The organism is Ostreiculturibacter nitratireducens (assembly GCF_032670585.1).
Taxonomy (GTDB): Bacteria; Pseudomonadota; Alphaproteobacteria; order Rhodobacterales; family Rhodobacteraceae; genus Ostreiculturibacter; species Ostreiculturibacter nitratireducens.
In genome coordinates this window covers 733000-788162 of sequence record NZ_JAVQHL010000002.1, presented here as the reverse complement: position 1 = coordinate 788162, position 55163 = coordinate 733000, and the positions used below count along the sequence as shown (strand labels likewise).

The 55163-nt window shown below is 66.0% G+C and carries 55 protein-coding genes and 1 other RNA gene (2 of these 56 only partly in view); 26 read left to right on the top strand and 30 right to left on the bottom strand.

What is annotated here, in order from left to right:
* Together ABCN56_RS11180 and ABCN56_RS11175 are read right to left on the bottom strand one after the other, a co-directional pair.
* A protein-coding gene (locus ABCN56_RS11180; RefSeq protein ID WP_343081486.1) for an ABC transporter permease crosses the window boundary here: on the bottom strand, positions 1-969 show its 5' portion. Its footprint begins 1542 nt before the window's first position; the window shows 969 of its 2511 coding nt (coding positions 1-969); the start codon lies at positions 967-969; its stop codon lies beyond the left edge, outside the window.
* Between the two features lie 2 nt (positions 970-971).
* Positions 972-1649 (bottom strand): ABC transporter ATP-binding protein, encoded by a 678-nt coding sequence (locus ABCN56_RS11175; RefSeq protein WP_343080869.1) that lies wholly within the window; start codon positions 1647-1649, stop codon positions 972-974.
* Here ABCN56_RS11175 and ABCN56_RS11170 point away from each other — a divergent pair.
* Positions 1597-2346: an arylesterase gene (locus ABCN56_RS11170; protein ID WP_425466097.1), complete on the top strand. Its 750-nt coding sequence runs from the start codon at positions 1597-1599 to the stop codon at positions 2344-2346. The two genes, ABCN56_RS11175 and ABCN56_RS11170, sit on opposite strands and share 53 nt — an antisense overlap.
* A gap of 48 nt (positions 2347-2394) precedes the next feature.
* Here ABCN56_RS11170 and ABCN56_RS11165 read toward each other — a convergent pair whose 3' ends face one another.
* Both ABCN56_RS11165 and ABCN56_RS11160 read right to left on the bottom strand, forming a co-directional pair.
* Positions 2395-3057 (bottom strand): YceI family protein, encoded by a 663-nt coding sequence (locus ABCN56_RS11165; protein WP_343080868.1) that lies wholly within the window; start codon positions 3055-3057, stop codon positions 2395-2397.
* 70 nt (positions 3058-3127) lie between these two features.
* Complete coding sequence (locus ABCN56_RS11160; RefSeq protein WP_343080867.1) at positions 3128-5164, bottom strand: oxidoreductase; 2037 nt, start codon at positions 5162-5164, stop codon at positions 3128-3130.
* A gap of 107 nt (positions 5165-5271) precedes the next feature.
* Between ABCN56_RS11160 and ABCN56_RS11155 the strand changes: the two genes are divergently transcribed.
* Complete coding sequence (locus tag ABCN56_RS11155; protein ID WP_343080866.1) at positions 5272-6678, top strand: FAD-binding oxidoreductase; 1407 nt, start codon at positions 5272-5274, stop codon at positions 6676-6678.
* A gap of 61 nt (positions 6679-6739) precedes the next feature.
* Positions 6740-7963 carry an MFS transporter gene (locus ABCN56_RS11150; protein WP_343080865.1) on the top strand — a complete coding sequence of 408 codons (1224 nt, stop codon included), beginning with the start codon at positions 6740-6742 and terminating at the stop codon, positions 7961-7963.
* Here ABCN56_RS11150 and hemC read toward each other — a convergent pair.
* Positions 7950-8882, bottom strand: a complete 933-nt coding sequence (gene hemC, locus ABCN56_RS11145) for a hydroxymethylbilane synthase (RefSeq protein ID WP_343081484.1) — start codon at positions 8880-8882, stop codon at positions 7950-7952. The genes ABCN56_RS11150 and hemC overlap by 14 nt on opposite strands.
* 132 nt (positions 8883-9014) lie before the next feature.
* Here hemC and hemE point away from each other — a divergent pair, with 132 nt between their 5' ends.
* Complete coding sequence (gene hemE / locus ABCN56_RS11140; protein WP_343080864.1) at positions 9015-10043, top strand: uroporphyrinogen decarboxylase; 1029 nt, start codon at positions 9015-9017, stop codon at positions 10041-10043.
* A 58-nt stretch (positions 10044-10101) separates the two neighbouring features.
* Here the strand turns inward: hemE and hemF are convergent, their stop codons facing one another.
* Entirely contained in the window at positions 10102-10992 is an 891-nt protein-coding gene (gene hemF / locus ABCN56_RS11135; protein WP_343080863.1) for an oxygen-dependent coproporphyrinogen oxidase, read from the bottom strand.
* 134 nt (positions 10993-11126) lie between these two features.
* Between hemF and ABCN56_RS11130 the strand changes: the two genes are divergently transcribed.
* Both ABCN56_RS11130 and ABCN56_RS11125 read left to right on the top strand, forming a co-directional pair.
* Complete coding sequence (locus ABCN56_RS11130) at positions 11127-11507, top strand: hypothetical protein (protein WP_343080862.1); 381 nt, start codon at positions 11127-11129, stop codon at positions 11505-11507.
* A gap of 12 nt (positions 11508-11519) precedes the next feature.
* A complete protein-coding gene (locus ABCN56_RS11125) occupies positions 11520-11912 on the top strand; it encodes a hypothetical protein (RefSeq protein WP_343080861.1) in 393 nt (130 codons plus the stop codon).
* Between the two features lie 3 nt (positions 11913-11915).
* On the opposite strand, the gene ABCN56_RS11120 is transcribed toward ABCN56_RS11125, so the two are convergent.
* The 3 genes from ABCN56_RS11120 to clpS are packed head-to-tail and all read right to left on the bottom strand — an operon-like array spanning position 11916 to position 14133.
* On the bottom strand, positions 11916-12725 hold the full coding sequence (locus ABCN56_RS11120) for an SDR family NAD(P)-dependent oxidoreductase (RefSeq protein ID WP_343080860.1): 810 nt from the start codon (positions 12723-12725) through the stop codon (positions 11916-11918).
* 52 nt (positions 12726-12777) lie between these two features.
* On the bottom strand, positions 12778-13788 hold the full coding sequence (locus tag ABCN56_RS11115; RefSeq protein ID WP_343080859.1) for a class I SAM-dependent methyltransferase: 1011 nt from the start codon (positions 13786-13788) through the stop codon (positions 12778-12780).
* A gap of 24 nt (positions 13789-13812) precedes the next feature.
* The gene (gene clpS, locus ABCN56_RS11110; RefSeq protein ID WP_343081483.1) at positions 13813-14133 is read right to left on the bottom strand and encodes an ATP-dependent Clp protease adapter ClpS; all 321 of its coding nucleotides are present in this window, start codon (positions 14131-14133) and stop codon (positions 13813-13815) included.
* A gap of 159 nt (positions 14134-14292) precedes the next feature.
* Between clpS and ABCN56_RS11105 the strand changes: the two genes are divergently transcribed.
* On the top strand, positions 14293-14997 hold the full coding sequence (locus ABCN56_RS11105) for an HAD family hydrolase (RefSeq protein WP_343080858.1): 705 nt from the start codon (positions 14293-14295) through the stop codon (positions 14995-14997).
* Positions 14998-15209: 212 nt separating this feature from the next.
* The gene (locus ABCN56_RS11100) at positions 15210-17225 is read left to right on the top strand and encodes a D-alanyl-D-alanine carboxypeptidase family protein (RefSeq protein ID WP_343080857.1); all 2016 of its coding nucleotides are present in this window, start codon (positions 15210-15212) and stop codon (positions 17223-17225) included.
* Positions 17226-17298: 73 nt separating this feature from the next.
* Here the strand turns inward: ABCN56_RS11100 and ccoS are convergent, their stop codons facing one another.
* The 8 genes from ccoS to ccoN form a co-directional block, all read right to left on the bottom strand.
* On the bottom strand, positions 17299-17457 hold the full coding sequence (gene ccoS, locus ABCN56_RS11095; protein WP_343080856.1) for a cbb3-type cytochrome oxidase assembly protein CcoS: 159 nt from the start codon (positions 17455-17457) through the stop codon (positions 17299-17301).
* A 4-nt stretch (positions 17458-17461) separates the two neighbouring features.
* Positions 17462-19657, bottom strand: coding sequence for a heavy metal translocating P-type ATPase (locus ABCN56_RS11090; protein WP_343080855.1), 2196 nt, complete (start codon positions 19655-19657; stop codon positions 17462-17464).
* Between the two features lie 4 nt (positions 19658-19661).
* Positions 19662-20114: a FixH family protein gene (locus ABCN56_RS11085; protein ID WP_343080854.1), complete on the bottom strand. Its 453-nt coding sequence runs from the start codon at positions 20112-20114 to the stop codon at positions 19662-19664.
* A 1-nt stretch (position 20115) separates the two neighbouring features.
* Complete coding sequence (ccoG, locus tag ABCN56_RS11080) at positions 20116-21549, bottom strand: cytochrome c oxidase accessory protein CcoG (protein WP_343080853.1); 1434 nt, start codon at positions 21547-21549, stop codon at positions 20116-20118.
* A 494-nt stretch (positions 21550-22043) separates the two neighbouring features.
* Positions 22044-22916 (bottom strand): cytochrome-c oxidase, cbb3-type subunit III, encoded by an 873-nt coding sequence (gene ccoP / locus ABCN56_RS11075; protein ID WP_343080852.1) that lies wholly within the window; start codon positions 22914-22916, stop codon positions 22044-22046.
* Position 22917: 1 nt separating this feature from the next.
* Positions 22918-23106: a cbb3-type cytochrome c oxidase subunit 3 gene (locus tag ABCN56_RS11070; protein ID WP_343080851.1), complete on the bottom strand. Its 189-nt coding sequence runs from the start codon at positions 23104-23106 to the stop codon at positions 22918-22920.
* 12 nt (positions 23107-23118) lie between these two features.
* A complete protein-coding gene (ccoO, locus tag ABCN56_RS11065; protein ID WP_343080850.1) occupies positions 23119-23844 on the bottom strand; it encodes a cytochrome-c oxidase, cbb3-type subunit II in 726 nt (241 codons plus the stop codon).
* Between the two features lie 13 nt (positions 23845-23857).
* Positions 23858-25459, bottom strand: a complete 1602-nt coding sequence (gene ccoN, locus ABCN56_RS11060) for a cytochrome-c oxidase, cbb3-type subunit I (RefSeq protein ID WP_343080849.1) — start codon at positions 25457-25459, stop codon at positions 23858-23860.
* Positions 25460-25682: 223 nt separating this feature from the next.
* Here ccoN and ABCN56_RS11055 point away from each other — a divergent pair, with 223 nt between their 5' ends.
* Together ABCN56_RS11055 and ABCN56_RS11050 are read left to right on the top strand one after the other, a co-directional pair.
* The gene (locus ABCN56_RS11055; protein WP_343080848.1) at positions 25683-26522 is read left to right on the top strand and encodes a universal stress protein; all 840 of its coding nucleotides are present in this window, start codon (positions 25683-25685) and stop codon (positions 26520-26522) included.
* A 150-nt stretch (positions 26523-26672) separates the two neighbouring features.
* Positions 26673-26990 carry a c-type cytochrome gene (locus tag ABCN56_RS11050; protein ID WP_343080847.1) on the top strand — a complete coding sequence of 106 codons (318 nt, stop codon included), beginning with the start codon at positions 26673-26675 and terminating at the stop codon, positions 26988-26990.
* A gap of 132 nt (positions 26991-27122) precedes the next feature.
* Here ABCN56_RS11050 and fnrL read toward each other — a convergent pair whose 3' ends face one another.
* Positions 27123-27869 (bottom strand): transcriptional regulator FnrL, encoded by a 747-nt coding sequence (gene fnrL, locus ABCN56_RS11045; RefSeq protein WP_343080846.1) that lies wholly within the window; start codon positions 27867-27869, stop codon positions 27123-27125.
* Between the two features lie 53 nt (positions 27870-27922).
* Between fnrL and hemN the strand changes: the two genes are divergently transcribed.
* Positions 27923-29278: an oxygen-independent coproporphyrinogen III oxidase gene (gene hemN / locus ABCN56_RS11040; RefSeq protein ID WP_343080845.1), complete on the top strand. Its 1356-nt coding sequence runs from the start codon at positions 27923-27925 to the stop codon at positions 29276-29278.
* A gap of 39 nt (positions 29279-29317) precedes the next feature.
* Here hemN and ABCN56_RS11035 read toward each other — a convergent pair whose 3' ends face one another.
* The 5 genes from ABCN56_RS11035 to ABCN56_RS11015 form a co-directional block, all read right to left on the bottom strand.
* Positions 29318-30904, bottom strand: coding sequence for an ABC transporter ATP-binding protein (locus ABCN56_RS11035; protein WP_343080844.1), 1587 nt, complete (start codon positions 30902-30904; stop codon positions 29318-29320).
* Positions 30901-32004, bottom strand: coding sequence for an ABC transporter permease (locus ABCN56_RS11030; RefSeq protein WP_343080843.1), 1104 nt, complete (start codon positions 32002-32004; stop codon positions 30901-30903). Before ABCN56_RS11030 ends, ABCN56_RS11035 begins: the two co-directional genes overlap by 4 nt.
* Positions 32004-33158 carry a microcin C ABC transporter permease YejB gene (locus ABCN56_RS11025; protein WP_343080842.1) on the bottom strand — a complete coding sequence of 385 codons (1155 nt, stop codon included), beginning with the start codon at positions 33156-33158 and terminating at the stop codon, positions 32004-32006. Before ABCN56_RS11025 ends, ABCN56_RS11030 begins: the two co-directional genes overlap by 1 nt.
* 45 nt (positions 33159-33203) lie before the next feature.
* Positions 33204-35009, bottom strand: coding sequence for an extracellular solute-binding protein (locus ABCN56_RS11020; RefSeq protein ID WP_343081482.1), 1806 nt, complete (start codon positions 35007-35009; stop codon positions 33204-33206).
* Positions 35010-35267: 258 nt separating this feature from the next.
* Positions 35268-35789: a c-type cytochrome gene (locus ABCN56_RS11015; RefSeq protein ID WP_343080841.1), complete on the bottom strand. Its 522-nt coding sequence runs from the start codon at positions 35787-35789 to the stop codon at positions 35268-35270.
* Positions 35790-35912: 123 nt separating this feature from the next.
* Between ABCN56_RS11015 and ABCN56_RS11010 the strand changes: the two genes are divergently transcribed.
* Positions 35913-36746 carry a prephenate dehydratase gene (locus ABCN56_RS11010; protein WP_343080840.1) on the top strand — a complete coding sequence of 278 codons (834 nt, stop codon included), beginning with the start codon at positions 35913-35915 and terminating at the stop codon, positions 36744-36746.
* A 9-nt stretch (positions 36747-36755) separates the two neighbouring features.
* Here ABCN56_RS11010 and ABCN56_RS11005 read toward each other — a convergent pair whose 3' ends face one another.
* Together ABCN56_RS11005 and nudC are read right to left on the bottom strand one after the other, a co-directional pair.
* Positions 36756-37226: an SRPBCC family protein gene (locus tag ABCN56_RS11005; RefSeq protein ID WP_343080839.1), complete on the bottom strand. Its 471-nt coding sequence runs from the start codon at positions 37224-37226 to the stop codon at positions 36756-36758.
* 53 nt (positions 37227-37279) lie between these two features.
* Positions 37280-38242: an NAD(+) diphosphatase gene (gene nudC / locus ABCN56_RS11000; protein ID WP_343080838.1), complete on the bottom strand. Its 963-nt coding sequence runs from the start codon at positions 38240-38242 to the stop codon at positions 37280-37282.
* Positions 38243-38459: 217 nt separating this feature from the next.
* Here nudC and ABCN56_RS10995 point away from each other — a divergent pair, with 217 nt between their 5' ends.
* From ABCN56_RS10995 to ABCN56_RS10950, 10 genes are all read left to right on the top strand, one after another.
* Positions 38460-40439: a bifunctional 2',3'-cyclic-nucleotide 2'-phosphodiesterase/3'-nucleotidase gene (locus ABCN56_RS10995; protein WP_343080837.1), complete on the top strand. Its 1980-nt coding sequence runs from the start codon at positions 38460-38462 to the stop codon at positions 40437-40439.
* A gap of 142 nt (positions 40440-40581) precedes the next feature.
* Positions 40582-40929 carry a hypothetical protein gene (locus ABCN56_RS10990; RefSeq protein WP_343080836.1) on the top strand — a complete coding sequence of 116 codons (348 nt, stop codon included), beginning with the start codon at positions 40582-40584 and terminating at the stop codon, positions 40927-40929.
* Positions 40930-41027: 98 nt separating this feature from the next.
* An RNA gene (gene ffs, locus ABCN56_RS10985) (signal recognition particle sRNA small type) lies at positions 41028-41126 on the top strand.
* A gap of 119 nt (positions 41127-41245) precedes the next feature.
* Entirely contained in the window at positions 41246-43009 is a 1764-nt protein-coding gene (locus ABCN56_RS10980) for a DNA polymerase III subunit gamma/tau (protein WP_425466096.1), read from the top strand.
* Positions 43010-43022: 13 nt separating this feature from the next.
* A complete protein-coding gene (locus tag ABCN56_RS10975) occupies positions 43023-43376 on the top strand; it encodes a YbaB/EbfC family nucleoid-associated protein (RefSeq protein WP_343080835.1) in 354 nt (117 codons plus the stop codon).
* Positions 43377-43383: 7 nt separating this feature from the next.
* The gene (recR, locus tag ABCN56_RS10970; protein WP_343080834.1) at positions 43384-43983 is read left to right on the top strand and encodes a recombination mediator RecR; all 600 of its coding nucleotides are present in this window, start codon (positions 43384-43386) and stop codon (positions 43981-43983) included.
* A gap of 469 nt (positions 43984-44452) precedes the next feature.
* A complete protein-coding gene (locus ABCN56_RS10965; protein ID WP_343080833.1) occupies positions 44453-45082 on the top strand; it encodes a hypothetical protein in 630 nt (209 codons plus the stop codon).
* 49 nt (positions 45083-45131) lie between these two features.
* A complete protein-coding gene (locus ABCN56_RS10960) occupies positions 45132-45932 on the top strand; it encodes a glycosyltransferase family 2 protein (RefSeq protein WP_343080832.1) in 801 nt (266 codons plus the stop codon).
* A gap of 113 nt (positions 45933-46045) precedes the next feature.
* Complete coding sequence (gene cls / locus ABCN56_RS10955; protein WP_343080831.1) at positions 46046-47494, top strand: cardiolipin synthase; 1449 nt, start codon at positions 46046-46048, stop codon at positions 47492-47494.
* Positions 47495-47618: 124 nt separating this feature from the next.
* Positions 47619-48782 carry a polysaccharide deacetylase family protein gene (locus ABCN56_RS10950; protein ID WP_343080830.1) on the top strand — a complete coding sequence of 388 codons (1164 nt, stop codon included), beginning with the start codon at positions 47619-47621 and terminating at the stop codon, positions 48780-48782.
* A gap of 105 nt (positions 48783-48887) precedes the next feature.
* Here the strand turns inward: ABCN56_RS10950 and ABCN56_RS10945 are convergent, their stop codons facing one another.
* Positions 48888-49028 (bottom strand): hypothetical protein, encoded by a 141-nt coding sequence (locus ABCN56_RS10945; protein ID WP_343080829.1) that lies wholly within the window; start codon positions 49026-49028, stop codon positions 48888-48890.
* A 181-nt stretch (positions 49029-49209) separates the two neighbouring features.
* On the opposite strand from ABCN56_RS10945, the gene ABCN56_RS10940 reads away from it, so the two are divergent.
* On the top strand, positions 49210-50130 hold the full coding sequence (locus tag ABCN56_RS10940) for a LysR family transcriptional regulator (protein WP_343080828.1): 921 nt from the start codon (positions 49210-49212) through the stop codon (positions 50128-50130).
* Between the two features lie 148 nt (positions 50131-50278).
* On the opposite strand, the gene ABCN56_RS10935 is transcribed toward ABCN56_RS10940, so the two are convergent.
* On the bottom strand, positions 50279-50752 hold the full coding sequence (locus ABCN56_RS10935; protein WP_343080827.1) for a cupin domain-containing protein: 474 nt from the start codon (positions 50750-50752) through the stop codon (positions 50279-50281).
* A 260-nt stretch (positions 50753-51012) separates the two neighbouring features.
* Entirely contained in the window at positions 51013-51777 is a 765-nt protein-coding gene (locus ABCN56_RS10930) for a DUF1013 domain-containing protein (RefSeq protein ID WP_343080826.1), read from the bottom strand.
* Between the two features lie 125 nt (positions 51778-51902).
* On the opposite strand from ABCN56_RS10930, the gene ABCN56_RS10925 reads away from it, so the two are divergent.
* Positions 51903-52532 (top strand): ribonuclease T2 family protein, encoded by a 630-nt coding sequence (locus ABCN56_RS10925; protein ID WP_343080825.1) that lies wholly within the window; start codon positions 51903-51905, stop codon positions 52530-52532.
* Between the two features lie 41 nt (positions 52533-52573).
* On the opposite strand, the gene ABCN56_RS10920 is transcribed toward ABCN56_RS10925, so the two are convergent.
* Positions 52574-53563 (bottom strand): NAD(P)H-quinone oxidoreductase, encoded by a 990-nt coding sequence (locus tag ABCN56_RS10920; protein WP_343080824.1) that lies wholly within the window; start codon positions 53561-53563, stop codon positions 52574-52576.
* Positions 53564-53568: 5 nt separating this feature from the next.
* The gene (locus tag ABCN56_RS10915) at positions 53569-54261 is read right to left on the bottom strand and encodes a COQ9 family protein (protein ID WP_343080823.1); all 693 of its coding nucleotides are present in this window, start codon (positions 54259-54261) and stop codon (positions 53569-53571) included.
* 106 nt (positions 54262-54367) lie between these two features.
* Between ABCN56_RS10915 and rpsU the strand changes: the two genes are divergently transcribed.
* Positions 54368-54574: a 30S ribosomal protein S21 gene (gene rpsU, locus ABCN56_RS10910; protein WP_010398727.1), complete on the top strand. Its 207-nt coding sequence runs from the start codon at positions 54368-54370 to the stop codon at positions 54572-54574.
* Positions 54575-54718: 144 nt separating this feature from the next.
* On the top strand, positions 54719-55163 hold the 5' portion of the coding sequence (locus ABCN56_RS10905; RefSeq protein ID WP_343080822.1) for a class I SAM-dependent methyltransferase. It continues 188 nt past the right edge of the window; 445 of the gene's 633 nt are visible here — the first part of the coding sequence; the start codon lies at positions 54719-54721; its stop codon lies off the right edge, out of view.

The window sequence follows — 55163 nt, the reverse complement described above, 5'->3', positions numbered from 1 at the left end:
CAGCGCAAGACCCAGCGCAATGCCCAAGGCCGTGAGCGCGCCTATCTGGATCAGATAGACCGCGAGGATCGTGTTCCCCTCCGCGCCCAGCGCCTTCAGGACCGCGATGGTCTCGGTCTTGCCTTCCAGATAGGCCCGCACCGCGGCGGAGATCCCGACGCCCCCGACCGCCAGCCCCGCGAGGCCCACCAGCACGAGGAACGACCCCATCCGCTCCACGAACCGCTCGGCGCCGGGCGCCGCCCGCCGCCGGTCCTGCCACCGCATGCCCTTGTCGGTGAAGGCCGCCTCCGCCTCGCGCTGAATCGTTCCGATGTCCGCGCCCTCCGCCAATGTCAGCCTGTAAGCCGTCTCGAACAGGGTCCCCGGCTCCAGCAGCGCCGAGTCCGCGAGGTCCGCGGTCCGCACGAGTGTCCGAGGCCCAAGGCCGAAGCCCCCGGTCGCGCTGTCAGGTTCCCGCACCAGCCGCGCGCGCAATTCGAATTCAGCCAGACCCAGCCGGAACCTGTCGCCGATTTCGAGACCCAGCCGGTCCACGAGCACCCTGTCCATCACCGCGCCTCCGGCCCGGAGCGCCTCCGTGACCGTGATCGGCGGGTCGAGTTCCACCGCGCCGACAAGCGGATAGGCATCGTCCACGGCCTTCACCTGCGTCAGCGCCCGCTCGGCCGCCTCCCCGTCCCCGACGACCGCCATGGACCGGAAATCGACGATCTCGGAAACCTCGAGCGCCCGCTCCTCCATCCACGCCCGCTCCTCGGGAGACGCGTAGCGGTAAGTGAACTCCATCTGCGCGTCCCCACCCAGAAGGACCGCGCCCTGCTCGGACAGCCCCGTGCGGATCGCCTCCCGAAGCGTCCCGACCGCGGCGATCGCCGCGACGCCCAGCATCAGGCAGATGAGGAACACTGCGAAACCGCCGAGGCTTCCGCGCATCTCGGCGCGGGCAATCCGGGCGGGAAGAGGCATCCTCACGCTTCGCCCTCCAGTTGACCGGCGTGCAGCCGCACCACCCGGTCGCAGCGCGCCGCCAGTTCCGGCGCGTGGGTCACGAGGACGAGTGTCGCGCCGTGCCGGTCGCGCAGGTCGAACAGCAAGTCCATGATCGCCGTTCCGTTCGCCGCGTCGAGGTTCCCCGTCGGCTCGTCCGCCAGAAGGATCGCCGGCCGGGGCGCCACCGCTCGGGCAAGCGCCACGCGCTGCTGCTCGCCCCCGGACAGCTGCGCCGGGTAATGCCCCATCCGCTGGTCAAGCCCGACTGCGGCAAGCTCCGTCTCCGCCCGCCCGAAGGCATCCGGAACCCCCGCGAGTTCCAGTGGAAGCGCCACGTTCTCCAGCGCCGTCATGGTGGGAATCAGGTGGAAGGACTGGAAAACGATGCCCATATTCCCCCTGCGGAAGCGGGCCAGCGCGTCCTCGTCCATCGACGTGAGATTCTGCCCCAGGGCGCGGATCTCGCCCGAGGTCGCGCGTTCGAGCCCGCCCATGAGCATGAGGAGCGAGGACTTGCCCGAACCCGATGGCCCCACCAGCCCGAGGCTTTCGCCACGCCGAACGTCGAGCGTGATTTCCCGAAGCACTTCGACGGGACCTGCATTGCCCTCCAGCACCAGCCCCGTCCGCCGCAGTGTCAGAACCGCCTCACTCATCCCGCTCGCCCTTCGTTTCCTCGCCTCTTCGGGATATGGCGCGGCCCGGCGGCTCCGCAACCTCTCTCTCGCGTTCCTCGTATCCGTCACGCCGGCCCTGGCCGATCCTCTGACGCTCGTCGCGCTTGGCGACAGCCTCACGCAAGGCTACGGCCTGCCGGAAGGCGAGGGCCTCGTTCCACAGCTTCAGGCATGGCTCACCGAAAGGGGCGAGGACGTCACCGTGGTGAATGCCGGCGTGTCCGGCGACACGACGGCCGGCGGCGCCGCCCGCATCGACTGGACGCTGACCGACGACGTCGACGCGCTCATGATCGCGCTCGGCGGCAACGACGTTTTGCGCGGCCTCCCGCCCGCCGAGGCGCGGGCGAACCTGACGGCGATGCTCGAAGCAGCGGCGGCGCACGGCCTGCCCGTCCTGCTCGTCGGGATAGCGGCGCCGGGGAACTACGGACCCGACTACAAGGCCGAGTTCGAGGCGATATATCCCGACCTCGCGGCCCGGTACGGCGCGATCCTCTTCGACAATCTCCTTGCCCCTCTCACCGAACGGGATGACGGGGCCGCGACGCTGCGCGACCTCATGCAAACGGACGGCATCCATCCCAATGCCGCCGGCGTCGCCATGATCGTCGAGGCGCTGGGGCCCCATGTTCTGGAATTGCTGAAAATCACGAAAGAGCGCGATCCTGCCTGATCCCGGCGTGTTTTTCCGGCCGCAACCATCCCTGCAGGAGGTAGGGATCTAAGGGCCAAGCTGGGGCCCCGGCGCGTCCGGATTGATGAACTCGGCCTCGATCTGGACCTGCACGGCATCCCCGAGGCCGAGCGTCGTGCCCGGCTCCGGCAACCCGAGGCTCATCCCGAAATGCGACCGGAAGATCGTTCCCGAAGCGGAGAACCCGATGCGCGCACCGCCGGGGTCCGCAGGGTGTCCAGCATAGCCGCCATTGTACTTCACGCGCAGCGTTATCTCGCGTGTCACGCCGTGCAGGGTCAGGAAACCGCGCACGGCCGCGCGATCGGGCGCGGTCAGCCGGATCGAGGTGCTTTCGAACGTGATCTCGGGGAACTGTCCGGCATCCAGGAAATCCGGCCCAGCCAGCAATGCGTTGAAATTGAAGGTTGGGTCCGGGTAGTGCGTCTCGATCGATGCTGGATCGACCGTGGCGCGAAGCATCATCGCCTCCGGGTCCTCCGGGTCGAAGACCAACTCCGCGTCGAGCCTCGTGAAGAGCGCGGTGTAGTTGGAGAACCCCAGGTGGCTCACCTTGAAGATCACCCGCGCATAGTCCGGGTCGAGCTTGTAGACCCCCGCCGGCGCCTGCGTCGGCACGGGCCTGATCTCGGCCGACACCGGCAGCGCGAGGAACGCGCAGAGGGCAGCGGCGAGGCGGCGGAAGGTCATCGGCACCTCCGGGTTCATTGCCCCGGATGGTCCGGCCCCGCCGCACCCCTGTCAACCAACACACCCGCGATCACCAGCGGATGCCCATCCTCAGCGCGTCGTAGATACCCGCGTGGACGTTCCGCGCCGCCACCGCATCGCCGATCCGGTAAAGCGTGAAGGAACCCGCCGCGTTCTTCACCGGAAAGATATCGCCTTCCGCCGTGAGCGCCGCGTAGTCGACCACGCCGAGGTTCCGCGACAAGGGCTTCAGCGCGAAGTACAGGTCCTGCATGGGCGAGGTCCCGTGCTCCGCCACGACGCGGTCCACGCGGCGCTCCTCGCTCCAGCCGGTGGCGAAGTCCGAGCCCATCACCGCGACAAGTTCATTGCCCTCCCGCCGCACGGCCGTGACGCGGGTGTTCACCGTCACGCGCACGCCGCATTCGTGGAAGGCCCGCATGTAGGGAACGTGGTTCAGCCCCCCCATGTCCGGCGCAAGCGTCCGTTCGGGCGTCACCAGTTCCACCTCGGCCCCGCCCCGGGCTGCGATCTCGGCCGCCGTCATTCCGGCATGCCCGCCGCCATCGTCGTAGACGAGGATCCGCCCCGACGGCTTGACTTCGCCGCTGATCAGGTCCCAGCTCGTCGTCACGTTCTGGACGCCGTCCATCTCCGGCAATTGCGGCAGACCGCCCGTGGCGATCACCACGACGTCGGGCGACAGACCCGTGACGTCCTCTGCCTCCGCGAAGACGTTGTACCGAACCTCCACGCCCAACCGCTCGAGTTCCCCGAGTCGCCAGTCCACAATCCCGATCATCTCGCGCCGACGCGGGTTCTGGGTCAGCAGGTTCACCTGCCCCCCGGCGCGGTCAGACGCTTCAAGGACCGTTACCCGGTGGCCACGCTCACCCGCGACCCGCGCCGCTTCGAGCCCCGCAGGACCCGCGCCTACCACGACGACGCGTTTCGGCGTCTCCGCTTGCGGGATCGCGTGCGGCAACCGCGCCTCCCGCCCGGTCGATGGGTTGTGGATGCAGAGCGCCTCTCCGCCCTCGTAGATCCGATCGAGGCAATAGGTCGCCCCCACGCAGGGACGGATGCGGTCCTCCGCCCCCGCCATGACCTTTCGGACGATATGCGGGTCCGCGATATGGGCCCGCGTCATCCCGACCATGTCGAGTTTGCCGGACGCGATCGCATACCGCGCCGTCGCCACGTCTGGAATGCGCGCGGCGTGGAAGACGGGAAACCTGGTCGCCGCCCTGACCTCGCCCGCGAAATCGAGATGCGGGGCGGAGGCCATGCCCTGTATCGGGATCACCTTCGTCAGTTCCGCATCCGTCTCGACGCGTCCCCGGATCAGGTTGATGAAGTCGAACTTCCCCGAGGCTGCGACCCGCCGCGCGATCTCCACGCCTTCTTCCTTCGACAGGCCCTTATCCCAGACCTCGTCCGCGACCATCCTTATGCCGACGATGAACTCCTGCCCCACCGCGCTGCGGATGGCGTCGATGACTGACCATGTGAAGCGCAACCGGTTGTCGAGCGAGCCGCCCCATTCATCCGTCCGCCGGTTCGTTGCCGGCGACCAGAAGGCGTCCATCAGATGGCCGTAGGCCTCGAGTTCGATCCCGTCGAGCCCGGCTTCCTGCATCCGCTGAGCCGCTGCCGCGTAATCCGCGATGATGCGCTCGATGTCCCAGTCCTCTGCCTCCTTCGGGAAGGCGCGGTGCGCGGGTTCCCGGATCGGGGATGGCGAAAGCACCGGAAGCCAGTCCCCCTTGCTCCACCCCGTCCGGCGGCCGAGATGGGTGAGCTGGATCATGACCTTGCAGTCATGCTCGTGGCAGTCCTCCACGATCCGCTTCATGAGCGGAACGATCTCGTCCCTGTAGGCGTGAAGGTTGCCGAAGGCCTCCGGACTGTCCTGCGATACGATCGCCGACCCCGCCGTCATTGTGAGCGCCAGCCCGCCGCGCGCTTTCTCGCGGTGATAGAGCCGGTAACGGTCCTTTGGCAGACCGTCCTCGGCGTAGGAAGGTTCATGCGAGGTCGACATCACCCGGTTCTTCAGAGTGAGGTGCTTCAGCCGGAAGGGCTGCAGTAGGGGATCATTGGACATGGGCGAGGGCCTCCTGACTCCCCCGATCCTGAAAGAGCGATTCCATGCCCTCTGGTCAAATGGCGGCAACAAATAGAAACTGCGCGGCAAAAACAGGGATACGGAACATGCCTCTGATCGAAGACCTCGCCGCCCTGATCGGCGCCGAAAACGTGCTGACCGGCGTGGATGCGGCGCGTTATGGGCATGAATGGACGGGCAAGTACCACTGGCAGCCGAATGCGGTCCTTCGCCCCGCCAACACCGGAGAGGTCGCCGCCATCCTCAGCCGCGCGAATGCGGACGGCACTGCGGTTGTTCCCGTCGGTGGCCACACGGGGCTTACCGGCGCGACCGAGGCCGAAGGCGCGCTCATGCTTTCGCTCGAACGGATGAACCGCATCCGCGAAATCCGGCCAGAGGCACGCATCGCGATCGTCGAGGCGGGTGTCGTCCTTTCCCGCCTTCACGAAGCCGCGGCGGAACATGGGCTCGCCTTCCCGCTCACCTTCGGCGCGCGCGGCTCGGCGATGATCGGCGGCTGCCTGTCGACCAACGCGGGCGGGTCCAACGTCGTGCGCTATGGCAATACCCGCGCACTCTGCCTCGGGCTCGAGGTCGTGCTTGCCGACGGGCGGGTGATGAACCTCATGTCCGAGCTTCACAAGGACAACTCAGGCTACGATCTCCGCGACCTCTTCATCGGCGCCGAGGGGACGCTCGGCGTCATCACCCAAGCCGTGCTGAAGCTGACCCCGCGCCCGCGCGCCTATGCCACCGCGATGGTCGCCCTCGCCTCGCTGTCGGACGCGCTCTCGCTCCTCAACCGCCTGCAAATGGACACCGGCGGCGCCGTTGAGGCTTTCGAATACATGCCCGGCCGCTACATGGACCGCCTCGCCGCCTGTCGGTCGGACCTGCGCGAGCCCTTCTCTGAACGGCATGAGATCAACGTCCTGGTCGAGGTCGGCGCCACCGCGCCCGCCGACGCCACGCCGCTGCCCGACGGCACCGTGCCCATCGCCCGCCGCCTGGAAGAGACGTTGGCCGGCCTGATGGAAAAGGGCGCCGTCCTCGACGCGGTCCTCGCCCAGAACGACACCCAGCGGGCCGAGATGTGGGCCCGCCGCGAGGCCGCCGCCGAGATCACGCTGAACCGCCACCCGCTCGTCGACACAGACCTCGCCGTGCCGCTCGACCGGGTGGAGACCTTCCTGACCCGCATGCAGGCCCGCCTGGCCGCGCTCGACCCAAAAGCCGAGGACATGGTCGTCGCGCATCTCGGCGACGGCAACATCCACTACACCGCCTACCCTTCCTCCAACGATCCCGCGAAACACGACGCGATCCGCGAGGCGGTGGAGGATGTCACGGCGGAGCTTGGCGGTTCATTCTCGGCCGAACACGGGATCGGGCTGTCGAAGCTTCCCTCCATGCGCCGTCGGAAAGACCCCGTGGCGCTGTCGACCATGCGGGCGATCAAGACGGCTCTGGATCCGAAGAACATCCTCAACCCGGGGAAGACCTTGCCGTGATGTGCGCCGACGCATCAGCCACGCGGCGCCTGCCGCTCCCCCGGACGGAGTGGCGGGGACGATGATCCCCGCTTCCCTCCGCGCCATAGCATCCGACCCGGCGCTGAGGCTCGCCGCCCTCGCAATCATTCTCACCGGCGCCTTCGCTGCGTCCATTGGCCCCTATCAGTCGCTCCTCGCGATCGAGGTCTTCGGCCTCTCCGAAAACGCCTACTCCGCCATCCTCGCCATTGCATCCACCACGGCCGTCGTCGCGGCCCTGGCCTTGGGCATCCTCACCGACCAGCGCGCGAACCGCCGCCGCGTCGCGATCCTGTCAGCGTCGCTTCTTCTCGCCAGCGTCGTCATTCCCCGCCTCGGGATGTCCGCGACGGCCTTCTGGCTCGGCCACGCGATCCTGATGCCGCTCGGCTCCACGCTGTTCGGCCAGATCTTCGCGCTGACACGCCTTGCCGCCGCCTCCCGCCCGACGCAGGAACGCGATGCCATCCTCGCCGCCATGCGGGCGCTCTTCGCGCTGCCGTTCATCATCGTCCTGCCGATCTGGTCGATCGCCTTCCGCTCGGGCGCCACACTGCTTTACGTCTATCCGGTCACGGGGGCGCTCGGCGCGCTGTGTCTGCTTCTCATCCTGCGCGCGTGGCCGAGGGACGGAGGCACAGTCTGGGCCGATCCGAAAAGCGGTCTGTCCTTCGCCGCGGCGCTGAAGGAAATCCTGGTTCCCCACGTCGCGTTCCGCATCTTCTGCCTCGGCGCGATCATGGGCGGCATGACGCTCTACATGGCGCTGCTCGGCCTTGTCTTCAGCGGGTTGCCCGGGCGGGGTGAAAGCGCGACCGCGATCTACGCCGGCGTCGTCGCGGGGCTGGAGGTGCCGGTGATGCTCGCCGTTCCCCTCCTGACCGCACGTTTCGCGCGCACCACGCTCATCGCGGCCGGGGCGGCAACCTACACGATCCATCTCGTCGGAATGCCACTTCTCGCCGCGTCGGACGCGGTCTGGCTTCTCACGATCCCCGCCGCGATCGGCGGCGGCATCGTCCTGTCGCTGCCGATCGCCTACCTGCAAGACCTTGTGTCCACCCGGCCCGGCATGGGCGGCGCGCTGATCGCCGTGCAGCGCGTGGTGGGGGACGTCCTCTGCGCCGGGGCTTTCGCGCTCGGCATCTGGGTTCAGGGCTATGCCACTGCGGCACTCTTCGGCGCGCTCATCATGATGGCGGCGGCGGCGGCCCTTCTGCGGGCCGACCGGCAGCCCGGGCGCGGCAAGGTCAGCGCCAGCTGAAGAACCCTGCAGGCGCCTGCGCGAGTAGCCTGCGCGCCAGATCGCGGCCCATCTCTGCGGCGTCCGCCACGGGCGCCCGGCCCTCGCCCCGGATCGCTTCGGATCCGTCGGGCCTCAGGATCTCACCCCGGAGCCAGACCTCGTCGCCCTCGATGACCGCAAGCCCGGCGATCGGGGTTTCGCAGGAGCCGTCCAGTTCGGCGAGGTAGGCGCGTTCGGCCTCCAGCCGCTCGCCCGTCACCCGGTCATGGATCACGGCCAGAAGCGCCTCGGCACGCGCATCCGCCACGCGCCGCTCGATCCCGATCGCGCCCTGCGCCACGGCGGGCAGCATCTCTTCCGGCTCGATCGCGGACCGTGCGACCCCGGCCATGCCCAGACGGTTCAGACCCGCCATGGCGAGGAAGGTGGCCGCCGCGACGCCGTCTTCGAGTTTTCTCAGCCGCGTCTGCACGTTGCCCCGGAACTCCACCACCTTCAGGTCCGGCCGCCGGTTCAGAAGCTGCGCCCGTCGGCGCAGGCTGGACGAACCGACGACGGTCCCTTCCGGCAGATCGGCAAGCCGCGCCGCGGTGGACGAGACGAAAGCGTCTCGGACATCTTCTCGCGGCAGGTAGCATCCAAGCGTCAGCCCCTCGGGCTGCAGGACGGGCATGTCCTTCATGGAATGGACTGCTATGTCGATCGCGCCGGAGGTCAACGCCTCCTCGATCTCCTTCGTGAAGAGCCCCTTTCCGCCGAGTTCCTTCAGCGGCCGGTCCAGCACGCGGTCCCCGGTCGTCTTGATCACCACGATCTCGAAGGCGGCCTCGGGCAGGGCATGCGCCGCCATGAGGCGCCCCCGCGTCTCGTGCGCCTGGGCCAGCGCCAGCGGCGAGCCGCGCGTGCCGATCTTCAGAGGGTTCTGGGGCGTAGGCATATCCATGCCTTCGCTCTATCCGCCCGGACAGGCCCGCGCAATGCCCCGCGACATCGTCCCGCGCCCATACCGGCAAGCCCCGCCTTGACATCCCCGCTAGGCCCGCGATGAAGGGTGCAAAGGAGACGAGGCATGACCAAGACAATCCTGCGCGCGCTTGCGGGCGAAACACTTCCGGTGCCGCCGGTCTGGATGATGCGCCAGGCTGGCCGCTACCTGCCCGAGTACCGCGCCACCCGCGCGAAGGCTGGTGATTTCCTCAGCCTCTGCTACACGCCGGAGCTTGCCGCCGAAGTCACGCTGCAACCGATCCGCCGCTACGGCTTCGATGCCGCGATCCTCTTCGCAGACATTCTGCTCCTGCCCCAGGCCCTTGGCGCCGATCTGTGGTTCGTGACCGGCGAGGGGCCGCGGCTCTCGACGATCACGACGCAGGCCGGACTCGTGGCACTGCGCGGCAAGGACGAGATCCACGAAACGCTCGCGCCGGTCTACGAAACGATCCGCATCCTGACCCGCGAGCTCCCGCGCGAGACGACGCTGATCGGCTTCGCGGGAGCGCCCTGGACGGTCGCCACCTACATGATCGCGGGACGCGGCACCCCGGATCAGGCGCCAGCCCACGCGTTGAAAACCTCCGACCGCGCCACCTTCGTGGGCCTGATCGACCTCCTTACCGAGGCGACGATCGACTACCTGTCCGCGCAGGTCGAGGCAGGTGCCGAGGTCATCAAGCTCTTCGACAGCTGGGCGGGTTCTCTCAAGGGGCAGGACTTCGACGACTTCGCCCTCGCGCCGGCGAAGCGGATCATTGCGGAGCTGAAACGCCGCCACCCCGGCCTCCCGGTCATCGCCTTCCCGCGCGAGGCGGGCGACCGTTACGTAGGCTTCGCCCGCGCGACGGGGGCGGACTGCGTTGCTCTCGACAATTCCGTTTCCGCCGAATGGGCGGCCGAGCATGTTCAGAAGGACGGCTGCGTGCAGGGGAACCTCGATCCGCGCCTCCTCGTCGCGGGCGGAGAGGAACTGGTCGCGGAGACCAGGCGCATAGCCAAGGCATTCTCCGGCGGACCGCACATCTTCAACCTCGGCCACGGCATCACGCCGGACGCTGACCCGGAGAACGTCCACATCATGCTGAACGCGTTGCGCGGCGCCTGACGGACCGAGCGGTCCGCCGCAGGCAGGTATCATCCGGCGGAGGGTTCCGCCGGCATCGTCACGGCCATTTCGCGACCGGCGGCAGGCTCATCAGGACAGCATTCGCATCGTGCCCGGTCGCCAGGCCGAATTTCGTGCCCCGGTCGTAGACGAGGTTGTATTCGGCATAGAGCCCGCGGTGGATAAGCTGGGTGTCCCTGTCGGAGTCCGTCCAGGGCGTGTTTCGCCGCCGCTCCGTCACAGGCAGGAACGCGGGCAGGAAGGCGCGCCCGACGTCCTGGGTGAAGGCGAAATCCGCCTCCCAGTCTCCGGTGTTGAGGTCATCGAAGAAGATGCCGCCCACACCGCGCGCCCGGCCCCGGTGCGGCACAAAGAAATACTCGTCCGCCCAGGCCTTGAACCGCTCGTAGTAGTCCGGCGCATGCGCATCGCAGGCCGCTTCCAGCACGGAATGGAAATCGGCCGTGTCCTCGGGATACTCGATGCAGGGGTTCAGGTCCGCGCCGCCGCCGAACCACCAGGCGTGGGGCGTCCAGAACATCCGCGTGTTCATGTGCACGGCGGGGCAATGCGGGTTCTGCATATGCGCGACCAGGCTGATGCCCGAGGCCCAGAACTCCGGGTCCTTCTCGATCCCCGGAACGCCCCGCGCCGCCATCGCCTTCTGCGCCGCGACGCCCAGCGTACCATGCACGGTCGAGACGTTGACGCCCACCTTCTCGAAGACCCGCCCGCCGCGCATCACGCTCATCAGCCCGCCACCCGCGTCGGATCCGTCCTCCGACGCGCGCTTGGTCACCGTCACCTCGAAACGCCCGGCGGGCTCATTCGCGAAGGGACCCGTGGCCTGCGTGTCCTCAAGCCCCTCGAAAGCCGCAACGATCTGGTCGCGAAGCTCGCGGAACCAGCCCGAAGCTCTGGCCTTCCGCCCTTCGAAATCTTCCTTCATCGCCTGCCTCCGTCAAACCGGTCAGTTCAGCTTTTACAGTCTGAGGGCCGGTGGACAAGCCCCGGTCGAACGTGATTTGGCAGCCGCGCGCGCGCGTCCTATGCTGGGCGCCGAACTACCGCAGGAGCCCAGGCATGCGCCCTCTCGCCACTCTTTCCATCCTCGTCCTCCTCGCCGCCTGCGCGGTGCCGCCGGGAACATGCCGCAGCGCGCTCACGCCGGAGCTTGAACGGATCGACGCGCTGATCGCCGAAACGCGCCTCAACCTCGACCGGGGCTACGCGATGGGCCGGACGACGACCGGTGGCGGAGGCTTCAACGTCTGCGTGGGTGGCGGCGGTGACAACGTCGGCGTAAGCCTCTGCACGCCGGGCACGGCCACGACGCGCACAGGACCCGTCGCCATCGACCCCGTGGCGGAGCGCGAGAAGCTCGCCGCTCTAGAAGCCCGCCGCGCCGAACTCGCCCGCCGGATCGCCGCCGAGATCGCCGCCTGCGAGGCGGCCCGTTCCTGACCGGAGACCAGAATGCGCCGCGCCGCCCTCGCCCTTCTCCTTCTCGTCGCCGCCTGCGCCACGCCGCAGGAACGTTGCATCCAGACCGCCACGCGGGAGCTGAGAACCGTGAACGAGTTGATCGCAGAGATCGAGGGCAACCTCGCCCGTGGCTACGCCTACCAGACCTACGAGATCACGCGCCCGGTCTGGGCGATCTGCGACTGGCTGCCCCCGGCCAAAGAGGGCGGCCGGCCGCGCCCGCACTACTGCCTCGAGGACGAGACCGAAACGATCCGCCGGCGGGTCGCGATCGTTCCGGACCTGGAACGGCGCAAGCTCGTCGCGCTGAGGGAGAAGCAGGCCGAACTCACGCGGATCGCCGCCGCCGAAATCGCCGCCTGCAAGGCGAAGTATCCCGAATAGAGCCTAGTGCGCGGGCACCGCGACGGGGTCCAGAAGGGTACGACCACCGTCGACGGTCAGGATCTGCCCCGTCACGAAGCCCGAGGCATCGGAGGCAAGGTATTGCACCGCCTCGGTGACTTCCGTGGCCGCCGCGATCCGGCCGAGCGGCGTTCCGGCCGCGATCTCCGCCCGCCAGTCCGGATGCTCTTTCAGCACGCTCTGAAGATGGCCGCTCATCACGCTGCCGAAGGCCACCCCGTTCACCCGGACCCGGTGGGGCGCGAGCGCGAGCGCCAGCGACCGCGTGGCCTGGTCGAGACCGGCGCAGGCCACCGAATAGGCCAGAAGTTCCGCCCGCGTCCGCTGCGAAGCAATGGACGAGACCGTGACGATCGACCCGGCGGGCGCGCCCTCCGCCCCTTCCCTTTCGGCCTGGGCAATCATGCGGCGTGCCACCGACTGGCTCATCTTCAGGTTCGCGAGGAGGTTCTGCCGCAGCATGGCCTCCATCGTGTCGTCGTCGCCAGCGATCGGATCGGTCACGGCGACGGCCCGGTTCGCGTTCACGAGGATGTCCACCCGCTCGAAGGCATCGATGGCCGTGGAGAGCAGGTTGGCGATGGCGAGCTTCTGGCAAAGGTCGCCCGCGAAGATCCGGAGGTTCGTGTCGTCGGAGGCGTCGGCCCCGAGGGCCTCGTTCAGCCTGGCTTCATCCATGTCGGCGGCGACGACGTTTGCGCCCCGCTCCTGGAAGTGCCGGGCTATGGCCAGGCCAACGCCCGTCGCGGCCCCGGTGACGATGGCGGTTTTGCCAGCGATGGAAAAGGACATGGTGCCTCTTTGAACTGATTCTGAGCGAGACTAGCCGAGACCGACGGCAACTTCATGGCGACGACGCGGCGCGGCGGCTTGCGACGGGCCGCGATGCGACAAGGACCTTGAAACCCGGATCCCCACCTGCCTCCGCGACCTCGCGAAAGCATTCGGCCATGACGCGCTCATAGGGGAGGTGCCGGTTGGCGACAAGCCAGATCCGGCCGTCGGGCTTCAGCATCGAGGCGGCTGCCCTGATGAATGCCGCGCCGAGCGCCGGATCGGCCGCGCGCCCGGTATGGAACGGCGGGTTCGTCACGACCGCGTCGAACTTCTGGTCGGGCACGAAGCGTGTCGCATCCGCCCAGTGGAAGCGCGCGCGAGGATCGGTCACGTTCGCGCGCGCGCAGGCAAGCGCGGTATGATCCGCCTCGATCAGGTGAACCTCCGCCACGCCCTCACGGGCAAGGATCTGCGCCGCGAGCCAGCCCCAGCCGGCGCCGAGGTCGGCCACGCGCGCGGGAAGCCGCGCGGGAAGCGCCTCCGCCAGAACGGCGGATCCACGGTCCACGCCGTCGGCCGAGAATACGCCGGGCATCGTCCTGAAACCAGGCGCGGGCATGAGCGGCTGTGCCACCCAGGGATCGAAAAGCCCCGGACCGGGCGACGGGAAACAGAAGGACTTGCCGTGCGCCTTCGAAAACGGCTCCGACACCGGAACCAGGCCGCGCAGTTCCTTCAGCATCGAATCGACGCCGTCGGTCTTCTGGCCGTCGATCCAGATCGCTCCACCGGAGCCCACGCGCGCCGCCGCTTCCGCGACCCAGGCACGCGCCAGCCCCCGCGCACGCGGGAGGAAGATGACGGCGGCGGCAAACTCCCCGTCGACCTCGGGCAGGACGCTGTATCCGCGCGCCGCCCAGGCATCGTGATCGGGGCGGAACCCCTGCACGACGAGGACACGCTCCTTCGGCAACCCGGAAAGGTCGGCGTCCGCCGACGGACCGAAGACGGCGATCAGCCCGGCGGGGGGTAAGGGCTCGGCGCGGTCGAGCGCCAGGGTCAGGCGGCTGTCCTGCATGGGATGGGTCCGGGCGCTCTGCCCCTATTCCTTTTCCATCGTGCACTGCAGCGGATGCTGGTGCCGGCGCGAGAAATCCATGACCTGCGCCACCTTCGTCTCCGCCACCTCGAAGGAAAACACGCCCACGACGGCGACACCCTTCTTGTGAACCGTCAGCATGATCTCGAAGGCCTGCGCATGGCTCATCCCGAAGAACCGTTCGAGCACATGGACGACGAATTCCATCGGCGTGTAGTCGTCGTTCAGCAGCAGCACCTTGTAGAGCGGCGGCCGCTGCGTCTTCGGCTTGGTCTTGGTGACGACCGAAGTCTCGCCATCAGGGCGGCCATCCTGGCCGGACATGTGGAGAGGACGAAGGGTCAAGTCAGCGCTCCGCGGGTTTGCGACTGTTTCAGGCTCGGGGTTCCAATATAAAGCCTCGGCATTTCCTGAAAAGGGGCGCTTTGGCCTGCATTGAAAACTCGGTCGCTGATCGGCATCTATGGGCAGGAAAGGACGAACATGACCAAACTCGCCGCCATCGGATTCGACGCCGACGACACACTCTGGCACAACGAGCGCTTTTTCCAGATGACGCAAGAGCGTTTCCTGGCGCTGCTGTCGAACTATGCGGAACCTGATCACCTGGCGGATCGCCTGCTTGCGGCGGAGAAGCGGAACCTCGGCCATTACGGCTTCGGCATCAAGGGTTTCGTGCTGTCGATGATCGAAACCGCGATCGAGGTGACGGACGACCGCGTGCCGGCGTCCGTGATCCGGGAACTGATGGAGGCCGGGCGCGAGATGCTGTCGCATCCGATCGAGCTTCTCCCCCACGCCCGCGAAGCGGTCGAGGCGATGGCGGGCCGGTTCCGCCTGATCCTCATCACCAAGGGCGACCTTCTGGACCAGGAGCGCAAGCTGGCGCAGTCCGGTCTCGGCGAGCTTTTCGACGCGGTCGAAATCGTCTCGCAGAAGACGGAGGCCACCTACCGCTCCGCCTTCGGCCGGCACGGCGAGGGGCCGGAGCGCGCGATGATGGTAGGAAATTCACTGAAATCCGACGTGATCCCGGCGCTCGACGCCGGCTCCTGGGGTGTCCACGTTCCCCACGCTGTCACCTGGGAACTGGAACATGCCGACCACCCCGACGCGCAAGCCAGGTTCCGGGAACTTGCAGACCTTTCCGGCCTCGCGCCCCTCGTCGAGGAAATCCTTGCGGGATAGTCGGCTCGCCCAGGGCCACAATATGTAGCGGATTCCGCGCCAGCCAATCACAACAACTGGTGCCCGCTCAGGCCACCTGTGTGAACTCCGCGTTCAAAGTTCTTGAAAATAAACTGTTTTCCCACGCAACCCTCTGTGTTACGCTTCGCGTCAAACAATTAAGCTCCGACGCCAAAATTGATCGGGGCACGAGGCAGGATAAGGGTGAAACCATGACCGCGCTCTTTGGGCAGTGGGTCCGTCATGGGCTATTTGTTCTCTCCTTCTACGCTTTCAGCGCTCTGGCTGCGCTCGCCGCTCCGTACGCGGACTACGTGATCGACGTCAGAACGGGCGAAGTGCTTCACTCCGAAAACGCGGACACCCGGCTTCATCCGGCCTCCCTCACCAAGATGATGACGCTCTACATCGCCTTCGAGGCGATCGAGCATGGCGAGATCAGCCTCGACACGATGGTGACGATCAGCAAGCACGCCGCCTCCGAGCCGCCCTCCAAGCTGGGACTTCAGGCCGGACAGAAGATCGCGCTTCGCTACCTGATCCGCGCGGCCGCGGTCAAATCGGCCAACGACGCCGCAACGGCCATCGGCGAGGCGATCGCGGGGTCCGAGGCCGCCTTCGCCCGGCGCATGAACCGCACTGCCAAGGCCCTCGGCATGTCGCGGACGACGTTCAAGAACGCCAACGGCCTGACCGAGGAGGGACACCTTTCCACCGCGCGCGACATGACCACGCTCGGCCGGCACCTGTTCTACGACTATCCGCAGTACTACAACCTCTTCTCCCGCCGCTCGGCGGATGCCGGGATCGCGCAGGTCGCCTCCACCAACCGCCGCTTCCTCGCCGCTTATGAAGGCGCCGACGGCATCAAGACGGGCTACACCTCGGCCGCTGGCTTCAACCTCGTCGCCTCCGCGCAGCGCGGGGACAAGCGCATCATCGCCACGGTGTTTGGCGGCCGATCCACTGCCGCGCGGAACGCCCGCGTGGCCGAACTGCTCGACGTGGGCTTCAAGCGCGCGCCGAACCGTGCGAGGGTCCAGAAGCCGTCGCCCCCGCAATACGTGCCCGGAGAGCTCGTGGCCGACGCGCTCGACGCCACCCGCGACGATCCCCTCGCCTCGGGCAAGAAGATCCGTGTAAGCGGCAGCGTGAATGCGAGCCCTCGTCCGAAGGCGCGGCCGTCGCACGGTCAACCGCCCGCCGAGATGCTGGTGGCGATGCAGTCCGGCATCGACGCCGCGCTGGCCGAGGTCGCTCCGGCGGCCGACGCTCAGGCCGAAGCCGTGGCGGATGCCGTTACGCTCGCCCAGACGACCGAACCGCAACCCGAGACACTGGCCCTGGCCGCGACGATGCCGCCGCCCGAGCCGCGCCCGGATCTTCCCGCCGATCCTTCCGCGGAAGAGGCCGAAGTGGCTGCCGTCGCGGAGGAAGCAACCTCTACCGATCCGGAAGCCGGCCCCGTGGAGCTTGCCGAAGCCGAAACGGCCCCGGAAACCGCTCCCGTGACGCTTGCGCAGGAAACCGAACCGCAGCCGGAAACGCTCGCACTGGCCGAAACGCTGGCCGAGGCCCTGCCGGAAGCGGACGAGGAAGCAGAAGCCGCACCGGAAGTCCTCGCGATCGCCGGGGTGCGGCCCGAACCGAAGCCCGAGATGGAAGCGCCCACGGAAGTGCTCGCCGAAGCCCCTGCCGCCGAGGAAACCGACCCGATGGCCGCGGCCGTGGCGCTGGCGCTCGCGGAGGCGCTCGGTGCCGAGGAACCCGATACGGCGCCTGAGGATGAGGTGGTCTCCGCCGATTCCGTTCTCCTGGCCGGGACGACCGATCCGCAACCCGAAACGGTCCAGCTGGCCGCGATCGCGCTTTCGCCGGAAACCGCCGCAGAGCCGGAGCAGCCGCAACCGGCGCGCATCCTTCTCGCCTCCGTCGACGCGCCTGCCACCGTCGAGCAGCAACAGGAAGTCGTCATGCGTGTCTCCACCTCGGGTGGGCGGCATTTCGGCATCAACGTCGGCCGCTACCCGTCCCGCTACGAGGCGGAACGCGTCCTCCTCCAGACGGCGCTGGCCGAGATCGGCACGCTCGACGACGCGCTACGCAAGGTCGTGAACCGGAAGGGTGGCTTCGAGGCGACCTTTGCCGGTCTCAGCGAGGACCAGGCAAGCCTCGCCTGCCGCCGCCTGACCGCGCGCGGGAGCGAGTGCACGGTGCTGGCGCCCTGACAGGTACGACCCGCGCAAGGACGAGGGCCGCTTTGCCCGGCCTTACTGCCGGCGTTCCAGGTGAAAGAAACCGTCAGGGCTTCGGCCTGTCGTCCCAGTCGTCCGACAGGATCCGGCGGCTGTCTCCCTCCGGATCGTCGTATTGCCGCGTCCGGATCGACCAGAAGAAGGCTCCAAGGCCAAGGCCGCCGAGGAACAGCGAAATGGGGATCAGGTAGGCAAGGATTTCCACCTTCTCACCTCCTCACGCGAAGCGCGTTCAGCGTCACCGTGATCGACGAGGACGACATCGCCAGCGCTGCGAACAGCGGCGTGCAGTAGCCCAGAACCGCCAGGGGCACGGCGACGAGGTTGTAGATGTTCGAGATCACGATGTTCTCCCGGATCCGCGCGATCGCGGAACGCGCCACACCCGCAGCCTCCGCCACGGGGGCAAGCGATGCACCCAGCATCACGATGTCCGACGCCGTCCGCGCCGCATCAAGCGCCGACGCGGGCGAGACGGAGACATGCGCCCCGGCGAGCGCCGCCGTGTCGTTGAGCCCGTCGCCCACCATCAGCACGCGCCGCCCCTCGGCTTTAAGCCGCGCGACGAAAGCCGCCTTGTCCTCGGGCAGCGCCCCCGAAATCCAGTTCGCGATCCCCAGACGCTCGGCCAGTGCCGCAACCGGGGGTTCGGCGTCGCCCGAAAGCAGGTGGACCTGGAGCCCTTTCGACTTCAGGGCCGCGATCATGGGCTCCGCGTCCGGCCGCAGGCGGTCGGCGAAGGTGAACTCGACAGGCTGACCCGCGCCCACGCGCAGCCAGGCGGCAGTCGTCTCACCCGGCTCCGCGCCGACCCATGCCGCGCGTCCAAGCCGCACCGTCTCCGCGCCAAGCCGCCCCTCGACACCGTATCCCGGAACCTCGCGCAACTCTTTTACCGGCGCGGGCGACACTCCGGCCGCGCGCGCAGCCTCTGCCAGCGCCTGCGCCAGCGGGTGCGAAGATGCCGCCGCCAGGGCCGCCGCAACCTGCACGGCCCGCGCGGAATGCGCGTCAAGGTTCATGGCTTCGGGCTTGCCGAGCGTCAGGGTCCCGGTCTTGTCGAAGACGACGGTGTCGACCTCCGCAAGGCGCTCCAGCGCGGTGCCGTCCTTGATGAGGAGCCCTTTCCGGAAGAGCCTTCCCGAAGCCGCCGTCATCACCGCCGGCACGGCGAGGCCAAGCGCGCAGGGGCAGGTCACGATCAGCACCGCCGCCGCGATGTTCAGCGAAAGCCGCGCGTCCCCGGCGATCCAGAACCAGCCGACGAAGGTGAGGAACGCGACCGCGTGGACGGTCGGCGTGTAGTACCGCACGACCCGGTCCGCGATCGATGTGTAGCGCCCCCTTCCTGCCTCCGCCACCGCCACGAGGTCGGCCAGCCGGTGCAGGGAGGAATCCTTCCCCGCCGCCGTGACGCGCAGGGTGAGGGGGCCCGTCAGGTTGACCTCCCCCGTCGCGAGCTCGGCTCCGGGGCCTGCGAAAACGGGCAGGCTCTCGCCGGTCAGAAGCGACCGGTCGATCTCGCTTTCCCCGGTCTCGACGATCCCGTCGGCAGGCACCCGCACGCCCGGAAGGATCTTCACCAGATCCCCGGCGCGAAGTTCCGCGACCGGCACGATTTCTTCTCCCGCCGCGCCGATGCGCATCGCGCGCGGAACTTCCAGCGCCGCCAATTCCCGCGCGGCCGACCGCGCCGCCGCGCGGCTGCGCTGGTCAAGATAGCGGCCGATCAGCAGGAAGAAGGTCAGAGAGACGGCCGCATCGAAATAGGCGTGCTCGCCCGACTGCATCGTTTCGAAAAGCGAGGTGCCGGTCGCCAGGATCATGCCGAGCGAGATCGGCACATCCATGTTCGTCCGCCCGACGCGGAGCGCGGACCATGCGCTCCGGAAGAATGGCTGCCCGGAAAAAACGATCGTCGGCAAGGCGATCGCGGCGCTGATCCAGTGGAAGAGATCCCGCGTCGCGGCCTCGGCCCCGGACCAGACAGCAACCGACAGGAGCATGATGTTCATCATGGCGAAGCCCGCCACGGCGAGCCGCATCAGGAGGTCGCGCGAAGCGGGATCGCCGTCGGTGGCCGACAGCATCCCAGCGTCAAGCTCATGCGCCTCGTAGCCGAGGAGCCGGACCTCAGGGATCAGCTTCTCGGCCGTCACCCCGGGATCGGCAGCCACGCTCACCCGCTTCAGGGTCAGGTTTACCCGCGCGGAGCGCACGCCCGGAACCGCTTCGAGACCCTTCTCGAGAGTGGAGATGCATGCCGCGCAGTGCGCTGCGGGCACCGACAGGAGGATCCGTTCGCCCTCTTCCGCCTTTCGCGCCGCCGCCGCCACTTCGAGCGCCGTGGGCGCCGCGTCGCAGGCCGGACAGGCCGAAGCTGAAGGCGTGAAGGTGGCGGTCATCTCCTTATCCCCTGACGAACAGGTCGATCCGTTGGTGGAACCTCGTCCCGTCGTCCGCGTAGGCTTCCAGGAGCACCATCCACTTGCCCGGCGCAAGGTCCATCGGCGCGTAGTATATTCCGCTCAGCTCCCGGAAATCAGGCGTTATGTCGTCGACCGACATCGTGGGCCGCCCCACCGTAGCCTTCATCGAAGCGACTTCGACAGGAAGACCCTCGCTGTCGCGGAACTCCAGCCGCAGCCTGCCGGGCTCGTAGGCGGCCGTCAGTGTCCAGCCCAGCGATTCCTGGGCCGCCCGATCCTCGTCGAACGTCTGCGAGGCCACATAGGAGTTCTTCACCTCGAGCCCCGGGAAGGTTCCGATCGCCTTGGCCGCCATGAAGACGTTGACCCCGATGATCACCCCGAACGCTCCCACCGTGATCAGGAGGACCTTGCGCCCTGTCAGTTCGCCCATCTCACTCGCCTTTCCCGTTGAAGATCGTGTCGGCGTTGACCCGGTCGGTGCTCTGCACGTCCTCGATCCAGAAGCGCAGTTCCGTCCGGTCCGCCAATGCGGCCCTCGACCCGGCGGGAGCCGTGACATAGACGCGCTGGGTCTTCAGTTCGTCCGCCGGAACATGGACCACCTGGTCCTCCGCCCCTTCCAGCGACACGGTCAGCGGCGCCTCGGAGTCCACCGAAATCTGGAACGGCCGCTCCTCGGGCTGCTTGTTGCGGATGCGGATCTCGTAGGTATTGCGGATGGAACCGTCCGAGAGCGTCACGTAGATCGGGTTCCGGACGGGCGTCACGTTCACGTCGATTTCCGAACGCAGGAAGAGAGCGACGACGAGACCGACGCCGACTCCGGCCCAGAGCGCCGTGTAGATCATCGTGCGGACGCGGAAGATATGCCGCCAGAGCTGCCTCGGATGCGCGCCCGCCCGCTCCGCCGCTTCATCCATGAGAGCGAGGTAGCCGATCAGGCCCCGCGGCTTGCCGATCCGGTCCATCACCTCGTCGCAGGCGTCGATGCAGAGCGCGCAGGTGATGCAGGCGAGTTGCTGCCCGTTGCGGATGTCGATGCCCATCGGGCAGACGTTCACGCAGGCCATGCAGTCGATGCAATCGCCCTGGTTCGGGTCGAGCTGGCCCTTCTTCAGCTTGCCCCGCGGCTCGCCCCGCCATTCGCGGTAGGCGACGGTCAGCGTGTCCTCGTCCATCATCGCCGCCTGGATGCGCGGCCAGGGGCAGGCATAGATGCAGACCTGTTCACGAAAGAAACCGCCGAAGGCGAAGGTCGTCAGCGTCAGAATGCCCATCGTCGTATAGGCAATCGGGTGCGCCTCGCCCGTCACGAGGTTCGTCGCGAGCGAGGGGGCATCGGTGAAGTAGAACACCCATGCCCCGCCCGTGGCGAGGCCGATGAGGAGCCAGATCGTCCACTTGGTCAGGCGCAGGCGCGCCTTCCTGATGCCCCACTTCTGGTTCCAGAGCCGAACGCGCGCGTTGCGGTCGCCTTCCACCCATCGCTCGACGAGGATGAAGAGGTCGGTCCAGACCGTCTGCGGGCAGGCATAACCACACCAGACCCGGCCCAGCGCCGAGGTGAACAGGAAAAGCCCGAGTCCCGCCATGATCAGAAGGCCCGCCACGAAGTAGAACTCGTGCGGCCAGATCTCGATCATGAAGAAGAAGAAGCGGCGGTTCGCGAGATCGACCAGCACGGCCTGATCCGGAAGCTCCGGCCCGCGATCCCAGCGGATCCAGGGCGTGATGTAATAGATGCCCAGGGTCACCACCATGATGACCCATTTCAGGTTGCGAAACGTTCCTTTCACGCGGCGCGGAAAGACTGGCTCACGCGCGGCGTAAAGCTTGGGCGCTTCTGGAGTTTCTGACGTAGACAAACGGCACCGATCCCGGGTTGTATCTGTTCGCGTAGTGTCCCGGACTTATGCTTTCGCAGTCTGCCCGGAGCCTTGATCTGAGTCAAAGCCCCTCTGCAGCGCAGCGTGGCCTGACGACGCAGCCCTCCACGTCCGAACCAAGCTTCTGGGCCGACGCCGAGGATGAGGTTGCCCCGGCGGGCGCGAAATCAGGGCGTCCGCAAGGTTCGGATTGCTGGAATACACACTTGGGCTTGCCTTCGGAAGACGTCGGCGCGAAAGAGACCTTGCCGGCAAACGAAGAGCACCGGCTCCCCCAGGAAACGCGCGAACAGGACGGGGTGCCGGTGCTCTGGCCTCGGGCTCAGCCCTTGGTCGAAATGACCTTCGCCCGCGGGCCCGCCGCCTGCCTTGACCTGAGTCAAATCGTTTCGGGCGCACCCCCGAAAAAACACGGAACGGGGGGCCGTAGCCCCCCGCCGCTTCACTCTGTCGCATGTCTTGGGCGGACGGGATTATTCGCCGCCGCCAAGCTGGTGCACGTAGGTCGCGACCGCGCGGATGTCGGCCTCCGACAGACGCGAGTTCCAGTTCGGCATCACGCCGTACCGGGCGTTCGTCACGGTTTCGGTCAGCGACGCCTCGTCGCCGCCAAAGAGCCAGATCGCGTCGGTGAGGTTCGGCGCGCCCTGCATGCGGTCGCCCGTCCCGTCCTCCATGTGGCAGGCCGAGCAGTTGTCGATGAACACCGTCATGCCGGTTTCGGCCAGCGCCGCGTCATGCTCCTGCCCCGAAATCTTCAGGACATACTGCACCACCGCCTGGGTTTCCTCGGAGGCGAGGATATCGCCGAAGGCCGGCATCTGCGAGAAGCGCGCGTCCGGATCGTCCGTGTTGCGGATCCCGTGGGTGACGGTCGTGTGGATCTCCTCGATCGAACCGCCCCAGAGCCAGTCGTTGTCGCTGAGCACCGGGTAGCCCGTCGCGCCGCCGCCTTCGCGGCCATGGCACTGCACGCACCAGGTGTTGAACACCGCCTCGCCCGCATTTGTGGCGTAGCTGGCGAGTTCCGCATCGGACGAAATCGCAGTCAGGTCCGTGGCCACGAGCTTTTGCTGGATCTCGGCGTTCTTGGCCCGGTAGCTCTCGATCTCGGCGGCCACGGCTGCGCGGGTATTGCCCTGCTCCTCGCTCACCAGACCTTGGGTCGCGCGGCTCACGAGCGGCCAGGCCGGATAGGCGATCGTGTAGCCGATCCCCCAGATGATGGTGATGTAGAAGGTCCAGAGCCACCAGCGCGGCAGCGGCGTGTTGAGTTCCTCGATGCCGTCCCACTCATGGCCCGTCGTTTCGACCTCGGGCTTCTCGGTCATTGGTTTCTTAGCCATGTCAGGCCTCCTTGGCCTTCCCGCCCGTGGCGGGTTTGTCTTCGTGCCGGAAGGGGATGCGCCCTGCATCGTCGTGGACTTTCCGTGATCCGGGCCGCAGGGCCCAGACCACGATTCCCACGAAGAAAAGGAAGAGGAACAGGAGCACCCAGCTGTCGGCGAATTGCCTCAGGAGCGAATAGGTTTCCATGCGCCCCTCCTCTCAGCGATTCGGGTCAAGCTCGAAGGTCGAGAAATCGACCATGGTGCCAAGAACCTGAAGGTAGGCGATGAGCGCATCCATCTCGGAGATGCCCGGAGCTCCGTCGAAGTTCCGCACCTGCGCATTGGAATAGCGCTCGAGCAGCCCGTCGTAATCGCTGTCCGGATCGGCCTGCGCCTTGAAGTCCTCCGCGGCGGCCTCGATCATCTCGTCCGAATACGGCACCCCGACCAACCGGTGGGTTTCCAGGAGGTCGGTGATGTAGGTCGGCTCGATCATCCTGTCGGACAGGAAGCCGTATTTCGGCATCACCGATTCCGGCACGACCGACTGCGGGTTCGTCAGGTGGTCGACATGCCATTCATCCGAATAGCGGCCGCCGACGCGGGCGAGGTCCGGCCCCGTCCGCTTCGAGCCCCACTGGAACGGATGGTCGTACATCGACTCTGCGGCAAGGCTGTAGTGGCCATAGCGCTCGACCTCGTCCCGCATCGGGCGGATCATCTGGCTGTGGCAGACGTAGCAGCCCTCGCGGATGTAGATGTCGCGCCCGGTCAGTTCCAGCGGCGTGTAGGGCCTTACCCCCTCGACCTCCTCGATCGTGTTCTCGATGTAGAACAGAGGCGCGATTTCGACGATCCCGCCGACCGTGACAACGAGGAAGGAGGCGACGAGAAGAAGCGTCGCGTTCTTCTCGAGGATCTTGTGTTTTTCAAGAATTGCCATGTCCCGGTTCCCCTTATTCGGCCGGAACCGAAGCCGGGGCGGCGGCTTTCGCCGGCTGCCGGGCAACGGTCATGTAGAGGTTGTAGAGCATGATGACGGCGCCGGTGAGGTAGAGCACCCCGCCCAGACCGCGCACCACATACATCGGGAACTTGGCGCTCACCGTGTCGGCGAATGCGTTCACGAGGAAGCCGTTCGCGTCCACTTCACGCCACATCAGGCCTTCCATGATCCCGGTGACCCACATCGAGGCGGCGTAGAGCACGATCCCGATGGTGGCGAGCCAGAAGTGCCAGGAGACGAGGCTGAGCGAGTAGAGCCGCTCGCGGTTCCACAGCTTCGGTACGAGGAAGTAGAGCGCGCCGAAGGTGATCATGCCGTTCCAGCCGAGGGCACCGGAGTGCACGTGGCCGATCGTCCAGTCGGTGTAGTGGCTGAGCGAGTTCACCGCCTTGATCGACATCATCGGGCCTTCGAAGGTGGACATGCCGTAGAAGCCGACGGACACCACCATCATCCGGATGATCGGGTCGGTGCGCAGCTTGTCCCAGGCGCCCGAGAGCGTCATAAGGCCGTTGATCATGCCGCCCCAGGAGGGCATCCACAGGATGACCGAGAACACCATGCCGAGCGTCGAGGCCCAGTCAGGCAGCGCGGTGTAGTGCAGGTGGTGCGGACCCGCCCAGATGTAGAGGAAGATCAGCGCCCAGAAGTGGATGATCGACAGCTTGTAGCTGTAGACCGGCCGTTCCGCCTGCTTCGGCACGAAGTAATACATCATGCCGAGGAAGCCCGCGGTCAGGAAGAAGCCCACCGCGTTGTGGCCGTACCACCACTGAGTCATGGCATCCTGCACGCCGGCGAAGACCTGCACCGACTTGGAGCCGAAGATCGACACCGGGACGGAGAGGTTGTTCAGCAGATGCAGCATCGCGACCGTGACGATGAACGACAGCAGGAACCAGTTCGCCACGTAGATGTGGGGCTCCTTGCGCTTGATGAGCGTGCCGAGGAACACCGCCAGGAAGGCGACCCAGACGATCGTCAGCCACAGGTCCACGTACCACTCCGGCTCGGCATATTCCTTCGACTGGGTGGCGCCGAGGATGTAGCCGGTCGCGGCCAGCACGATGACGAGTTGGAAGCCCCAGAACACGAACCAGGCGAGATTGCCGCCCCAGAGGCGGGCGGCCGACGTGCGCTGGACGATGTAGAAGGACGACATCAGCAGCGCGTTGCCGCCGAAGGCGAAGATCACGGCCGAGGTGTGCAGCGGCCGAAGCTTGCCGAAATTCAGGTATCCATGGGCGAATTCGGACAGGTTCAGCTCCGGGAACGCGAGCTGGAAGGCCACCGTCACGCCGACGAGGAAGCCCACGACGCCCCAGAGCGCCGTGGCGATGACACCCGCCTTCACCACGCCGTCATTGTATTCGTCCACCGGCACGGGGCGGTGCTCGCCCACACGCCGCAACACCCAAATGAAGGTGATCGCCGCCGCCAGCATGACAGTCAGCGCATTCACCATATAGGCCAGGTCGCGCGCGTAATTCGCCGCGATCGCGGCCAGTACCGCGATCGCGCCAAGCACGACCAGCTTTAAATAATCCCACATGTTCGCGTCCCTTCGTCTTCTTTGGCCGCAACGGATCGACGGAGTCGGATTCCTCCGGCGGCTCTTCGACAGTTTGGCTTCTCGCGCCGGCTTGTTGCGAATGCATTGATCCATGTCAATTCATCGCGATCAGGCGGTTGATCCGTGTCAAAGTGCGGCTCCAACTCCGCGCCTAGACTTCTCGACAAATGTCAATCGCGGACGCACCCGGAGGAGACGCAGAATGCCCTACAAGTCGCTCTTGACTGTAATTACCGACCCTGCCGGCAAGGCGCCTCAGCTCGACAGCGCCATCGAGCTTGCCCGGCGCGAGGATGCGCATCTCGACATCCTCTGCCTGGGCATCGACCGGACGCAGACGGGCTACTACTACGCCGGCGCCACCGCGATGATCCATCAGGAGACGTTCGAGCGCGCCCAGGCCGAAGCGCAGGCCGCCGAGGCCGCCGTGCGCGACCGCATGGGGGCAGAGGACATCCGCTGGGGCGTCGAATCCGCCGTGGCGCAACTCGGCGGGCTTTCCGGGATCGTCGCGCTACGCGCCCGCTATTCGGACCTGGTGATCCAGCCCCAGCCCTACGGCGACGGTGGCAGCACCGAGGCCGAGGCCACGGTCGAGGCTGCAATGTTCGAAGGCAAAGCGCCCGTACTCGTGCTGCCCGCAAGCGGGCTCGGCAAGAACTTCGCCCGTCGAATCGTTCTGGCCTGGAACCAGAGCGACGAGTCGCTGCGAGCGGCGCGCGCGGCCATGCCGCTTCTCAAGGCAGCGGACCTCGTCAACATCGCGGTCATCGACCCGCCGAGCCACGGGCCGGAACGGTCGGATCCGGGCGGTCCGCTCTCGCAGCTTCTGGCACGCCACGGGGTCAAGACAGAAGTTTCCGTCCTCGCCAAGACGATGCCGCGCGTTTCCGACGTGCTGTGCCGTCACGCCCGCGACGAAGCGGCCGACATGGTGGTGATGGGCGCCTACGGGCATTCCCGCTTCCGCGAGGCGATTCTCGGCGGCGCGACGCGTAACATGCTCGAACAGGCCGAGGTGCCGGTGTTCATGGCGCACTGACCGCAAGAGGGGTCTTGCTGCGTCACCCAGACTGAAGACCCGGCGCCGGGGCCGAGGAGCCCCGCAAGCCGGAGATCAGGTTTCGCGCCGTTTTCGGCGCGGACCGGATCGGCTCATTGGTCCATTGGTCGAACGCAGGGAGGATTTATCATGCGGAACTGGACAGCAAGCGTCATCGTGGCGTTCACACTGGCTTCGGCGGCATATTCGCAGGAGCCAGGCAACCCCGAGGCCGGCAAGGCTCTAGCGCAGGAACATTGCTCGAACTGCCACAACATCGCGGAAGGCGGCGCTTTCAAGCTCTATCCGCCAAGCTTCGCGGCGATCGGCACCTACATGGGCACCGACATGATTCGCATGCGCATCATGATCCCCAACGTCCACACGATCATGCCGCGATTCTACGAGATCATGACGGCCGCGAACCTGAACGACCTCACCGCCTACATCGTCTCGCTCGAGAAGTGAGTTCCTGATGGCAAGGTCGGGACCGCCCGGGACCGAAAGGATACGCGAAACGACATAGGGCGCTGACCACTGAAATGGCGGAGAGTTCCGGTCGTTCGGGCGTCGGAGTGCGGGGCCCGCACCCGGATCTGGTCACACCAGGAGCCCGCCATCCGAGTCGTCGCCGGCCTCTTCCAGAAGCCGGTCGAAATCAGGAACGATCACGTGCCGCTTTCCCTGGAGCTCGATGACGCCGTCGCGGCGCAGCGCCGATATCTGGCGGCTCACCGTCTCCAGCGTCAGACCCAGATAGTCCGCCATCGCTTCCCGCGTCAGCGGCAGGTCGAATATCATCTCTCCGCCCGCTGTCTTGAGCTGCAGCGCCGCGTCCCGCCGTCCGACGATGGCGAGAAGGCTCGCAAGCTTCTCACGCGCCGTCTTCCGGCCCAGCAGCAGCATCCATTCCCGCGCCGCGTCGAGTTCGTCGAGCGTCATCTCCAGTAGACGTTGGCCGATATGGGGCGTCTGCACCATGAGCGCCTCGAACGGCTTCTTGCGGAAGCAACACATCAGAAGGTCGGTCGTCGCGGTGACGTTATAGGCCGCGGTCTCGCGCCCGGGCCGGCCGACGAAATCCGAGGGCAGCAGAAGTCCGACCATCTGCGTGCGGCCGTCTTCCATCGTCTGGGTCAGCGTGGCGACGCCGGACACCACCGACGCCACGAAATCCATAGGATCGCCGGCCCAGATGACCGTCTGCCCGGCTTCGTAGCTGCGATAGAACTTGATCTCTTCGAGCCGCTTGAGTTCGTCAGCCTCACAGCGAGCGCAAACCGCCCGGTGCCGGATCGGACAATCGCCACAGGTGGGCGCCACGGCATGTGAGTCGTGCAGCGTCATGAGATTGATCTGGGTCAAGGTCCTGATAAGCGCGTTGTTGCAACTGTACCCGCATGAACGATCAATCGCAACTTGCGCGGGTGGGACTATTCGACGCGAGGGTACCTCGGTACACGAGTTACCCGACGGCGCCGCATTTCACCTCCGGCATCGGCCCTGATGACTTCTCCGACTGGCTTTCCGCGATCCCCGCGGGGTCGGAAATCTCGCTTTATATGCACGTTCCCTTCTGCAGGAGACTGTGCTGGTTCTGCGCCTGCCGCACACAGGGGACGAGTTCTGACGCGCCCGTGCTTGCCTATGCCGAGGATCTCAAGGCCGAGATCCGGCTGATTCGCGATCGCCTTGCCCCCGGCGTCAGGCTTTCCAGACTGCACTGGGGCGGCGGAACGCCGACGCTGATGCCCGCCCGGACGATTCGGGAAATCGCCGGCGCGATCTTCCAAGCCGTCCCGATGAGCGAGCATGGCGAGTTCAGCGTCGAAATCGACCCGAACGAGATCGACGCCGAAAGGCTGGACGCCCTCGTGGCGGCCGGCATGAACCGCGCCTCCATCGGCGTGCAGGACTTCGATCCGGCAATCCAGGAGGTCATCGGGCGCGAGCAGAGCTATGAACTGACGCGGGACGTCGCCGAGATGATCCGCGCGCGCGGCGTCACGTCGCTGAACGCCGATATCCTGTTCGGGCTGCCGCACCAGTCGCCGGAGCGGATGGCGGACAGCGTCGAGAAGCTCCTGACGCTCGCCCCGGACCGGGTGGCTCTTTACGGCTACGCCCATGTGCCGTGGATGGCGCGGCGGCAGGTCATGCTGCCGTCGGACGCAATGCCGACACCGCAGGAACGGCTCGTCCTGTTCGAGACCGCTCGGCGGCTGTTCGTCGGCGCGGGTTACGACGAGATCGGCATCGACCACTTCGCGAAACCCTCTGACGGACTGGCAATCGCGGCCCGCGAGGGTCGCCTGCGCCGCAACTTCCAGGGCTACACGGATGACACCGCCCCGGTTCTGGTGGGAATCGGCGCCTCGGCGATCTCGAAGTTCCCGCAAGGTTACGCTCAAAACGCTCCTGCCACCGGCGCGCATGTTGGCGCGATCCGTGGCGGACGGTTCTCCACCTCCCGCGGCCATGCCTTCGTCGGAGAGGACCTCCTGCGCGCCCGGATGATCGAGGCGCTCATGTGCGATTTCCGGATCGTCGCGAAGGAGATGATCGAGCGCTTCCGCGTGACGCCCGAGCGGCTGGCCGAGCTTTTCGAAGCAGCCGCGAAAAGTTTCCCCGGAATGGTCGAAGTCTCGTCCGAAGGCTTCTCCATCCCCGAACGGATGCGCGCCGTGACGCGCATGGTCGCACGCGCCTTCGACGCCTACGAACTGTCGAAGGCAGGGCATTCCCCGGCGATCTGACGGCCGTTAAAGGCTTGGTGGCCAAAGCCTCGGCGGCACTCAGCCGCCGAAGGCCGCACGCATGAGTTCCTGCGTGTAGTCCGTCCGGGGCGCCGAAAAGACCTCTTCGCAGTCCCCTGCTTCCACCACGTCGCCACGCTTCATCACGATGACCTTGTGCGACAACGCCCGCACGACGCGCAGGTCGTGGCTGATGAAGAGGTAGGCGAGGCCGTGGCGCCGCTGGAGCCCGCGCAGAAGTTCCACGATCTGCACCTGCACCGTCATGTCGAGCGCCGATGTCGGCTCGTCCAGAACGACCACCTTGGGACGCAGGATCATCGCACGGGCGATGGCGATCCGCTGTCGCTGCCCGCCCGAGAATTCGTGCGGGTAACGGGACATGGTGGCGGGGTCGAGGCCAACCTCGGCCATGATCTCGGCCACCATCTCGCGCCGGTTGCGGCCGGGCTCCACCCCGTGGACGCCGATGCCCTCGGCGATCACCTGTTCGGCGGTCATCCGCGGGCTGAGGCTGCCGTAGGGGTCCTGGAACACGATCTGCATGTCGCGCCGCAGATTTCGAAGCTGGTTGCCGCGCCAGCGCGTGATTTCCTGCCCCATGTAGACGATGGGGCCTTCGGACTCGATCAGCCGCATGATGGCAAGGGCGAGCGTCGTCTTGCCCGATCCGCTTTCCCCGACGATGCCAAGCGTCTCGCCCGCGCGGACCGACAGCGTCGCGGCATTCACGGCCTTCACGTGTCCGACCGTCCGCCGCATGAGGCCGCGCTGGATCGGGAACCAGACGCGCAGGTCTTGCGTCCGGACGATCTCTTCCGCGTCGTCGGGGACCGGGTCGGGGCCGCCCGTCGGCTCCGCTGCGAGGAGTTTCTGCGTATAGGGATGCTGGGGCGAGGCGAAGATCTGCTCCACCGGCCCTTGTTCGACGATCTCGCCGCCCTGCATCACGCAGACCCGGTCCGCGATCCGGCGCACGACGCCGAGGTCGTGCGAGATGAAGAGAAGGCTCATCTCCTCCGTCCGCTTCAGTTCGGCGAGGAGTTCGAGGATCTGCGCCTCGATCGTGACGTCGAGCGCGGTCGTGGGCTCGTCTGCTATCAGAAGCTCCGGCCCGTTGGCGAGCGCCATCGCGATCATCACGCGCTGGCGCTGGCCGCCGGAAAGCTGGTGCGGATAGTCGGCCAGCCGGCTTTCCGGCTCCTGTATCCCGACCTTGGTCAGAAGCTCGACGATACGCTCCCGGACCGCAGGCCCACGCAGTCCCTGGTGCAGCATGATCGATTCCGACAGCTGCTTTTCCAGCGTGTGAAGCGGATTCAGCGAGGTCATCGGCTCCTGGAAGATGAAGCTGATGTCGTTGCCTCGCACCTCGCGCAGCAGGGTTTCCGGCGCCCCTATCATCTCCCGCCCGAGATATTGCACGGACCCGGAGACGGAGGAGTTCCGTCCCAGCAGCGCGACCGTCGACAGGGCCGTGACGGACTTGCCGGACCCGCTCTCCCCCACGAGAGCGACGGTTTCGCCCTTGTCGATGTGGAACGACACGCCCTTCACGGCCTCGATCAGTCTGCCGTCCTGACGGAAACTGACCGACAGGTCCCTGACGTCCAGAACCCGGCTCATTGGAATGTTTTCCTAGGGTCGAAGGCGTCGCGCACGCCCTCGAAGATGAAGACGAGAAGCGAGAGCATGATCGAGAAGGTGAAGAAGGCCGAGAAACCGAGCCAGGGCGCCTGCAGGTTCTGCTTGGCCTGAAGCGTGAGTTCACCAAGCGACGGCGCCGAGGACGGCAGGCCGTAACCCAGGAAGTCGAGCGAGGCGAGCGTGCCGATGGTTCCCGTCACGATGAACGGCAGAAGCGTCAGCGTCGCGACCATCGCGTTCGGCAGGATGTGACGGAACATGATGACCCGGTCCCGGACACCGAGCGCCTTGGCCGCTCGGACGTATTCGAAGTTCCGCGCGCGCAGGAACTCGGCCCTGACGACACCCACGAGCGCCGGCCATCCGAAAAGGATCGTCACGAAGACAAGAAGCCAGAAGCCCCGCCCGAGGATCGCGAAGAGAATGATGATGACGTAAAGCGAGGGCGTTGAGGACCATATCTCCAGGAACCGCTGGAAGATGAGGTCCGTCCGCCCGCCGAAATAGCCCTGCACCGCCCCGGCCGCGACACCCACGAGGCTGGAGACCACGGTGACGATCAGGGTGAAGAGGATCGAGAGGCGGAAGCCGTAGATGAGCCGCGCCAGCACGTCGCGCGCGGTATCGTCGGTGCCCAGCCAGTGGTCCTTGTCGGGGGCGGATGGCGCCGTTCCGACATTGTTGATCGTGTTGTAGGAATAGGGAACCGGCGGCCAGATCATCCATCCCTTCTCGATGGCCTCGCCCGCGACCTCACCATCCTTCGCATCCTCCATGATGCCCTTGGGATCGTCCCAGCAATCCTGCAGGCCACCCGTGACGATCAGGCATTGCACGGCCTCGTCGCGATAGATCGCCTCGGTCCGGAAATCGCCGCCGAACTGGGTCTCGGGGTAGAAGCGGTAGACGGGGAAGTAGAACTCGCCCCGGTAGTTCACCACGATCGGCTTGTCGTTCGCCAACACCTCGGCGAAGAGCGACATGACGAAGAGCACGAGGAAGATCCAGAACGACCAGTAGGCGCGGCGGTTCGCCTTGAAATTCCGCCAGCGGCGCTGGTTGAGGGGCGAGAGAGCCATCAGCCGGCCCTCCGCTCGAAGTCGATGCGCGGGTCGACGAAGACATACATCAGGTCCGAAAGGATTCCGACGACCAGGCCGACGAGGCCGAAGACGAAGAGCGTGCCGAAGATCACCGGATAATCCCGCGCCACCGCCGCCTCGAAGCCCATTCGTCCAAGCCCGTCCAGCGAGAAGATAGTCTCGATCAGGATCGAGGCGCCGAAGAACACGCTGAGGAACAGGCCGGGGAAGCCCGCGATCACGATCAGCATCGCGTTGCGGAAGACGTGGCCGTAAAGGACCCTGCCCTCGGTCAGGCCCTTGGCCCGCGCGGTCATGACGTACTGCTTGTTGATCTCGTCAAGGAAGCTGTTCTTGGTCAGGAGCGTCAGCGTCGCGAAGCTCGCGATGGTGGAAGCGACCACGGGCAGCGTGATGTGCCAGAAATAGTCGAGAACCTTGCCGATGAGCGTCAGGTCCGCCCAGTTGTCGGAGGTGAGACCGCGCAGAGGGAAGATCTTCCAGTAGGAACCGCCCGCGAAGAGCACCATCAGCAGGACCGCGAAGAGGAAGCCCGGAATCGCGTAGGCCACGATGATGACGCCCGAGGTCCAGGTGTCGAAGGACGTGCCGTCGCGCACGGCCTTGCGGATGCCAAGGGGGATCGAGATCAGGTAGGCGATCAGCGTGGACCAGAGACCCAGCGTGATCGACACGGGCATCTTCTCGACCACGAGGTCGACGACCGAGATCGAGCGGAAGTAGCTCTCGCCGAAGTCGAAGGTAAGGTAGTTCCCCATCATGATGAAGAAGCGTTCGACCGCGGGGATCGGCTCCTTGCGGCATTCGGGCGCCTTGAGGTCGGGCGTGCCCGTGTAGCCTTCGTCGCAGACGATCCGGGCAAAGCCCATGTCGAGTTCCAGGCTGTCGAGAAACTCGGGCGGAAGGCCGCGCGCGCCAAGATAGCGTTCGTCGCCGCCGGGCTGCGCCTCGCCACCCGCATCGCCGCCGCCGGAGATATTGCGGAAGACGTCCCCTTCTCCCTCGACCTGGGCGATGATCTGTTCGATCGGCCCGCCGGGCACGAACTGCGTCAGCGCGAAGTTGATCACCATGATCCCGATCAGCGTCGGAATCATCAGAAGGAGCCGCCGGAGGATATAGGCGCCCATGCCTGCCTGTTGCCTCTGTTCTTGTCCCTGCCCGGTCGCGTCCCGTCAGAACGCGCCCGCTGCCTTCAGCTTTTCGCCCTTCTCGGCGTTGTACCACCAGAAGTCCAGCTCGCCCAGCGCATAGGGCGGAAGCGTCTCGGGATGCTCGTACATGTCGTAATAGGCGATGGTGTGCACGTTCTTGAACCACTGCGGCACCCAGAACCGGTGCGCCCGAAGCACCCGGTCCAGAGCCTTCACCGCCGCGTGCAGGTCTTCCCTCGTCTCCGCCGCCTCGACGATGGAGATGAGCTGATCCACCGCGGGATCGGCAAGGCCCGCCGAGTTGAACGCGTCGTCGCCCGATTTCGAGCCGAAATATTGCTGCAGCCCCGAACCCGGAGTGTAGCCCATCGGGAAATTCGCCGTCGTGATGTCGAAGTCGTGGCTGCGTTCGCGGTTCACCAGCTGGGCATTGTCTACCCGGTTGTGACGCGCGTCCACGCCCAGCCGGCGCAGGTTCTCGACGAAGGGGTTGATCACCCGGTCGAAGGTCTGGCTGTCGTTCAGGAAATCGACGACGAGCGTTTCGCCCGCCGCGTTCCGGCGCATGCCGTCGTTGCCGACGGGCCAGCCCGCCTCGTCCAGGAGCGCCGCTGCCTTCCGGAGGTTGCCGCGGTCCATCTGGTTCGCACCTGACACCGGGGCCATGACGGGTTCGCTGTCCAGAACGCCCGGGGGCAGCTGTTCCTTCAGAGGCTCGAGGACCGCCAGCTCTTCCGGTGACGGCAGCCCCGTGGCGGCAAGCTCGCTGTTTTCCCAGAACGAGTTGATCCGATTGTAGAGCCCGTAGAACAGGGTCTCGTTCGACCATTCGAAATTGAACATGAGCGCGATGGCTTCACGGACGCGCGGGTCCTGGAACTTCTCGCGGCGGAGGTTGATGACAAAGCTCTGGCCGTTGGCGATGGTCCCGTCCTCGGGCGTGGCCTTGACGACCCAGCCCTTCTGAAGCGCAGGGAAATCGTAGCGCGTCGCCCAGATCAGCGAGGAGGCTTCGTTCCGGAAGGTGTAGGCGCCGGCCTTGAAGCCTTCGAAGGCGGCGTCATAGTCGCCGAAATACTCGATCCGGATCCGGTCGAAGTTGTGGCGGCCGATGTTGATGGGCAGGTCCTTGCCCCAGTAGTCCGGATTGCGGCTGTAGACGATCCTCTGGCCGACCTCCATGCTGTCGAACATGTAGGGCCCCGAGCCGATGTAGGGCTCGATGCTGGTTTCCTCGAGATCGCGGCCCTTGGCCTCGAATTCCGCCTTGGAGAAGATCGGCAAGCCACCGACCGACTGGATCAGGTCACGCTTGGGGAAATCCGGGCGGAAGGTGAACTTGATCCGGTGCGGTTCGATGACTTCAGCGCTTTCGACCTGCTGCGAGAGGACGGCACGGAAGCTCGACAGGCCCTTCGTCAGGAAGGTCTCGTAGGAGAACAGCACGTCATCGGCCATGAGCGGCGTGCCATCGGAAAACCGCGCCTCGGGGCGGAGGTTGAAGATCACCCAGGAACGGTCCTCGGGATACTCGATCGTCGAGCAGACGAGGCAGTAGACGGCATCGACCTCGTCCGCCGTGCCCTCCATCAGGGTTTCCAGCATGATGGTCGAAAGCGCCGCCCCGCGGCCCTTGATCGTGAAGGGGTTGAGCGAATCGAAGCCGCCGAAGCTCCATTCCGAGATCTCACCGCCCTTCGGCGCATCCGGGTTCACGTAGTCGAGATGCGCGAAGTCCGCGGGATACTTCAGGTCCCCGAAGGTCGATATGCCGTGCGCGACGATGACGTTTTCCTCGGCGCGGGAGACGGTCGCGGCCATCAGCATCGCCCCTGCGGCAAGAAGTGCCGCCAAGGCCCGCACGCCGCGTTCCGCCTCGACCGTAACCGCCCGCGCCACGACTTTTCCGACCATCAAGCCCCCCTTGTCGCGCCCTCGGGCGCAATGCCTGCAGTTCCCCGTTCGATCTAAGCTAAATCGCCGAAAGTCACGGCTTCAAGTTGCGATTGCGTGAAAAGGTCGTGCACGGAAAAGCAAACGGGCCGCCCGGAAGGCGGCCCGTTCGAAATCCGTCTGTGCCGTCCGTCAGCCGCCCAGACCCTGGAGGTAGGCGACGAGGTTCGCGCGGTCTTCGACCTTCGGAAGGCCCGCGAAGCTCATCTTCGTGCCCGGCGCGTAGCCCTTCGGGTTCTCGAGGAACTGGTTCAGCGCGTCCGGCGTCCAGGCACCGCCATGCTCGGCCAGCGTGGCCGAATAGCCGAATCCGTCGACTCCACCGACGGCGCGGTTCACGACGCCGTCGAGATGCGGGCCGGTGCCGTTCGTGCCGTCCACCTTGTGGCAGGCCTTGCACTTGCCGAACACCTTTTCGCCGGCGGCCGCGTCGGCACTGGCGAAGACTTCTTCGAAAGAGGGGCCTTCCTCGGCGGCCGCCGCTTCCCCGGCGCCCTCGTCGGTAGCGATCGTGTAGGCCTGCGCAGCTTCCTCACCGTGGCCGCCGCCGCCGGTCGTGTACAGCGATTCCGCACCCCAGTTGGCGAGGAGGAAGATCAGGAGAGCACCACAAAGCGCACCGCCCGCCTTCGTCACAGTCATCGTATCGATCATGTCCGTTCCCAATCCGGCTTATTCGCTTGCGCGGTATCTACCCGCTTCCCCTGCCCGGTTTCAAGGTATAGTTAGCGCGGCGTGTTGCCCGCACGCGCGGGCGTTGCGGGGAGAACCAGCCAGATGACCGCACGGATCGCGTTCCAGGGGGAACCCGGCGCCTATTCGCACCAGGCCTGCAGGCAAGCACGCCCCGATATGGAGGCCCTGCCCTGCCGCACCTTCGAGGACGCGATCGAGGCGGTGAGGAAGGGCGAAGCCGACCTCGCGATGCTGCCGGTGGAGAACTCCACGTACGGCCGCGTGGCCGACATCCATCACCTTCTGCCCGAGTCCGGCCTGCACATCATCGACGAGGCTTTCGTCCGCGTTCACATCAACCTTCTCGCCGTTCCCGGCACGCGGCTGGAAGAGGTCGAGCAGGCCATGAGCCATACCGTCCTCCTCGGCCAGTGCCGCGGTTTCCTCAAGAAACATGGGATCCGCACGGTGACCGGTGCCGACACGGCGGGCTCGGCGCAGCATGTCGCCGAAGTCGGAAACCCCAAGCTTGCCGCGCTCGCCTCGGAGCTCGCGGGTGAGATCTACGGACTCGACGTGCTGGCCCGGCACATCGAGGACCGGTCGAACAACACGACCCGGTTCCTCGTGATGGCGCGCGAACCGGACATGACACGGCGCGGCGACGGACCGATGATGACGACCTTCGTGTTCCGCGTCCGGAACATTCCCGCGGCGCTCTACAAGGCGATGGGCGGGTTCGCGACCAACGGCGTGAACATGACGAAGCTGGAAAGCTACATGGTGGACGGGACCTTTTCCGCCACCCAGTTCTATGCCGATATCGAAGGCCACCCGGACGACAAGAACGTCAAGCTGGCACTGGAAGAGCTGGAGTATTTTTCCTCGGCAGTATCGCTGCTCGGCGTCTATCCGGCCGACGCCCAGCGCCGCTGAGACGCAGATTCACGCGACGGTGCTGCGATAGTCTTCCTCGATTCGCTGCGCGAATGCCCGCACTCGGGCTTCGTAGCGCGAACTCAGGCTGCCTTTGGCGAGCTTCATCGACTGAATCATCAGGCGCGTTGCCATGGTCTTCGGGCGGACATCGAGTTCCACCGCCAACCGCGTTCGCTTTCGCGAGAGCGCGACAAGCGTGACGCCGCCCTCGAACCGGAACCCGGCGGATTCGGCAGTGAAGCGCACGGCTCGTGGCGGGTCGTACTCTCGCAGCACCGCCTCCAGCGAACGCTTCTTGCCGCGCCAGTTGAAGCGGATGCGCCAGGTCATGCCGGGTCCGGCCGCGGCAAGGTCGTCCAGCCGGGTCAGTTCCACCTTGTTGCGCAGGGCCACACGTTCGAAACCGGCGAAATCCGAAACGGCGCTAAAGACCGCATCCTGCGGCACCTCGATATCCTCGCGCGTCGAAAATTTCATGCCTCAACCTGCCTGCTTCAATCCACCCACCGCCGGTCGGCCTCCTTCTGGCTTCAATCCAGCCGGTCCGCAAGCCAGTTGCGGATCAGGAATCCGGCGATCGCGCCGCGCCGGGGCGGCTTGATCGTTGCGTGTGTGCCCGCCACCGCAGAGGCGACTTCCTCCCGCGTGAGCCAGACTGCATCTTCGAGTTCATTCGGGTCGAGATGGACCTCGTCGCTTTCCGCCTGCGCGATACAGCCCAGCATGAGCGACGAGGGATAGGGCCAGGGCTGGCTCGCGAGGTAACGGACGCTTCCGACCTCGATCCCGGTTTCTTCCGCGACTTCCCGGCGCACCGCCGCCTCGATCGTTTCGCCGGGTTCGATGAAGCCCGCGAGCGTGGAATACATGCCCTCCGGCCATCCGGGCGAGCGGCCGAGAAGAAGCCGGTTGCCGCGCGTGACCAGCATGATCACGACCGGGTCCGTGCGCGGGAAATGGTGCGCTCCGCAGGCCACACAGTCGCGCTGCCACCCGGCCATTGCCGGCGCGCTCGCGGCGCCGCACGCGGAACAAAATCTGTGGCTTCGGTGCCAGCCAAGTATCGCTTTCGCAGTCGCCGCGAGTTCCGCGTCGCGCGGCGTGAGGTCGGCCATGACGCCCCTCAGTTCGGCAAAGCGGAACTCCGGCTGAATGTCGGGGTGGCGCTGTTCGGTCGGGTCGAAGAAGACGCCAGCCGGCGGCATCTCCGCCGGGTCCGGCGACCAGGCCGAGATATCGGCGGCAAAGCGAGGCCCCGCCTCGTCGGATCCGAGGAACACCTGCGCCTCGGCCGCCTCCGAAAGCGCCGGATGTCCGGCCTTCAGCCATCCGAGCCCTGCCGCACCGTTCAGAAGAGGTTTGCCCCGCCAGAGCGGAAGCACCCGGGCCGAAGGCTCTGCGAACAGACGCGTGACTTGCGCCGCGTCCTTGCGCAACTCCGCCGCCCGGTCGAGGCCGGACCCCCCGAATGTCACCGTCTCCGCTATCCGCATCGCGATCATCCCCCGTCGACTTCCTGTTCCGATGTGGCACGGCTTGCCAGCCCCTGCAAAGCAGTCTGGAGCCAGTGAAGCGCAATACAATCATGACGTGAATTCGAATTCTGCAATTCTCCCCACTTTGGACAAAATCGGAACAAATCTGACATGTGTCATGGCCGTGTCGTGATACAGTCTCAACATCCATGCCCGTGCGTTAGGAGAGGCTCTCATGACTGAGTGTTACGGAACTGGTATATCGCGCCGTGCTTTCCTTGCCGGCTCGGCGGCAGGGGCTTCGTTGATCGCATTACATCCCTACTCGGCCTCGGCGGCGACAAACCAGGCCCATCTTCGGATCATGGAAACGACGGACCTGCACGTCCACGTGTTTCCCTATGACTATTACGCCGACAAGCCGATCGACACGGTCGGGCTCGCGCGAACCGCCGCGATCATCTCGCAGATACGGGCGGAGGCGACTAACTCCCTTCTCGTCGACAACGGCGACTTCCTGCAGGGCAACCCGATGGGCGACTACATCGCCTATGAGCGGGGCATGAAGCCCGGAGACATGCATCCGATCATTACGGCCATGAACGAGGTCGGTTTCGATGCCTCCACGCTTGGGAACCACGAATTCAATTACGGGCTCGAATTCCTGATGAACTCGGTTGCGGGCGCGGCCTTCCCGATCGTGTCCGCGAACGTCGCGAAGAGCCTCGGCGCGAGCCCGCGCGAGGACGACACGCTCGTTCCGCCCTACGTCATCCTCGACCGCGAGGTGACGGACGGCGCCGGCAACACGCACCCGATCCGGGTGGGCCTCATCGGCTTCGTGCCGCCGCAGATCATGAACTGGGACCGGAGGCACCTCGAAGGCAACGTCGACACCCGCGACATCGTCGCGACCGCGGAGGCCTGGGTGCCAAGGATGAAGGAGGAAGGCTGCGACCTGATCATCGCGCTGTCCCATTCCGGCATCGGACCGGCGGACTGGACGGAGGGTATGGAAAACGCCTCCGTGCCGCTCGCGCGGGTCGAGGGGATCGACGCGATCATGACCGGGCACAGCCACCTCGTCTTCCCCTCCCCCGCCTTCGAGGCCTACGCAGACGTCGATCCGGTGAAGGGCACGATCGCCGGGAAGCCGGCGGTGATGGGCGGGTTCTGGGGCTCGCATCTCGGTCTCATCGACCTTCTTCTGGAACGCGACGCGGATTCCTGGCGCGTCCTGAGCTTCCAGTGCGAGGCGCGGCCGATCCACCAGCGGAACGAGGACCGCTCGATCTCGCCCCTCGTCGAGAGCGAGCAATACGTCCTGGACAGTGTGCAGGCGGAACATGACGCGACGCTCGCCTACGTACGCCGCGGTGTCGGGAAGACCTCGGCTCCCCTGCATTCCTACTTCGCGCTGGTCGCGGACGACCCCTCGGTGCAGATCGTGTCCATCGCCCAGAAGTGGTACATCGCCGAAATGCTGAAGGGGACCGAATATGCCGGTCTGCCCCTCCTTTCTGCGGCGGCGCCCTTCAAGGCCGGCGGCCGCGGCGGGCCGGACTATTACACCGACGTCCCGGCGGGCGACGTAGCGATCAAGAACGTCGCGGACCTCTACCTCTACCCGAACACGATCCGTGCCGTGAAGGTGACGGGCGCGCAGCTCAAGGACTGGCTCGAGCGTTCGGCCGGCATGTTCAACCAGATCACGCCCGGCGAGGCCGACCAGGTGCTGCTGAACCCGGATTTCCCTTCCTACAATTTCGACGTGATCGACGGCGTGACCTACGAGATCGATCTTTCGCAACCGTCGAAATACGGCCCCAAGGGCGAGGACCTGAACCCGGACGCGAACCGGATCGTGAACCTGGAATTCGAGGGGGAGCCGGTCGACCCGGCCGCCGAGTTCGTCATCGCGACGAACAACTACCGCGCGTCGGGCGGCGGCGACTTCCCCGGCGCGAAGGGCGACACGATCATCTTCGAAGGCCCCGACACGAACCGCGACATCATCGTGCGCTACATCGTCGAACAGGGAACGATCAACCCGTCGGCGGACACGAACTGGCGCTTCGCGCCGATGCCGGGGACGAGCGTCCTGTTCGATACCGGTCCGAAGGCGATGGATTACCTGGTCGACGTCAAGGGCGTGAAGATCGAGCCGGCCGGTGACGGGCCCGACGGCTTCGCGCGGTTCCGAATCGCGCTCTGATCGGGCTTCGACCGGCAATGCGACCGGCCGGCGAGGCGCGGATCCGCCCCGCCTCTTCCAGCCCGCCGCCCGCAAGCGACTTGCCCCTTCCCTTCCGCTTGGGCAGGATCGCGCCGCCGTCAACCTGAACCGGGAATCCGCCATGCGCCTTCTATCCTTGATCGTCGTCCTGGCGCTGATCGCGGGTGCAGCCGCCCTGGCCACGCGCCCGGGGCCGGAGGAGTTCGACGCGATGCTGAAGGCCGCGATCGAAGAGAAGATCGCGACGACGGACATCGACGGCTCTGGCGACGCGATCGAGACGATCGCCCTCGTCGGCTGCAAGCTTCGCCCCTCGGACTGCTTCGCATTGGTGCGCGAAGGATTCGACGTTCAGGTCGAGGACAAGACGTTCTACACGCGCTTCACCGTGGACGGCTTCGGGCAGAAGGCGACCTGCACCGGGGCTTTCACGAAGATCTGGTGCTCGGAAGAGCTTCTGGAGGAATGACCTCGGGGAAAAGCACCGGCGCGAACCTGCGGATTCATGACCTGATGCCCTGACTGGCGCGCCTTGCGAATCCGCGTGGCTGTCCCTATGTTGCACCGCGAGAGGTTGGCGCGGGCGAGCGCCTCGCCAACCCGGTCAGGTCCGGAAGGAAGCAGCCGTAACGAGCCCCGCTTGGGTCGTTGTCCAACCTCTCACCTTCTCCGACGCATCGGCCTCCTTGTTTCCCTCCCGGGAATCGGCGTGCCTTCAGGCTTCGGGTGGACGCCGGGGAAGCCGCGCCATAGTCTCTAGTCCGAACCGAATCCGGAAGAGCAATATGTCCGAGACGCACGAGACCGCTTACCAGGTTCTCGCCCGCAAATACCGCCCCCAGACCTTCGCCGACCTGATCGGTCAGGAAGCGATGGTGCGGACGCTGAAGAACGCCTTCGCGGCCGACCGGATCGCCCATGCCTTCATCATGACCGGAGTGCGCGGGGTCGGGAAGACGACAACGGCCCGGATCATCGCCAAGGGGCTGAACTGCGTCGGCCCGGATGGGAAGGGCGCGCCCACGACCGATCCCTGCCTTCAGTGCGAACACTGCGTCGCCATCGCGGAAGGCCGGCATGTCGACGTGATGGAAATGGACGCGGCCTCGCGCACGGGCGTGGGCGACATCCGCGAGATCATCGAAAGTGTGCATTACCGGGCGGCTTCGGCGCGCTACAAGGTCTACATCATCGACGAGGTTCACATGCTGTCGACGAGCGCGTTCAACGCGCTCCTCAAGACGCTCGAGGAACCGCCGGCGCATGTGAAATTCATCTTCGCCACCACCGAGATCCGCAAGGTTCCCGTCACGGTGCTGTCGCGCTGCCAACGCTTCGATCTTCGCCGGATCGAGCCGGAGGTGATGATCGCGCATCTCACGAAGATCGCCGGGAAGGAGGGCGCGCAGATCGCCCCTGACGCGCTCGCGCTCATCACCCGCGCCGCCGAAGGGTCGGTGCGCGACGCGATGAGCCTGATGGACCAGGCCATCGCCCACGGCGCCGGGGAGACCACCGCCGACCAGGTCCGCGCGATGCTCGGCCTCGCCGACCGCGGCCGGGTCCTCGACCTCTTCGACCTCATCATGAAGGGCGACGCGGCCGCCGCGCTGACGGAGCTCGCGGCGCAATATGCCGACGGAGCGGATCCGATGGCCGTCCTGCGCGACCTGGCCGAGGTCACGCACTGGATTTCCGTCATCAAGATCACGCCCGAAGCGGCGGAGGACCCGACCGTTCCGCCCGAGGAACGCGCGCGCGGCCTCACGATGGCCGAGGCGCTGCCGATGCGCGCGCTCGCTCGGATGTGGCAGATGCTGCTGAAGGCGCTCGAGGAGGTCGCGCTCGCCCCGAACGCGATGATGGCGGCCGAAATGGCCGTGATCCGCCTGACCCACGTGGCCGACCTGCCCGATCCCGAAGCGCTGGTGCGCAGGCTGCAGGACGCACCACCGCCGTCTTCCGCCGGACGCGGTCCCGCGCCGGCAGGCCGCACGACGCATTCCGCGCCGCGCGCCGAGGCCGTCGCGCAGACGCCACGCCCGTCGGGCGGATCCTCGTCTGGCGGTGGCGGTGCCGCGACCGCGCTGGCCGAGGCGCCCGAAACCGCGCTCGCCCGATATGCCCGCTTCGACGACGTGGTGTCCCTGATCCGCGCGAACCGCGACGTGAAGCTTCTGGTCGAAGTCGAAAACAACCTCCGCCTCGCGCGATACAGTCCGGGCCGGATCGAGTTCGAACCGACGCCGGAAGCCCCGCGCGACCTCGCCGCGACGCTCGCGCAGCGGCTCCAGACTTGGACCGGCGCGCGCTGGGGTGTCTCGGTCGTCAGCGAGGGCGGCGGCGCGACCGTCGCCGAGATGCGCGATGCCGACCGCCGCGCCGCCGAGCAGGAGGCGTTGAACAATCCTCTCGTGCAGGCCGTGATCGCGGCCTTCCCGAAGGCGAAGATCACCGATATCAGGACCGGAGCCGAAACCCGCGCCGAGGCAGCCGAAACCGCGCTGCCCGAAGTGGAGGGCGAATGGGATCCGTTCGAGGACGACTAAGGAGAAAGACGCGATGCTGAAGGGACTTGGAGGCCTCGGAGGCCTCGGCGACATGGCCAAGATGATGAAGGCCGCGCAGGAGATGCAGGGCAAGATGGCCGCGCTGACCGAAGAGCTCGACCGGATCACCGTGACGGGCGAGGCGGGCGCGGGCCTCATCAAGGCGACCTGCACCGCGAAGGGGGAACTGAAGACCCTGTCGATCGATCCCTCGATCTTCAACGCAGACGACAAGGAAGTGGTTGAGGACCTGATCCTCGCCGCGATCAAGGACGCGCAGAAGCGCGCCGCGGACCGGACGCGGGAAGAGCAGCAGAAGATGATGCAGGAACTCGGCCTGCCCGCCGACATGAAGCTGCCGTTCTGAGGACGTCTTGAGCGAGGCCACCCGCGACATAGAGGCGCTGATCGACCTGATGGCCCGGCTGCCGGGGCTCGGGCCGCGTTCGGCGCGGCGGGCGGTACTGCACCTCATCAAGAAGCGCGGCGTCCTGATGGCGCCGCTGGCGGAGGCCATGGCCCGCGTCGCAGCCACGGCGCGGGAATGTTCGATATGCGGAAACATCGGCACGTCGGACGTCTGTGACATCTGCCGGGACCCGAAGCGGGCGACCGGAGAGATCTGCATCGTCGAGGACGTCGCCGACCTCTGGGCCATGGAGCGGGGGCAGGCGTTCCGAGGACGCTATCACGTTCTGGGTGGAACGCTGTCGGCTCTGGACGGCGTCGGGCCGGATGAACTGAGGATCCCGCGGCTCCTGCGGCGCGTGGGAGAGGAAGAGGTTCGGGAGGTCATCCTGGCCCTCAACGCGACCGTGGACGGACAGACGACGGCGCATTACATCGCGGACACGCTCGAAGGATCCGGCGTGTCGGTTACCTCCCTCGCCCAGGGCGTGCCGGTGGGCGGTGAACTGGACTATCTCGACGACGGCACGATCCAGGCGGCGCTGAGAGCGCGGAAGCGGCTCTGAGAACACGGCGACCTGCTCATCGTCTAGTCGCGCAGGCACTGTGGTTCCGGGAAGGATGAGGCATCGTCGGTGTTCGGGCCGGATGCGTTGGCGGCTTCACCGGTTTCCTCGACCTGGGTACTAACTGTCCATCCACGTGTGTTCCATTCAGGAGACAAGCTCTCCCGGTTTTCCACTGCCCAGGTCGTGCGGCTTGGCGGTTCTGAGCATCTTTCTTGGCGGGGGACTGAGCTTCACCCAAGACGCGGTGCAGCCATTGGTCGTTCCGCCGACAGTCTCGCGACGGAACAACCGTTGACTAGGCCGGCGAAGGCCGTAAAGGCTGCCAAACAAGTATGAACAATTCGGAAAGCTCCATACAGGTCGTGGGTTTGACTTTTTTCTACATAGCTTCGACGCAGTTGATCGACGGCGGACTTCGCTCGGAACCGGCAAAGTGGCTCTGATTCAGGAGCGCTCCGATTTTTTCGTGGGTCTTGGGCACCCGCGCTGCGGGACGGGCTTCACGGCGAGCCTGATCCAGACCGGCGGCCTGGACGTGCGGCACGAAAGGGTCGGGGAAAACGGAATCGTTTCCTGGATGCTGGCGGGGGAACGTTACCAGAACCCGTACTACGACGCGCTTGGGAAGCTGGAAGGCTTCCGCAACATTTTCTGCGTCGCCGGGTCCCCTTTGGCCGCGATCCCATCGATCATTCCCGAAAACGCGGTGCGCCGCTCGTTCAGATGGCGGATGCAGGTCCTCAGGGATAAAACCGGGAAGAACCCGATGAGGGATCCCGCCGTGCGGGGAAATCCGCTGCTGTGCGCTGTGGTCAGCTACACCCTCTGGTTCGAGCTTTCGCTGCGCTTCGATCCACGGATCATTTACCGGGTGGACGTGCCCGCGGACGACGCCGTCCTGTCGCGCTTCATCGGCCGGACTGTCACGCGGTCGGATGGGACGGAACGGAATTCACGGCCAAAAGTCCGGTACACCGATTTCGCGCCAGACATGCTCGCAGAGCTTCCGAGCCATTGGCTTCGACGGTTTTCTTCGTTAGCAGGAGAACTCGGCTATCCCGAGGACGCCAAGTTGATCGAGGCCCACATCGCCTAGGCCGCGGGGCGGCTGCAAAGTTCTGCCTTTTCGCGAGACCGGACAGAATATGCCCGTTGATTCAACCTCACCATCCCGGCCGGCCATTTCGGTCATCATCCCCACCCATCACCGGGCGGAGAAGCTCGCACGGGCGATACGCTCGGTGACGGAACAGACCCTCGACGCGGTCGAGATCGTCGTCTGCGCGGATGAAGGCTCTGCCGAGACACGGCGGGCCGCAGCAGACAGCCTGCGCCCGCAGGATGTCTTCCTGTCCCGTCCGGGCATGCGCGGACCGGCCGAATCCCGCAACCTCGGCATGCGGCTGGCACGCGGGCGCTGGCTTTGTTTTCTGGATGATGACGACAGCATGGAGGCGGATTTCCTGGCGTCGACCCTGCCGCATCTGGAAGCCTCGCCAGACAGCGTCGTCTTCACCGACTACACGGTGCTGCAGGAAACAGAAGACGGGACTCCGGCAGCCGGAGAGGGCGCGCGAAAGGAAAAATCGCTGGCCCGAAAGGCCGTCCGCTTCCTCAATGTCATGAACTTCATTCCGATCAGCTGCCTGTTCTTTCCGCGGACCCTACGCGACGAGGTGGCCTTCGACCCCGGCCTGCGCAGCCATGAGGACTGGGACTTCATTCTCCAGCTGCTGCGTCGCGCGCCGTTTCAACACGCGCCCGTCACCGGCACGAATTACCACCGCGTTTACGGCGATAGCCGTAATCGCATGACGCGCCAGGAACGTATGTCGGATTTCATCAGCATCTACCGCCGCAATCCGGTGGCGGACGAAGACCTGCGCAAGCGGCGCGAGGAGTTGATCACGCGCATGGGAGTCGAGATCGCCGCCAGGTTCCTGTAATTGGGGGCGCGGAGCACATCCTGAAGCACGCCGCAGCAGATTGACCGCTCACCGGTTAGCGCGGATAGTCGGTGCATGCAGTTCGCCACGGCCGATCCGAGAGGCTTACCTGGATGACTTCAGGCATCCTCGCTGCGTCATTCCTCACAACGCATATCGCGCTTCAGGCTGCCTTCATCCTCCGCGCCCTGTTGCGGCCACACCGCGAGCCGTCGGCGCGGATGGCTTGGGTTCTCGTGATCCTCGCGGTTCCCGCGATCGGCATGCTGGCCTATTTCCTGTTCGGAGAGACGAACATCGGCAGAAAACGCGCGGCCCGCTACAGGGAAGCCTCCCGCCTGATTTCCGAACCGAAGGCCGGATCTTCGGAGGCTGGTGACTTCGACCTCGTCAGCCCTCGACACAGGCACCTTTTCCGCGTCGGCCAGTCGATCAGCGGCTTCGGTCCCGTCGGCGGCAACGCGGCGGAACTGATGCCGGATTCGGACGCTGCGATCGACGCGCTCGTTGCCGACATCGACGCGGCATCGGACCATGTGCACCTGCTGTTCTACATCTGGCTGGAAGACCGGAACGGGCTGAAGATCGTGGACGCCGCCAAGCGTGCGTCCGGACGTGGCGTGACGGTCCGGGCGATGGCCGACGACATCGGCTCGCGCAAGATGATCCGATCGCGGCACTGGGGCGACATGGAGGCGGCCGGCGTCAACGTCGCGCGCGCCCTGCCGATCAGCAACCCGTTCCTGCACCCGATCCGCGGGCGCGTCGACCTGCGCAACCACCGCAAGATGGTGATCATCGACAACGGCGTCACCTACTGCGGCAGCCAGAACTGCGCGGATCCGGACTTCAGGATCAAGGCCAAATTCGCGCCGTGGGTCGACCTGATGGTGCGCTTCGAGGGGCCGGCAGCCCGGCAGAACCAATGGCTCTTCGTCCAGGACTGGATGGCCCATGTGGATGAGGACCTGCGCGACCTTCTTGAAGCGCCGCCCGTCGCGGGGAAAGAGACCGGCATCGTCGCGCAGGTGATCGGAACCGGCCCGACCGTGCGGTCGTCGGCGATGCCCGAGATGTTCGAGGTCCTGATGCATGGCGCCCGCGACGAACTGGTCGTGACGACGCCCTACTACGTGCCCACCGAGCCAATGCAGTCGGCCCTTTGCGCGGCCGCGCATCGGGGCGTGCGGACCAACCTCGTGCTTCCGGCAAGGAACGATTCCTGGGTCGTGGCGGCGGCAAGCCGGAGCTACTACTCCGAGTTGCTGGAGGCCGGCGTTCGTATCTTCGAATATCCGCACGGGCTTCTGCATACGAAGTCGCTCACGCTTGATGGCGAGATCGCGCTGATCGGGTCGGCGAACCTAGACCGGCGGAGTTTTGACCTGAACTACGAAAACAACATCCTGCTGCAGAACCGGGATTTCGCCGTAAGGCTCAGGGCAAGACAGCGGGACTACATCGAGGCATCCTCCGAAATCCTTGCGTCCGACGTGGCGAGCTGGGGGATTGGCCGGCGGCTCTGGAACAACTCGATCGCGATGCTGGGGCCGGTTCTCTGACCTGCCGGAGGCCCCCGCCGCTTGACGTCCATCAAGAACACCAAGGCGCGAATCCCCTATCGTGTCCCGGCTTTTGGCGACGGCGCGCCATGAGGCTGCCGGCCGGGCCTGCAGGGAGGATGCGATGCGGAAAGGTTTCTTGGCAGTCACGGCCTGGGCGGTCGCCTTCGCGCTGGGGCTCGGGACCGCTGACGCGGCGCGGGCGGATGAACAGGCGCCGGTCAACGGGCTCATCTACCTCATCAACACCGACCCGGCTTCCGAGATCGACGGGCTTCTGAAATGGGAGATCGAACTGCGCGACCGGGGAATCACGGCGATGATCAAGGCCTCGACGCCTGTGCTGGAGACCTATCCGGAGGTTTTCAAGCGGCTCGCGGCAGAGGGGCACGAAATCATCGGCGGTTATGCCGGCATCTGCTGGGACAAGCCCTACGAGGAGCAGCTGGAGGCGTTGCGGACGGTCAAGGCCTACATGGAGGGGCTGACCGGCAAGCCGATGCGGGTCTTCGCCTGCTCCTACTCGTCATACGACGAGAACACGTTGCGCGCGGCCGAGGCGCTCGGGGTGCCCTACGTTCTGGCGCGCGGGACGGAGGACGTGCGGGCGCTGATCTACCGGCCCGAGGAATACGACGCCGGGATCATCGAGGTGTCGAACGTCGAGTTCGGCGAACTCGGCAAGGGATCGCTCTGCGACATCAGCCTTTACGCACGGGGCGCGACGGAGGCGGACTTCGCGCAGGTGTTCGCCGAAAGCGTGGCGAAGGCGCCCGACAGCATGATCCTCGTGTCGCATCCCCACATCGGCGGGGCGAAGGTGGGCTATTGGGAAGTCTACGCGGATGCGCTGGCCTCGCCGGATGTGACCTGGCGGAGCTTCGACGACTGGCTGGATCAGGTGACGGTCCTCGAGCGTCCCTACGCCGAGATCCCCGAGAACCGGGAGGTCCAATACCTTGAGCCGCGGCCGGCCGTCCCGCTTGAGGAACTCGCGGACCTGCCGGAAGTCGGCGCGAAGATCGTCATGTTCCACAACGGGCTCGGGCCGATGTGCAAGGAGGCCGAGGAATTCCTGGACGCGCTCGACTACCCGGTGGAGGAGCACCTGGTCGGCGAGAAGAACTTCCTGCCGCTCCTCGAACGCTACCGGGTGCAATTCGAGGCGAGCGAGGGCGTGTCGAAGGACTTCGAATATTTCCCGCTGATCTTCGTGAAGGACCGGGCGTTTTCGGGCTTCAACGCTGCGGTGAAGGCGGCGATCGAGGAGGTGATCGGGGCGGAGTAGCGCGGACGGTCGAGACGACAGGAAGGACACAGTCGCGAGCCGATCTCGATCTGCCTTGGGCTCGTTGCGTACATTGCCTGGCGGCTCTTCAGGAAACTTTCCCAATCAGAGGCGGCGGGAAAAGTAGCTCATGGCGGCACCAAACGAGTCGCCCGAGGAGAACGCGCCGGGATGCGCGTCCATCATCTCAAGGATGAACTCCCGGCGTTCGCGCGCGGCCTCCGCGTCATCGTCCCGAGACGACATTTCCTCAGGCCTCGCCCTGCGCACCCTCGATCTGGCGGTGAGGCGGAACGGATTCAGAAACCCTGACAGAGACAAGGCTGGGGCCATTTGAGGGTCCTCCATGGGCAGTTTGCGTTTTGACGATACTCGCCGGGCCCATCGTGTTAGGGTATCTGGCACGACGTTGAACCGATCTTCATCCATGAAGAACGCATTTGAAGACTGGTCGGGTATCAGGATCTTCCTCGCGGTGTTCCGACGGGGATCGACACTCGCGGCCTCTCGTGAACTCGGAATGTCTCAACCGACTGTCGCGCGACGGATCGATGCGCTGGAACACGAACTGGGTCTGCCTCTCTTCGAACGGGACACCCGCGGTGTCCGGCCAACGGAGAACGCGAAGTCCCTCCTTCCTCTCGCCGAGGCTGTCGAAGCGGCAATACTTGGCCTGGCCGCCGAGGCGGAACGGGCCCGGCGGCCAAATTCACGTCCGATCCGGATCACCGCTCCGAGGCTGAATTTCTCACCGCTCTTCTCCACTATCATTGCAGACTTCAGTGCTGAGCACCCGGGAACCCGGTTCGAGTTCATCGCAAGTTACGAGTTGCTCGACCTCTGCGCCGGCGAAGCCGACGTCGCGATCCGCATAACCAGGCGCGTAACGGACGACCGGCTGATCTGCACCAAGCTCACCGACGTGACCTCGTCGCTCTATGCCTCGAGGGCGTATGCGCAAATGTACGGCTTGCCCAAGTCGCCCGCCGATTTCGTCGGCCACTCTTTCGTGATCTATGACCCAACGCCCGGATCAATGCTTCTGAATACCTGGCTGCTGGAAAGGATCGCCCCGGAGCAGGTCGTGTTCCGGAGTGCCGACGCCGAGTCGGTGAACGCGGCCATCGTGGCAGGATTCGGCATCGGACCCGTTCCGACGTCGCTGGCTCTGGACTATCCGACCTTGGTGCGGTGCTTCGAACCACCCGACGGTACCAATGTCTCATCCTGGCTCGTCATCGGGCCCGACGCCTATCGACGTCCCGAAGTCCGGACGTTTGCAAAGTTCTTTGCCCCGCGGTTCCGTGCCGCATACAAGGCTCTTCGGTCGCGGGCCGACTCTGCATAGCATCTTCCCGATCGGGGTTCGTGCCCCGGCATGGGGTCCGGCGCGCCTGGGGACGCGGCCAAAAGAAAAGGCCATGTCTCGAAAGCGTGTTTGTCTGCTTCGAGCCCCTTGCGGACGATGGTCATAGGGCGATCCGAGCGCGCGCTCTTCAAATGTCGGTATCAACAAACTCGACGCCGTAGGATGCCGCGATTCGGCGGAAATCCGTCGCCGATCTCGAGCCCGGCCGACCGGTATCCGTGGCCCCTCCTGCAATTTCGGTCATGAAGGCCTCGAAATGGTTGGGCGGCCAGCTGATCAGCAATTGGCGGCCGGTTCCCTCTCCCACGTTGCGGAAGCCGTGTACCGAGCCCGGTGGCGCGTAGACCATGTCTCCCGCCACAACGTCATGGATTTCGTTGCCGAGCCTGCACTTGTACTTTCCTTCAAGAATGATGTGCCATTCTCCATAGCTCCAATGACGGTGCGGCGCGGCGCCAGAACCGGGCTGGCTTTCACTGACACAAATCGAGCATGCGCCAAGCGGCGCAGCCGCTACGTCCTTGAACGACAGTATGATATTGCCGAGGTGCACGGTCCTTCCAGCACCTGCACGCACCAAATGTCCCACGGGGTCATCCATCTTTGGATCTCTTCGCGCACGTACAATGCCGGACACTCTAACGGTTCGTTTGGCCAGGTGCTTGCTGGAAACCGACGCTGGGCGCCTTCAAGTTCCGACACCAGTGGACGAAAAGAGCCCACTGCGTATTTCTCATGTGCTTGTGTGCCGGAAATCTCCGAAGGCCGCTCTGTCCGAAAAAAGGACCAGCACGGTTTTGCGACATGGTCAAAGAAAAGGCCCCCTCGCGGGGGCCTTCATGGGTCAGGACGGCGGCCGGCTCAGCGGTCGTCTTCGTCCTCGTCCTCGTCGTCGCCATGGGGGAGATTGAAGAAGCTTTCGGCGTCGGAGAAGTCCTTCGCGGTCTTTTCTTCTTCCTCTTCCTCGCCGGCGTCGGTCAGGGTGAAGGTCTCGAGCCCAGCGATAGCCGTGGGCAGGCGGGGCTCCGGCGACATGCCGAGCGACGTCTCGGTCGAGACGAGCTTGCGGCGTTCGTCATCCGTCATCAGCCCGCCCTCGGCGGCCTTCTTCTTCGCGGCCTTCTGCACGGCGGCGTCAAGCTCGGACTGACGGCAGAGGCCCAGCGCCACCGGGTCGATCGGCTGGATGTTCGCGATGTTCCAGTGCGTGCGTTCCCGGATCGACGCGATCGTGGGCTTCGTCGTGCCAACGAGCTTGCCGATCTGGGCGTCGCTGAGTTCGGGGTGGAACTTAACCAGCCACAGGATCGCGGCGGGGCGGTCCTGACGCTTCGACAGCGGCGTGTAGCGCGGACCGCGGCGCTTTTCCTCGCCGACGGCGGCGGGGTTGAACTTGAGCTTCAGCTTGTAGAGCGGGTTCTTCTCGCCCTTCTCGATCTCCACTGGCTCGAGCTGGCTGTTCGCGATCGGGTCGAAGCCCTTGACCCCGGCCGCCACGTCACCGTCGGCGATGCCCTGGACCTCGAGCTCGTGCATGCCACAGAAATCGGCGATCTGCTTGAAGGTGAGCGTCGTGTTGTCGACCAGCCAGACAGCGGTGGCTTTGGCCATCAAGGGTTTGTCCATCGGATCACTCCTTTACAAATCTTTCCCGGGCCGGGAAAACGGCTGCGGCCCGAGGGTCCGCCATTCCACGTTTTCAGGGAAGTCTTGGCGTATATAGTCCTGAAGGACCAAAGAGGGAAGAGGGAATGCGTCTGGCCTTGGCGCTGTGCCTTGCGGCTTCGCCCGCGCTGGCCGAGGGGGAACGGGCCGGGGACTTCGACTACTACGTGATGTCGCTGTCCTGGTCTCCGACCTGGTGCGCGCTCGAAGGCGACGCGCGCGGCGATGACCAGTGCGACGCGCGGCACGACTACACGTTCACCCTGCACGGGCTTTGGCCGCAATACGAGGCGGGCTGGCCCAGCTACTGCCGGACGGCGGAGCGCGAGGCCACGCGGGCGGAGACGGCGGCGATGGCCGACATCATGGGGTCCGCGGGGCTCGCGTGGTACGAATGGAAGAAGCACGGGCGGTGCAGCGGCCTGTCGGCTTCGCAATACTTCGAAGTCTCGCGGGAGGCCTACGAAAGCATCACGGTGCCCAAGGTCTTCGGCGGGCTCGACCGCGACGTGAAGCTGCCGGCGCGCGTGGTCGAGGAGGCGTTCCTAGAGGCAAATCCCAAGCTCGCGCCGAACATGATCACGATCACCTGCAAGGAGGGCATGATCCAGGAGGCTCGGATCTGCCTGACGAGGGATCTGGAGCCCCGGCCCTGCGGTATCGACGTGGCGCGCGACTGCCGGATGCCGGACGCGCTGATGCCCGCGGTGCGCTAGAGCCCCACCTGGTTCGGCGAGCCGAACCAGGTGACAAGTCCTCAGCGGACCTTGAGCACGATCTTTCCGATGTGCTCGGATGTCTCCATCCGAGCGTGGGCGCCCGCGGCGTCCTCCAGCGGGAATTCCGAATCCATCACCGGCGCGAAGCGGCCAGCCTCGATCATCGGCCAGACATTCGCGCGCACCGCCGCCGCGATGCGTGCCTTCGCAAGGTCGGATTGCGGCCGGAGCGTGGAGCCCGTGATCGTCAGCCGCCGCATCATCATCTCGGCGAAGTTCACCTCGACCTTGGGGCCCTGAAGGAAGGCGATCTGGACGAGGCGGCCGTCGTCCGCCAAGGACCGCAGGTTCCGAGGGATATAGCCCCCGCCCACCATGTCCAGGATCAGGTTCGCGCCCCCTTCGGCCCGCAGGATCTCGACGAAATCCTCCTCGCGGTAGTTGATCGCGCGTTCCGCGCCGAGGCTTTCGCAGGCCGCGCATTTCTCCGCCGATCCGGCCGTGGCGAAGACCCGTGCGCCGAGGGCACTGGCGATCTGGATGGCCGTCGTGCCGATGCCCGAAGATCCGCCATGGACGAGGAAACGCTCTCCACCCTTGAGTCCGCCACGCATGACGACGTTCGACCATACCGTGAAACAGGTTTCCGGCAGGCAGGCGGCCTCGCGCAGGTCCATGCCCGCTGGCACAGGCAGCGCATGGGCCGCAGGCGTCACCACGTATTCGGCATAGCCGCCTCCGGGCAGAAGCGCGCAGACCTCGTCCCCCACTTTCCATTCCGTCACGCCGGGACCGAGCGCAGCGACGCGGCCCGAGGCTTCGAGGCCGGGAAGCGGCGAAGCGGTGGGCGGCGGCGCATAACTCCCGGCGCGCTGGAGGGCGTCGGGACGGTTCACCCCGGCCCAGCCGACTTCGATCAGGATCTGGCCGTGGCCCGGCTCAGGCACGGGCCGGGAACAGAGGTTCAGGACCTCGGGGCCGCCGGGGGCGGTGATTTCCACCGCGCGCATCGTGTGGGGCAGGCTCATCGCGTTTACCGTTCCGTCCGGCCGGGCATGTGGTCGGCGGCGGAACGCGGAGGGCGGATCCGGCCGGCGAGTTTCAGGGGCCCCGAAAGAAGCTGCATCAGCGGCTTGTTCTCCCGCACCCGCGCCTTGAAGCTTTCGAAGCGCATCACGTCGTCGATGCGGCGGTCGAGGAACTCCCACGTGGCCGCGTGACCGAGGCTGTCATCGCCAAGCCAGTAGAGGATCGTCGACGAATAGACGCCGGAGAGGATCGCGCGCTTCGAATACCAGTTGATGTCGTCGGACTTGTCGCCGAGCGCCGTCCAGATCGCGTCGGCGGTGCCCCAGACCAGCGAAGCGCCCAAGGGGGCGTGGTTCGGAAGCGCGAAGAGAGTCATGCCGCGCCGCACGATCTCGCGGTCCGCCTCTTCCAGGCGGAACCGGACGGCTGCCGCCACCCTTTCGCGGAACCGCATGGAGGAAAGATCGGCCTTCGCGAGCCGGTCGAGCATCGCGCGGTCGCCGCGCTTGTGATAGGCCACGGCGAGGTCGATCGCGCCCCTCGGCGCGATCACGCGGGCGAGCGCGGGGTCGATCCCCGCGTCGGCCGCAGCCGCGAGGAAGGCCGTGTCTGTCCAGCCGTCGAAGACGACATGCGGGATGGCGGCATCAAGCAGCCTCTCACGCATTCTGTCCTGGTCGAGATCGTTCTTTTCCATGCATTTCTCCGCTGCGCCGGCCAGTGGACAAATAGCGCAGGCTTTGCTATACGGCCACCTCCTGCAGATACTTGCAACTCTAACTTAGGAAGGTGGTGACAACCACATGCAGGTCAGCGTTCGCGACAACAACGTCGAACAGGCGCTTCGCGCTCTGAAGAAGAAACTTCAGCGCGAGGGGGTTTTCCGTGAAATGAAGCTCAAGCAGCATTTCGAAAAGCCCTCCGTCAAGAAAGCCCGCGAGAAGGCCGAGGCCATCCGCCGCGCCCGCAAACTGGCGCGCAAGAAGGCCCAGCGAGAAGGGGCTCTCTGAGCGACTGGAACCGCTGGCGGGGAAACCCGCGCACGTAGAGAACCCCCGGGGCCGAGCCACGGGGGTTTTTCGTTTCCGTTGTCATCGCTTGCGGGGATGGATCGACGAGAAGATAGTCGTGTCGTCTGTGTGAAGGGGGCGACCATGAAGTCATCGGCCGAACATTGGGACCGCGTATACGAATCGCGCATCGAGGAAGCTCTGACCTGGTTCGAAGCGGATCCCGCCCTGTCCTTCGGCCTTGTCGGCCGCTTCGCGTTGCCGGGTGATCCCGTCGTGGACGTGGGAGGCGGCGCGTCGCGCCTTGTCGACCGTCTGCTGGAGGCCGGATACGGGCCGCTGACCGTGCTCGACCTGTCCGCCACGGCGCTTCATGCAAGCCGGGAACGGATCGGGGCGCGGGCAGAGGCCGTCAGATGGATCGCGGCGGATGTCACCGAATGGACGCCCGGGGAAAGCTTCGCGCTCTGGCATGACCGGGCCGTGTTCCATTTCCTGACCGAACCCGCGGACCGGGCCGCCTATGTCGCCACGATGGGCCGGGCGCTCCGCTCCGGCGGAATAGCCATCATCGCCACCTTCGCCGACG

Bases quoted from the DNA above. Each gene is read 5' to 3' on its own strand.
- ABCN56_RS11175 (WP_343080869.1), bottom strand. From the start codon at position 1,649: ATGAGTGAGGCGGTTCTGACACTGCGGCGGACGGGGCTGGTGCTGGAG.
- ABCN56_RS11165 (WP_343080868.1), bottom strand. From the start codon at position 3,057: ATGACCTTCCGCCGCCTCGCCGCTGCCCTCTGCGCGTTCCTCGCGCTG.
- ABCN56_RS11160 (WP_343080867.1), bottom strand. From the start codon at position 5,164: ATGTCCAATGATCCCCTACTGCAGCCCTTCCGGCTGAAGCACCTCACT.
- ABCN56_RS11155 (WP_343080866.1), top strand. From the start codon at position 5,272: ATGCCTCTGATCGAAGACCTCGCCGCCCTGATCGGCGCCGAAAACGTG.
- ABCN56_RS11150 (WP_343080865.1), top strand. From the start codon at position 6,740: ATGATCCCCGCTTCCCTCCGCGCCATAGCATCCGACCCGGCGCTGAGG.
- hemC (WP_343081484.1), bottom strand. From the start codon at position 8,882: ATGCCTACGCCCCAGAACCCTCTGAAGATCGGCACGCGCGGCTCGCCG.
- hemE (WP_343080864.1), top strand. From the start codon at position 9,015: ATGACCAAGACAATCCTGCGCGCGCTTGCGGGCGAAACACTTCCGGTG.
- hemF (WP_343080863.1), bottom strand. From the start codon at position 10,992: ATGAAGGAAGATTTCGAAGGGCGGAAGGCCAGAGCTTCGGGCTGGTTC.
- ABCN56_RS11130 (WP_343080862.1), top strand. From the start codon at position 11,127: ATGCGCCCTCTCGCCACTCTTTCCATCCTCGTCCTCCTCGCCGCCTGC.
- ABCN56_RS11125 (WP_343080861.1), top strand. From the start codon at position 11,520: ATGCGCCGCGCCGCCCTCGCCCTTCTCCTTCTCGTCGCCGCCTGCGCC.
- ABCN56_RS11120 (WP_343080860.1), bottom strand. From the start codon at position 12,725: ATGTCCTTTTCCATCGCTGGCAAAACCGCCATCGTCACCGGGGCCGCG.
- ABCN56_RS11115 (WP_343080859.1), bottom strand. From the start codon at position 13,788: ATGCAGGACAGCCGCCTGACCCTGGCGCTCGACCGCGCCGAGCCCTTA.
- clpS (WP_343081483.1), bottom strand. From the start codon at position 14,133: ATGTCCGGCCAGGATGGCCGCCCTGATGGCGAGACTTCGGTCGTCACC.
- ABCN56_RS11105 (WP_343080858.1), top strand. From the start codon at position 14,293: ATGACCAAACTCGCCGCCATCGGATTCGACGCCGACGACACACTCTGG.
- ABCN56_RS11100 (WP_343080857.1), top strand. From the start codon at position 15,210: ATGACCGCGCTCTTTGGGCAGTGGGTCCGTCATGGGCTATTTGTTCTC.
- ABCN56_RS11090 (WP_343080855.1), bottom strand. From the start codon at position 19,657: ATGACCGCCACCTTCACGCCTTCAGCTTCGGCCTGTCCGGCCTGCGAC.
- ABCN56_RS11085 (WP_343080854.1), bottom strand. From the start codon at position 20,114: ATGGGCGAACTGACAGGGCGCAAGGTCCTCCTGATCACGGTGGGAGCG.
- ccoP (WP_343080852.1), bottom strand. From the start codon at position 22,916: ATGGCTAAGAAACCAATGACCGAGAAGCCCGAGGTCGAAACGACGGGC.
- ABCN56_RS11070 (WP_343080851.1), bottom strand. From the start codon at position 23,106: ATGGAAACCTATTCGCTCCTGAGGCAATTCGCCGACAGCTGGGTGCTC.
- ccoO (WP_343080850.1), bottom strand. From the start codon at position 23,844: ATGGCAATTCTTGAAAAACACAAGATCCTCGAGAAGAACGCGACGCTT.
- ccoN (WP_343080849.1), bottom strand. From the start codon at position 25,459: ATGTGGGATTATTTAAAGCTGGTCGTGCTTGGCGCGATCGCGGTACTG.
- ABCN56_RS11055 (WP_343080848.1), top strand. From the start codon at position 25,683: ATGCCCTACAAGTCGCTCTTGACTGTAATTACCGACCCTGCCGGCAAG.
- ABCN56_RS11050 (WP_343080847.1), top strand. From the start codon at position 26,673: ATGCGGAACTGGACAGCAAGCGTCATCGTGGCGTTCACACTGGCTTCG.
- fnrL (WP_343080846.1), bottom strand. From the start codon at position 27,869: ATGACGCTGCACGACTCACATGCCGTGGCGCCCACCTGTGGCGATTGT.
- hemN (WP_343080845.1), top strand. From the start codon at position 27,923: ATGAACGATCAATCGCAACTTGCGCGGGTGGGACTATTCGACGCGAGG.
- ABCN56_RS11035 (WP_343080844.1), bottom strand. From the start codon at position 30,904: ATGAGCCGGGTTCTGGACGTCAGGGACCTGTCGGTCAGTTTCCGTCAG.
- ABCN56_RS11030 (WP_343080843.1), bottom strand. From the start codon at position 32,004: ATGGCTCTCTCGCCCCTCAACCAGCGCCGCTGGCGGAATTTCAAGGCG.
- ABCN56_RS11025 (WP_343080842.1), bottom strand. From the start codon at position 33,158: ATGGGCGCCTATATCCTCCGGCGGCTCCTTCTGATGATTCCGACGCTG.
- ABCN56_RS11020 (WP_343081482.1), bottom strand. From the start codon at position 35,009: ATGCTGATGGCCGCGACCGTCTCCCGCGCCGAGGAAAACGTCATCGTC.
- ABCN56_RS11015 (WP_343080841.1), bottom strand. From the start codon at position 35,789: ATGATCGATACGATGACTGTGACGAAGGCGGGCGGTGCGCTTTGTGGT.
- ABCN56_RS11010 (WP_343080840.1), top strand. From the start codon at position 35,913: ATGACCGCACGGATCGCGTTCCAGGGGGAACCCGGCGCCTATTCGCAC.
- ABCN56_RS11005 (WP_343080839.1), bottom strand. From the start codon at position 37,226: ATGAAATTTTCGACGCGCGAGGATATCGAGGTGCCGCAGGATGCGGTC.
- nudC (WP_343080838.1), bottom strand. From the start codon at position 38,242: ATGCGGATAGCGGAGACGGTGACATTCGGGGGGTCCGGCCTCGACCGG.
- ABCN56_RS10995 (WP_343080837.1), top strand. From the start codon at position 38,460: ATGACTGAGTGTTACGGAACTGGTATATCGCGCCGTGCTTTCCTTGCC.
- ABCN56_RS10990 (WP_343080836.1), top strand. From the start codon at position 40,582: ATGCGCCTTCTATCCTTGATCGTCGTCCTGGCGCTGATCGCGGGTGCA.
- ABCN56_RS10980 (WP_425466096.1), top strand. From the start codon at position 41,246: ATGTCCGAGACGCACGAGACCGCTTACCAGGTTCTCGCCCGCAAATAC.
- ABCN56_RS10975 (WP_343080835.1), top strand. From the start codon at position 43,023: ATGCTGAAGGGACTTGGAGGCCTCGGAGGCCTCGGCGACATGGCCAAG.
- ABCN56_RS10960 (WP_343080832.1), top strand. From the start codon at position 45,132: ATGCCCGTTGATTCAACCTCACCATCCCGGCCGGCCATTTCGGTCATC.
- cls (WP_343080831.1), top strand. From the start codon at position 46,046: ATGACTTCAGGCATCCTCGCTGCGTCATTCCTCACAACGCATATCGCG.
- ABCN56_RS10950 (WP_343080830.1), top strand. From the start codon at position 47,619: ATGCGGAAAGGTTTCTTGGCAGTCACGGCCTGGGCGGTCGCCTTCGCG.
- ABCN56_RS10945 (WP_343080829.1), bottom strand. From the start codon at position 49,028: ATGTCGTCTCGGGACGATGACGCGGAGGCCGCGCGCGAACGCCGGGAG.
- ABCN56_RS10940 (WP_343080828.1), top strand. From the start codon at position 49,210: ATGAAGAACGCATTTGAAGACTGGTCGGGTATCAGGATCTTCCTCGCG.
- ABCN56_RS10935 (WP_343080827.1), bottom strand. From the start codon at position 50,752: ATGGATGACCCCGTGGGACATTTGGTGCGTGCAGGTGCTGGAAGGACC.
- ABCN56_RS10930 (WP_343080826.1), bottom strand. From the start codon at position 51,777: ATGGACAAACCCTTGATGGCCAAAGCCACCGCTGTCTGGCTGGTCGAC.
- ABCN56_RS10925 (WP_343080825.1), top strand. From the start codon at position 51,903: ATGCGTCTGGCCTTGGCGCTGTGCCTTGCGGCTTCGCCCGCGCTGGCC.
- ABCN56_RS10920 (WP_343080824.1), bottom strand. From the start codon at position 53,563: ATGAGCCTGCCCCACACGATGCGCGCGGTGGAAATCACCGCCCCCGGC.
- ABCN56_RS10915 (WP_343080823.1), bottom strand. From the start codon at position 54,261: ATGGAAAAGAACGATCTCGACCAGGACAGAATGCGTGAGAGGCTGCTT.
- rpsU (WP_010398727.1), top strand. From the start codon at position 54,368: ATGCAGGTCAGCGTTCGCGACAACAACGTCGAACAGGCGCTTCGCGCT.